Genomic DNA, 56,817 nt, shown 5'->3' with positions numbered 1-56,817 from the left:
GACAAGCTTGCGCGGTTACGCAGCGGTCTACAGCTATAGATGAAGTTTGTCCGAAAAGTGACCTTACGGGTCGGGTCGGAGAGAGGGCGACGTGGAACTGGCAATCGCTCACGAAACCATCGCGCGATGGCAATTCGGCATCACCACCGTCTACCATTTCCTCTTCGTACCGCTCACCGTCAGCCTGGCCGCCATCGTGGCCGGACTGGAGACCGCCTGGGTGCGGACGGACAAGGAGAAGTACTTCCACGCCACGAAGTTCTGGGGGAAGCTCTTCCTGATCAACATCGCGATGGGTGTGGTCACCGGCATCGTCCAGGAGTTCCAGTTCGGGATGAACTGGTCCGACTACTCCCGGTTCGTCGGTGACGTCTTCGGCGCCCCGCTCGCGATGGAGGCGCTGATCGCCTTCTTCTTCGAGTCGACCTTCATCGGGCTCTGGATCTTCGGCTGGGACAAGCTGCCGAGGAAGCTGCACTGCGCCTGCATGTGGATGGTGGCGCTCGGCACCGTGCTCTCCGCCTACTTCATCCTGGCGGCCAACTCCTGGATGCAGCACCCGGTCGGCTACGCGATCGACCCGGTCACCGGGAAGGCGCAGCTCACCGACATCGCGCGGGTGCTGTTCCAGGACACCACCGTCACCGTCGTCCTGCACACCCTGACGGCCGCCTTCCTCACCGGCGCGGCCTTCATGGTCGGCATCGCCTCCTTCCACCTCTGGAAGGCCAAGCGCCGGCCGGAGGGCGCCGACCCCAAGCGGATCGCCGTGATGCGGACCTCGCTGCGCCTCGGCCTGGTGCTGGCCGTGATCTTCGGCCTCGGCACCGCGCTCAGCGGCGACTCGCTCGCCAAGGTGATGTTCCGCCAGCAGCCGATGAAGATGGCCGCCGCCGAGGCGCTCTGGGACACCCAGGCGCCGGCACCGTTCTCGGTCTTCGCGGTCGGCGACGTCAGCAAGGGCCACAACTCGGTGGAGCTGGAGATCCCCGGGATACTGTCCTTCCTCGCCAACAGCGACTTCAGCTCCTCCGTCCCCGGCATCAACGACACGGCCGACGCGGAGGCCGCCAAGTACGGCGGTGACCCGAAGGACTACATCCCGAGCATCTTCGTCACCTACTGGGGCTTCCGCCTCATGATCGGCTTCGGGATGACCTCCTTCGTGGCGGGGCTGGTCGGGCTCTGGACCACCCGGCGCAAGTGGTTGGTGGCGCCGGAGTTCCGCACCGGCGACACCGAGGTGCCCAGGCTGATGCTGACCCCGAAGCGCGAGCTCGGCCCGTTCCTCACCAAGTGGAGCTGGCGGATCGGCATCCTCACCATGGGGTTCCCGCTGATCGCCAACAGCTTCGGCTGGATCTTCACCGAGATGGGCCGCCAGCCCTGGGCCGTCTTCGGGCTGATGACCACCGCGAGCGCCGTCTCGCCGAACGTCGGCATCGGCACCCAGATCGGCGCCCTGACCACCTTCACCCTGCTGTACGCGGTCCTCGCCGTCATCGAGGTGCGGCTGCTGGTCAAGTACGCCAAGGCCGGCCCGGTCACCTCCGAGCGGCCGCCCACCGAGGACCCGACGCTGCGCGGCCCGTCCTCGGACGACGAGGCCGACAAGCCCCTCGCCTTCGCCTACTGAGCCCCCCACCGAGCCCCACCGCGGACTACCGAGGACTACTGAGGATCCGACATGCAACTCCACGACGTCTGGTTCGTCCTGATCGCCGTCCTGTGGATCGGCTACTTCTTCCTTGAGGGCTTCGACTTCGGCATCGGCATCCTCACCAAGCCACTGGCCCGCTCCACCGCCGAGCGGCGGGTGCTGATCAACACCATCGGCCCGGTCTGGGACGGCAACGAGGTCTGGCTGCTCACCGCCGGCGGCGCCACCTTCGCGGCCTTCCCGGACTGGTACGCCACGCTGTTCAGCGGCTTCTACATCCCGCTGCTGGCGATCCTGGTCTGCCTGATCGTGCGCGGGGTCGCCTTCGAGTACCGGGCCAAGCGCTCGGAGCCGCGCTGGCAGCGGAACTGGGAGGAGGCGATCTTCTGGACCTCGCTGATCCCGGCCTTCCTCTGGGGCGTGGCCTTCGCCAACATCGTCCGCGGCGTCGACATCGACCAGCAGAAGAACTACGTCGGCACCTTCTGGGACCTGCTCAACCCGTACGCGCTGCTCGGCGGTCTGGTCACCCTCACCCTCTTCACCTTCCACGGCGCGGTGTTCGCCGCGCTCAAGACGGTCGGGGAGATCCGTGACCGGGCCCGGGCCATGGCGTTGCGGCTCGGCCTGGTGACGGCGGTGCTGGCGCTGGTCTTCCTGGTCTGGACCCAGGCCGACAACGGCAACGGCTGGAGCCTCGCGGCGCTGGTGATCGCCGTGCTGGCCCTGGTCGGCGCCCTGGTGGCCAACCAGCTGGCCCGTGAGGGCTGGGCGTTCGTGCTGTCCGGGGCGACCATCGTGGCCGCGGTCGCGATGCTCTTCCTCGCGCTGTTCCCGGACGTGATGCCGTCCAGCCTGAACGCGGACTGGAGCCTGACCGTCACCAACGCGGCCTCCTCGCCGTACACGCTGAAGCTGATGACGATCGTCGCGGCGGTCTTCACCCCGCTCGTGCTGCTCTACCAGGGCTGGACGTACTGGGTGTTCCGCAAGCGGATCGGCGTCCAGCACATCCCCGGGCACGACCCGGCCGCCGCGCTCGACCAGGGCTGAGCGATGAAGCCCGTCGACCCCCGACTGCTCGCCCACGCCCGCACCACCCGCGTCTTCCTCGCCGGATCGGTCCTCCTCGGCGGCGCGGGGGCGGCCCTGGTGGTCGCCCAGGCGAGCCTGATCGCGGAGATCGTCGTCCGCGCCTTCCAGCAGCGCGCCGGCCTCGGCGAGCTGACCACGCCGCTGGTGTGGCTGGCGCTGACGGCGGTCGGGCGCGGGCTGGTCGGCTGGCTCACCGAACTCACCGCGCACCGGTCCGTCGCCCGGGTGAAGTCCACCCTGCGGCGCCGGCTGCTCGACCACGCCACCGCGCTCGGCCCGGCCTACCTGGCGGGCCGGCGCACCGGCGAACTCACCACCCTGGCCACCCGCGGCGTCGACGCGCTCGACGACTACTTCGCCCGTTACCTGCCGCAGCTGGCGCTCGCGGTGGTCGTCCCGGTGATCGTGCTGCTGCGGGTCGTCGGTGCCGACTTCACCTCGGCCGCGATCATCGCCGGGACGCTGCCGCTGATCCCGCTCTTCATGGTGCTGATCGGGATGGCCACCCAGAGCCGGATGGACCGGCAGTGGGAGACCCTCTCCCGGCTCTCGCACCACTTCCTGGACGTGGTCGCCGGCCTGCCCACGCTCAAGGTGTTCGGCCGGGCCCGCGCCCAGGCCGCCACCATCGCCCGGATCACCGCCGACTACCGCCGCGCCACCCTGCGCACCCTGCGGATCGCCTTCATCTCCTCGTTCGCCCTGGAGCTGCTCTCCACCCTGTCGGTGGCCCTGGTCGCGGTCACCGTCGGCTTCCGGCTGGTGGACGGCACGCTCGACCTGGAGACCGGGCTGCTGATCCTGATCCTGGCGCCCGAGGTGTACTTCCCGATCCGCCAGGTCGGCGCGCTCTACCACTCCAGCGTGGAGGGGCTGACCGCCGCCGACGAGCTCTTCCAGGTGCTGGAGACCCCGCTGCCGCCGGCCGGGCGGGTGCCCGCCCCGGCCCTCGCCGGCGCCGTCGTCGAGGCGGCCGGCCTGACCGTGACGCACCCCGGCCGGACGGCGCCCGCGCTGGACGGCGCCGCGCTGACCCTGCGTCCGGGCAGCACCACCGCGCTCACCGGACCGAGCGGGGCCGGCAAGTCCACCCTGCTCGCCGTCCTGCTCGGCCTCACCGCGCCGGACGCGGGCGGTGTGCGGATCACCGCCGCCGACGGGCGGACGTACGAACTCGCCGAGCTGGAGCCGGAGAGCTGGCGCCGGCAGATCGCCTGGGTGCCGCAGCACCCGTACCTGTTCGCCGGCACCGTCGCCGACAACCTGCGGCTCTACCGGCCCGACGCCACCGAGGACGAGCTGGGGGCGGCGCTGCGGTCCGCGCACGCGCTGGAGTTCGTGCGGCAGCTGCCGCGGGGGCTCGCCACCGTGCTGGGCGAGGACGGCTCCGGGCTGTCGGCGGGCCAGCGGCAGCGGCTGGCGCTCGCCCGGGTGCTGCTCGTCGACGACCGGCCGCTGGTGCTGCTGGACGAGCCGACCGCCGGACTGGACGGCGCCTCGGAGGCGGCGGTGGTGGAGGCCGTCCGTGAGCTGGCCGCCGACCCGGCGCGCACCGTGCTGCTGGTCGCGCACCGGCCGGCGCTGCTGGCGGTGGCGGACCGGCTGGTCCGGCTGGCGGGCGCCCCGGCGCCCGGCCCCGCCGCGCTGACCGCCGCCCCCGCCGCCGCACCGGCCCGGCCCGCGCACAGCGGGCGGCCGGTGCCGGCCGCCGACGCCCCGCCGGCGGCCCCGGCCGGGGCGGCCACCGCGCGGCCCCGGCTCGCGCTCTCCGTCCTGCTCGGCGCGCTCGCCCTCGGCTGCGCCGTCGCGCTGATGGCCACCTCGGGCTACCTCATCTCCTACGCCTCCGAGATGCCGCCGGTGCTCTACCTGATGATGGCCGTCACCTCGGTGCGGGCCTTCGGCATCGGCCGGAGCGTGTTCCGCTACGCCGAGCGGCTGGTCTCGCACGACGCGGTGCTGCGCACCCTCGGCACGCTGCGGGCCACCGTGTACGGCCGGCTCGCCGCACTCGCCCCGGCCGGGCTGCCGGCCTTCCGGCGCGGTGACCTGCTCTCCCGGCTGGTCGCCGACGTCGACGCCGTCCAGGACCACTACCTGCGCTGGCGCTTGCCGGCGGCGGTGGCGGCCCTGGTGTCGCTGGCGGCGACGGTGGCGATGGCCGCCTTCCTGCCCTCGGCCGGGCTGGTCCTCGGACTGGGGCTGCTGCTGGCCGGCGCGGTGGTACCCGCGCTGGCCTCCCGCTGGTCGGCCGGCGCCGAGCGGCGGCAGGCCCCGGCCCGCGGCCGGCTGGCCACCGCCGTGGTCGACACCCTCACCGGCACGGCCGAACTCACCGTGGCCGGCGCGCTCCCGGGCCGGCTGGCCGCCGTCCGCTCCGCCGACGCCGCGCTGACCGGGCTGGCCGCCCGCTCGGCCGCCACCACGGCGCTCGGCACCGGGCTGATCGCGCTGCTCACCGGGCTGACGACGGCCGCCGCCGCGGCCGTCGGCATCCGGGGCGTGCAGAGCGGCGCGCTGGCACCGGTCTGCCTCGCGGTGGTCGTCCTCACCCCGCTGGCCGCCTTCGAGGCCGTCACCGGGATGCCGCTCGCCGTCCAGGCCCGCCAGCGCGGCCGGGCCGCCTCGGCGCGGCTGGCCGAGGTGCTGGACGCGCCGGACCCGGTCACCGAACCCGCCACCCCGGCCGCCCTGCCGGAGCGGCCGCTGCCGATCGCCGTCCGCGGGCTGACCGCCCGCCACCCCGGACAGGCCGTGGACGCGCTGGTCGGCCTCGACCTCGATCTCGCCGCCGGCCGCCGGATCGCCGTGGTCGGCCCGTCCGGCTCCGGCAAGACCACGCTCGCCCAGGCGCTGCTGCGGTTCCTGGAGCCGACGTCGGGCCGGGTCACCCTCGCCGCCGACTGTCCACAGGCTGTGGACAGCCGGTCGGTGGCCGGGGACGACGTCCGTCGGGTGATCGGGCTCTGCGCCCAGGACGCGTACGTCTTCGACAGCTCGCTGCGGGAGAACCTGCGGCTGGCCCGGCCCGCGGCCGGTGAGGAGGAGCTGCGCGCCGCGCTGGCCGCCGCCCGGCTGCTGGACTGGACGGACACCCTCCCGGCGGGCCTCGACACCATGGTCGGCGAGCACGGCGCCCGGCTCTCCGGCGGTCAGCGCCAGCGGCTCGCGCTCGCCCGCGCGCTGCTGGCCGACTTCCCGGTGCTCGTCCTGGACGAGCCCGCGGAGCACCTCGACCTACCGACCGCCGACGCGCTCACCGCCGACCTGCTCGCCGCCACGGTCGGCCGGACCACGGTGCTGATCACCCACCGGCTGGCCGGCCTCGACGACACCACCGTCGACGAGGTGCTCGTCCTGGACGGCGGCCGGGTGGTCGAACGCGGCACCTGGTCGGCCCTGGTGGCCGCGCCGGACAGCCGGTTGCGGGCGATGTGGGAGCGCGAGCGGGAGGCGGACGGCTCGGTGCCGGCCTGCCCGGTGGCGCTCGCCGGGGCCGTGACACCCGGGGCGGGACGCACTCCGCCGGTCGCGCCGTCCTTCGGCTGAAAACCGTACAAACTACGCTCGTCACCATGGACCCCACGCCAGACCTGCCGCCCGCCGCCACCCCCGACCCGGCGCCCCACCGGGTGCCCGAGATCTCCTCCCTCGGGCTGGACACCCTGGTCACCGAGGTGGCGGAACGGCTGCAGTCCGCGGCCGCCGTCACCGACCGGATGCAGCGGCTGCTGGAGGCCGTCGTCTCGGTCGGCTCCGGCCTGGACCTGCACGCGACGCTGCACCGGATCGCCACCGGTGCCGCGGAGCTGGTGGACGCCCGGTACGCGGCACTCGGCGTGATCGCACCGGGCGGCCACGGCCTGGCGGACTTCATCCACGTCGGGGTGGACGACGAGACCGCCGCCGAGATCGGCGAGCTCCCGGCCGGCCGGGGCATCCTCGGCGCCCTGATCGACCGGCCCGAGCCGCTGCGCCTCACCGACCTCGCCGCCGACCCGCGCTCCTCCGGCTTCCCGGCGCACCATCCGGCGATGAAGACCTTCCTCGGCGAGCCGATCCGGATCCGCGACGAGGTGTTCGGCAACCTCTACCTCACCGAGAAGCAGGGCGGCGGCGCCTTCACCCCCGAGGACGAGCAGGTGGTGCACGCGCTCGCCGCGGCGGCCGGTGTCGCGATCGAGAACTCCCGGCTCTACGAGGAGGGGCGGCGGCGCGAGCGCTGGATCGCCGGCGCGGCCGCCGTCACCACGGCACTGCTCTCCAACCACGAGGCCGAGGTGGCGCTGACCGTCGCGGCCGAGCAGGTGCGCGAGCTGGCGGACGCGGCGCTCGGCATGATCCTGCTGCCGACCGTGGACGGGGAGGGCGACGGGCAGATGCGGGTGGCGCACGCCTCCGGCGAGGCGGCCGAGTTCGTCCAGGGCGAGCTGCTGCCGAAGGAGAGCTTCGCCGCCCGGCTGCTGCGCGGCGACAGCGTCTACCTCGACGACATGTCCAGCGATCCGACCGTGGTGATCCGCCTGGCGCGCAGCTTCGGTCCGTCGATGGCGGTGCCGATGGTCGCTGCCGGCCGGGTGCTGGGCGGGCTCTGCGTCTGGCGCCCGCGCGGCGCGGCGCCGTTCACCGACACGGAGAAGCAGCTCGCCGGGACCTTCGCCTCACAGGCCGCGCTCGCGCTGCGGCTCGCCGAGGGCCAGCGGGACCAGCAGCGCCTCGCCGTCTTCCAGGACCGCGACCGGATCGCCCGCGATCTGCACGACCTGGTGATCCAGCGGTTGTTCGCCACCGGCATGATGCTGGAGAGCGCCGCCCGGCGCGCGGTCGTGCCCGAGGTCAAGGTCGGGATCGGCAAGGCGGTGGACGAGCTGGACGCCACCATCCAGGAGGTCCGCACCACCATCTACGCGCTCCAGCACGACAACCACGGCGACGCGCCGGACACCCTGCGGACCAGGGTGCTGCGGGAGGGCAGCCAGGCCGCGGCGGCGCTCGGCTTCAAGCCCTCGGTGACCTTCATGGGACCGGTGGAGAGCCTGGTCGGGGACAAGACCGGCCGTCAACTACTGGCCGCGCTGAGGGAGATGCTCTCCAACACGGCCCGGCACGCACGGGCCTCGCGGGTCGGCGTGGAGATCGACGCGACCGTGCACCTGGACGACGACGGCCGCCCGGTGAGCGGCGACCCGGAGTCGCTCGACCGGGCCGGGCGCCCCGGGGTGCTGCTCACCGTGACGGACGACGGCGTCGGCATCCCGGCCGGCGGGCGCCGCAGCGGCCTGCGCAACCTGACCCGGCGGGCCGAGGCGCTCGGTGGGGACGCCTGGCACGAGCCCGGCCCGTACGGGAAGGGTGCGATGGTCCGCTGGACCGCCCGGCTCTGAGTTCTCGCACGTTATCGAACGGTATGTGCTGGCAGGGGGCGTTCGGCGCGGGGATCGGGCGAGTGGTTGGTGTGCAGTCGGTGAAAGTTTAACGAGGGAGAACTTCCCGGCCAACGGAGCAAGTTGTGCATTTTCTTCCCTTCCGGGGTGCTCGTGTGCACACATAGCTTTACTCCCGTCTCGGAGGGAACCGGACTGGGGGAGCAGTGGACGCGTCGAACCGCGGTCACACCGCAGCAGGGGCAGGTCGAGGGGGGTTCCGGGTCGAACGGGCTCCGGACGGGCGGTACCGCTGGCAGCTCAAAGCGCCCAACGGCCGGGTGGTGGCGGTCAGCGCGGCCGGGTACGAAACGGCGGTCGAGGCCGAGCGCGGCTTCGACGGCTTACGTGCCGGTGCCGAAGCCCTGGTCGCCCGGATCACCCATGTCCGCGACGGCATCGGCTGGATCTGGGTCGTCCCCGGTTCACGCGCGCTCCCCGAGGTGCGCTCCAGTCGCGCGTACGAGCGGTACGCGACCTGCCAGAACGCCTTCCGCCGGTTCGTGGTGCTGCTGGCCAAGCAGCCCGACCCCGAACTCCCGGACCGACTGACCCCGTTGAGACCCACCGATGTCCGCCGCTGAGCGGCGCGGTCCGCGCCTGCTGATCGTCCCCGCCGCCGAGCGCTGTCTCGGCTGGGCGCTGCGCGCCGCCAACGGGCGGCAACTCGGCGTCGGCGTCCGCACCTACCGCAGCGAGGACGAACTCGCCGACGCGGTCAGAGAATTGATCATCGAGCGGGCGGCCCTGCGCTGTACCGTCGGGCAGTCCGAGGCCCGCCTCTGGGTCTGGACCGCCCACCTGCCGGTCCGCAGTACCCGCCCCGGCGCGGGCGAGGGCGGCCCGGTCGCCCGCAGTGCCCGCGGCTACCTCCGGCGCGACCAGTGTCAGGCCGGGGTGGACGGCTTCCTGGCCGGGCTGCAGTGGGTCGGCCAGGAGCTGCGCCGCACCGGCCGGGACAGCCGCCGGCCCTGGTAGTCCCCCCCCCCGCACGGCCCGCGGTGCCCGGTGACTCGCCCCGGTGCGCCGCCCCGGTGTCCCGGGCGGCCGGTCTCCGCCCGCGCCGGGTGGTCCGCGCCCCGGTCGCCCGCCAGCCCCGGTCGCCCGCCAGGGCCGGAAGCCCCGTCCGGGCCGTTGTCCCCGCCCGGGGCCGGCCGGCCCGCCCGTTCCCCCCGGTCCGGTGAAGCGCAGGTTTCCGGCAACCCCCCGAGCAGCCACCTGGAGAAGAACGTCACCGGCCTCCGACCTGCGGCTTTTCACCCCGCCGCGCCCCCGCTGACCAGTCACTAAACCTGTCCGAACCGATGAGTCGACAATCGCCGGCCACCGCCGACGGCCCTTCCGGGGGAACAGCCGGGCCCGACAGGATCAGCTCTGCCGGAGCGGCCGCCGCGGGTGCGGCCACCGGCCCCGGGCCCCCAACCAGGGCTCGGGCAAGCGATGCACCTCTCTCCCACCGGAGGAACAGGAACATGCGCAAGACCGCTGCCAAGCTGCTCGCCATTGCCGCCATCGCCACCTCGGTCGCGACCGTCGCCGCCGGCACCGCCATCGCCGACCCGACCGTGACCCCGGCCGCCCAGGACATCGTGGGTGTCGGCTCGGACACCACGCAGGCTGTCCTGAACCAGATCTCGACCGACTACAACGCCTTCCTGACGGCGAGCGGCAACACCACGTCGCCGCGCCTCTACAGCTGGGACGCGACCGGCACCTCGCCGATCACCACCAAGACGGGCGCCACCTCGATCGCCCGCCCGAACGGCTCCGGCGCCGGTGTCAACGCGCTGAACGCCAACACCAGCACCACGGTGGACTTCGCCCGTTCGTCCCGCGCGCCGCAGACCGGTGACCTGACGTCCGACATCTTCGTCGCCTTCGCCAAGGACGCCGTGTCCTGGGCCGCCAAGACGGGTGGCAACGCTCCCGCCAACCTGACCACGGCGCAGCTCAAGGGCATCTACGAGTGCACCACCACCAACTGGCAGCAGATCGACCCGACGCTGGCCAACGCCACCATCAAGCCGTTCCTGCCGCAGACCGACTCCGGCACCCGGTCCTTCTTCCTGAAGACCATCGGTGGCGGCACCGCGGTCACCCCGGGCACCTGCGTCACCTCCGGCACCCAGGAGAACCAGGGCACCGACCCGGTCCTGAACGACGCCAACGCCCTCGTCCCGTACTCCGTCGCCCACTACATCGGCCAGGTCTACTTCGGCCACGCGGTCGGCTCCGACGCGCAGGGTGTCCTGAGCATCCGCAACCTCAACTCGGTCGCCCCGGTCGACACCGTGAACAAGGTCATCGACCCGACCTTCGCCACGACCGCCTACAGCCGCGTGGTCTACAACGTGGTTCGCCAGGCCGAGTGGACCGCCACCGACGCGCACGGCACCGCGCTGCGCGCCATCTTCGGCACCAACGGCTGGATCTGCAAGAACGGCGCCAGCGACGTCAAGAGCTACGGCTTCCTGCCGCTGCCGAGCCCGGGTGCCTGCGGTTCCACCACCCACATCTGATCCATCCGCACCGCTCGCACGACCCGCACCACCAGCGTGACCGGCTCCACCTGACACACCAGCACCACCCGGCGGCCACGGGACTCGTGCCCGTGGCCGCCGGCCCACCGGACCACCGACACCGCGGAGCCGTGAAGATGCGCAGGACCAGGAGCACGCCGCTCGCCGTCGCCGCACTCTGCGCCTCGGTGGCCGCCGGCCTGACCGGTGGCGCCGCCCACGCGGACCCGGTCGTGACACCGGGCCCCAACGACATCGTCGGAGTGGGGTCGCAGACCACCGGGCCGCTGTTCAACCGGTTCTCCACCGACTACAACGCCTATCTGACGAGCGCCGGCGACACCCTCTCGCCGCGGCTGTACAGCTGGGACGCGACCGGCCCCGCGCCGATCGTCCCGAGGGCGAACGCGGACACGATCGCCCGCCCGTCCGGGGCCAACTCCGGTCTGGCCGTGCTGGACGGGTCTCCCAGCGGGATCGACTTCGTCCGCTCCGACCGGGCCCCGCAGGCCGGTGACCTGACGTCCGACATCTTCGTCGCCTTCGCCAAGGACGCGGTGTCCTGGGCCGCCAAGACGGGTGGCAACGCTCCCGCCAACCTGACCACGGCGCAGCTCAAGAGCATCTACGAGTGCACCACCACCAACTGGCAGCAGATCGACCCGGCCCTGCCGAACGCGACGATCAAGGCCCTCCTGCCGCAGTTCGCCTCCGGCACCCGGACGTTCTTCCTCCGGGCGATCGGCAACGGTGTCCCCGTCACCCCGGGCCCCTGCGTGACCACCGGCCCGGTCGAGAACCAGGGTGTGGACCCGGTGCTCAACGACCCGGACGTGGTCTTCCCGTACTCGGTCGGTCACTTCGTCGGCCAGGTCTACGGCGGCTACGCGACCCCGACCGACGCGGCGGGCCCGCTGACCGTCCGCACCATCAACGGCGTGGCGCCGATCACCCCGGGCCACCTCCTCAGCCCGACGTTCACGACCACCGCGTACGGGCGGGTGCTCTTCGAGGTCGTGCGCCAGGCCGAGTGGACGGCGACGGACGCGCACGGCACCGCGTTGCGGGCCATCTTCGGTCCCGCCGGGTGGATCTGCAGGAACGGCGCCGGCTCCGTCAAGAGCTACGGCTTCCTGCCGCTGCCCACGGGGCCCTGCGGGAGCACCGTCCACGCCTGACCCGGCGGCACCGCGCCGATCCCGCGCCGCCGCCCCACCGTCCCGCCGAGTGGACGGCGACCACCCCGCAGGGGACGGCGCTGCGCGCGATCTTCGGTCCGGCCGCCGCCAACGGCTGGATCTGCACCTTCCGGCGGCAACGACGTCAAGAGCTACGGATTCCTCCAGATCCCGGCCACGCAGTGCGGGATCCGAGGGTCCGTTCCCGGGCCTGTCCGGCCGGTGTTCCACCCAGCACGACCAGCACAACCGTCACCTCTCCCAAGGAGTTCAGCATGTCCCGTACCCGCGCACGCTTCGCCGCCACCGGCACCGCCGTCGTTCTCGCCGTGACCGGTCTCAGCGGTGCGGCCGTCGCCGACACGGCCCCGGCGAGCACGCCGTCCACCGGCAGCGCGGTGGTCAACTCCAGCACCACCTTCCTGAAGGACTCGGCCCTCAACGGCATCGTCGTCATCCCGCTGCCGACCGCCTCGCCCTCCTACGACAGCACCACCGGGATCAGCACCACCTTCCCGGTGACCGGCGGCTCGGCGAACCTGCCCTCCTACTACGGCGACATCGACCTCGGCGGCGGGCTGCTCTTCATCAACCTGTTCACCGGCAAGAGCGCCACCTTCAAGCAGCTCCACTTCAACGTGGGCACCTGGCAGATCACCGGTGTCGCGGTGGGCACCACGACCCCGGTCGCGCTGCTCGACCCGGCCGGTGACAGCGAGGTCACCCGCACGGGCACCCTGCAGACGCTCTCGGCCTCCGACCTCCAGCTGGACGCGGCCGGCGCCCAGTACCTGGACACCAAGCTGAACACCTCCTTCTTCACGGGCGGCCAGTCGGTCGGCTCGTTCGCGCTGAAGTTCACCCCGGGCAGCTGACCTTCCGTTAATTCCTTGCCTCCGCATCACGGCGGGCCCGCGCTCCGGCGCGGGCCCATCCGCATGCGGAGTTCCCAACTCCGGTACGGAGTCGTCGCGTTGTCGTCTCGTACACCCGGTCGACCTGATCCGGCCATGTCTGGCTGGCCGAATAGTAGGCACCGGAGCCGTCAGCGTCAGCGCGATCATTCCCCCGCGCTGCCCACGGGTGGCTCGTGATTCCCGGAGGTGCCCGCCATGAGAAACCGCGTACCCGACCCGAGAGACCGAAGGCGGTGGCGTCGGCGACTACCGGCGCTGGCGCTCGTCTGGGCGGTGGTGGCGGCGCTGGCGGTGGTCCCGATCGGGCTCGGCACCGTGCCCGAGGCACGGGCGGCGTCCTCCAAGACCGTGCCGGGCCCCAAGATCTGGCTGCCGAAGCCCGACGGGACGGGCAGCTACGGGGCGGAGGGCAGCATCACCGTCTCCCAGACGCAGAGCCTCTCCGACCAGGTCCTCCAGGTCTCCTGGAGCGGTTTCACGCCCAGCGTGAGCCGGTACGGCGGCCCGGCCACCAGTGTCCAGCCCGGCTCCGACGGCGTGCTGTACCCGGTGCGGATCTACCAGTGCCGCGGCACCGACCCCAAGGTCACGGACTGCTACGGCAGCACCCTCTACGGGGGCGACCCGGCGCTCGGGTTCGACCAGAAGCGGCCGGCCGAGGGGAAGACCGCGCCGGACCTCCCGTCGAACATGGCGATCGCGGTCACCGGCGCGGACGGTTCCGGCACGGCGGCGATCGAGGTCTGGTCCTCCAAGCTGAGCCCGTCGCTGGGCTGTGACGCCACGCACCCCTGCTCCATCGTGGTCGAGCCCAACTACGGCGGTGACCCGCTGGACCTCTACCAGATGCGGGACGGCAGCCCCGACTGCAACGAGCACATGATCGACAACGACGGCTTCTACTACTCGGCCTCCGACGTCGTGCTCGACCGCTACGAGAACTGGCTCACCGAGGCGCACGCCGGCGAGATGTGCGCGTGGAACAACCACATCGCCATCCCGATCTCCTTCGCCGCCACGCCGGACGACTGCAACATGCAGAACCCGGACGTCGTCGCCTCCGGCCTGGAGATGGCCGGCCGCGCCATGAAGCAGTGGATCACCGGCCTCTGCCTCGGGCAGTCCCCGCTGAGCGTGCAGTACACCTCGGGCGGCGGCGAGCCGCAGGCCCGTGACTCCTTCCTGGCCGGCACCCGGGTCGACGTCGGCCTGACCGCGCTGCCGGACCGCGACACACCCCGGCGGCCGTACGTCTACTCGCCGCTCGCCAGCACCGGGATCTCGGTCGCCTACCTGGTGGACGACCCGACCACCGGGCGGCAGATCCGGGACATGCGGCTCAACGCCCGGCTGGTGGCCAAGATGCTGACCCAGTCCTACCGTTCGCCGGGGACCAGGGTCATGCCGTCGGTCGACGGCAACCCGACCTGCGTCTTCTCCGACCCGGAGTTCCTCCAGCTCAACCCGCTCTCCGCGGCCAGTGGCCTGCACTGGCCGGGCTGCAGCAGCGGGCCGGAGCAGTCCCTGCCGATCGTGCTGGGCACCGCGACCGACCTGACGTACCAGCTGACCACCTGGATCGCCAACGACCCCGACGCGGCGCGCTTCCTGGAGGGCGAGCGGGACCAGTGGGGCACCCGGGTCAACTCGCACTACCTGCGCCCGGACTTCCAGGGCTTCCCGATCGACCAGCTGGTCCGCCAGGACGACAGCGGAGTCGCCCCGAACCCGGGGGAGGAGCTCCCGGAGCACCTGAAGCACTGGAAGCAGTACGAGTGGAACCCGCTGCAGACCGGCCTCAGCCAGGTGCTCCGGTACCTGCAGCAGGGCCAGGTCACCGGCCGGCTGCCCACCCCGGAGACCGACGGCAGCCACAAGGCGATCGGCCCGCAGCCGGTCGGCCAGCGGACGCTCTTCGCCATCCTGGACAGCGGCCAGGCCAAGGCCTACTCGCTGCCCGAGGCCTCGCTCCAGAACGCGGCCGGGACGTTCGTCTCGCCGAACCTGACCGGCTTCCAGGCCGCCGTGGCCGACATGCCGGTGGACGCCACCACCGGGACCCAGCTGCTGCCCTACGGCCAGCCGGACACCGCCTACTCGCGGGACCAGCGGGCCTACCCGCTCACCCTCGTCCAGTACGCGATGGTGCCCACCGGCAAGGTTCCGGCGGCCAAGGCCGCGTCGATCGGCCGGTTCCTGAAGACGGTCACCGACACCGGCCAGCTGTACGGCCCCGAGCCCGGCCGGCTGCCCGAGGGCTTCCTCGCGCTCACCAAGGACCAGCGGGCGCAGGCCCAGGACGCCCTCCTGCACGTGACGGCGCAGGACGGCAAGCTGCCGGGCAACCAGAAGGCCCCGGCCGAGCCGGGCGGCGAACAGCCGGGCGGCGATCCGGGCACGCCCGGTGACCCCGGCACCACCCCGGCCGGCGGCTCCGACGGCGGCACGGGCGTGACCGGCACCGCCGGCGGCACCGGGAGCACCGGCGGCGACACCACGCCGGTGACCGCCGGCGGCACCGGTGGCGGCACCGGCGGCCTCGGCACCACGAGCGGCAGCGGCGGCACCGGGAGCACCGGCTCCACCGGCACCGGTACCGGCACCACGGGCGCGCCCGCCGCGACCACGCCGGGCCAGCCCACGGCCAAGCCCACCGCGAGCCCGACCGCCGGTCCGCTGGCCGCCGCCCCGGTGGCCGCCGGTACGCCGGTGCCGGACCGCTCCGGCGGTGCCCGGCTGCTGCTGCCGATCGCGCTGATCGCCGGCCTGGTGCTGCTGGTCGGCGGACCGGCGGCGCTCTTCCTGGGCGGCACCGCGGCCGGCGCACGGGTGACCGGCGCGCTGCGCGGTGGCTGGACCAGGCTCCGCGGGCGGTTCTGACCCTCGTTCCGTCACCTCCGTCGACTCGGCGGGGCCGCCGTCCCGGCCCCGCCGAGTCCCCTTACGGGGCCCGTTCCCGTCCCCCCCTGTACCGAGCACCTTCCACCGAGCGCGCCGGAGAGCAGACCATGACAGCCGCCGCCGAGCCCGCGGCACCGTTCGCCGAGGCTCCACGCCAGCCCGACCGCCACCCGGACCCCGACGTACCCCGCACCATCACCGCCCCCGCCACGCCCGGCGACCGGGTGTTCCGCGGCCTGCTGCGGGCGGCCGGCCTCTCGGTCTTCGCGATCATGGGGATGATCGCCTTCTTCCTGATCCTGCGCGGCACCGAGGCGCTGCGCTCGGTCGGCTTCTCGTTCTTCACCGAGCCGAAGTGGCAGACCCAGGCGCACAACTTCGGCATCGCCGCCGTGCTGCCCAACGGCGTGCTGATCGCCGTCATCGCGCTGGTCATCGCCGTCCCGGTGGCGATCAGCGCGGCGGTCTTCATCTCCGAGTACGCGCCGGTACGGCTGCGGGCGACGCTGATCTCGCTGGTGGACCTGATGGCGGCGATCCCCAGCATCGTCTACGGCCTCTGGGGGCTGTTCTTCCTCCAGCCCCGCATCATCGGCCTGATCCGCTGGATGGCGAACCACCTCGGTGACGCGATCCCCTTCCTCAAGGTGCGCACCGGGGACATCGGCACCTCCTACACCTCGTCCACCTTCATCGCCGGTGTGGTCGTCTCCCTGATGATCATTCCGATCGTCATCTCGCTCAGCCGCGAGGTGTTCTCGCAGGCCCCGCAGGGCGAGCGGGAGGGCGCCTACGCGCTGGGGTCGACCCGCTGGGGGATGGTGCGCACCGTGGTGCTGCCGTTCGGCCGCGGCGGGGTGATCGGCGCGGTGATGCTCGGGTTCGGCCGCGCGATGGGCGAGACCATCGCCGTCGCGCTGATCATCTCGCCGAACTTCAAGGCCATCACCCACATCCTGGAGAACGGCGCCAACTCGATCTCCGCGCTGATCGCGCTGCGGTTCGGCGAGTCGGACGCGCTGTCGCTCTCCGCGCTGATGGCGGCCGGCCTGGTGCTGTTCGCCCTCACCCTGCTGGTCAACGTGGGGGCGGGCTTCGTGATCAGCCGCTCCCGCTCCGGCGCGACGACGGCGGACTGAGCCATGGCCCACCACAGACCGACGGCCCGCCGACCGCTGCCGCTCCGCCCTGAAGGGACGTACCGATGACCACCCTCGACCTGCCGCCGGCGGCGGCGCCCAGTACCGGGCCCGACGCCGTCGAAGCGGCCCGGGAACCGCTCCCCGAACGGAAGGTGAAGCTCGGCGGGATCACCCGCGAGGACGTCCTGACGATGGCCGGCGCATTCGTCGGATCGCTGGGGCTGGACTGGGTGCTCTACGAGCGCGTGCTGCCGTTCAGCGGAGCCCTCGGCTTCCTGCTCTGCTGGTACCTGCTCTTCCTGGTCGGCTACTACGCCCTGGGCCGGCTCCAGTGGGGCGCGCTGCCGGTGCGCGAACGGCTGGTCTCGGTGCTCGCCTGGAGCTCGGGCCTGCTGGTGGTCGCGCTGATCGTCGAGCAGATCGGCTACGTCACCACGCGCGGCCTGGACGCCGCCCAGCACCTGAACTTCTTCACCGAGTCGATGGAGCGGACGGCCGCCCTCTCCCCGATCACCTCCGGCGGCGCCCTCCACGCGATCGTCGGCTCGCTCGAACAGATCGCCCTGGGCACGCTGTTCGCCGTCCCGCTGGGGATCGCGGCGGCCGTCTTCATGTCCGAGGTCGGCGGCCGGCTGGCCCGTCCGGTCCGGACCCTGATCGAGGCGATGACCGCACTGCCCTCGATCGTGGCCGGCCTCTTCATCCTCGGGATCGTCATCCTCACCTTCGGCTTCGACAAGAGCGGCTTCGCGGCCTCGCTGGCGCTGACCGTGATGATGATGCCGATCGTCACCCGGGCCGCCGAGGTGGTCATCCGGCTGGTGCCGGGCACCCTGCGGGAGGCCTCGTACGCGCTGGGCGGCAGCCAGTGGCGGACGGTCTGGAACGTGGTGCTGCCCACCGCCCGGCGCGGTCTGGTGACGGCGGTGGTGCTCGGCATGGCACGCGGCATCGGCGAGACCTCGCCGGTCCTGCTGACCTCCGGGTTCACCTCGCGGTTCAACGGCGACCCGTTCAGCGGGGCGCAGATTTCGCTGCCGCTCTACGTCTGGAACTACGTCAAGCAGCCCTACCCCGACATGATCGCGCGCGCCTTCGCGGCCGCGCTGACCCTGATGGTGGTGGTGCTGATCCTCTTCGTCACCGCCCGTGTGCTCGGCGGCCGCGGGCCGGGTCAGCTGACCCGCGGCCAGAAGCGCCGCATCGAACGCGGCGCGCGGGCCGCCGCGGCCGCCCGCCCCGCGCGGGCCGCGGTCGCCACCCGCACCGCCCGGCCCGCCGCGGCCGCCCGACTCGCCCGGACCGAAGCCGTCATCGTCGCCGGGGAGCACTGATGTCCCGACCGATCCACCTCAGTACCAGAGGAGTTCCCATGCCGTGGGAGGCCGGAAGCCGCCCCGTCGCACGACCGTTGGCCGTGCTGCTCGCCACGCTGCTCGCGACCGGGTCCCTGCTGCTGGGGCAGAGCACCCCCGCGCACGCGGCCTCCGTCGCCCTCACCGCCAGCGGCTCCAGCTGGGCCTACCCGGCGATCGACCAGTGGCGCCAGGACGTCGGCCCGCAGGGCATCCAGATCGACTTCAGCGCGGTCGGCTCCGCCGCCGGGCGCAACGACTGGAACACCGGGCGCAACGACTTCACCGCCTCCGACGTGCCGTTCCGCACCAAGGCGGACACCGGTGCCAACGAGGCCGCCCGGCGCAACGGCAACGCCGGCGCGGAGCGGCCGCTGTACGGCTACTCCTACGTGCCGATCACCGCGGGCGGCACCGCGATGATGTACAACCTGGAGGTCGGCGGCAAGCAGGTCCGTGACCTCCGGCTCTCGCCGCAGAGCATCGTGGACATCTTCACCAACAAGATCACCAACTGGAACGACCCGAGGATCGCCGCGGACTACGGCCGGGCCCTGCCCGACATGCCGATCACCCCGGTGGTGCGCTCCGACGGCTCCGGCGCCACCGCCCAGTTCACCCGGTGGATGAGCCACACCTTCCCGGCGCAGTGGGACGCGTACTGCATGGCCGCGAACGGGGCCGGCTGCGGTGACTACACCGAGTTCTTCCCGTCGTCCGGCCGGATGACCGCGCAGAGCAGCTCCGACACGGTGGCCGGCTACATCAAGGCCAAGTCCGGTCTCGGCTCGATCGGTTACGACGAGTACGCGTTCGCCAAGCGCAGCAACTGGCCGGTCGTGAAGGTCCTCAACCCGGCCGGCTACTACACCCTCCCCACCGCCTCCAACGTCGCCATCGCGCTGACCGCCGCCAAGATCCGCGGCGTGGACGACGCGACGGCCCCGAGCGACCCCGACTACCTGCAGCAGAACCTCGACGGCGTCTACACGATGAACGACGCCCGTTCGTACCCGCTCTCCAGCTACAGCTACCTGATCGTGCCGCGGACCGGCGCCGCGCTCGCCCCGCCGCCGAAGTTCAGCAACGACAAGGGCTCGGCGCTGAGCCGCTTCCTGGCCTACGTGCTCTGCCAGGGCCAGGGCGAGGCCGACGAGCTCGGCTACTCGCCGATCCCGCGCAACCTCGTCCGGGGCGGGCTGCTCCAGGCACAGAACATCCCCGGCAACGCCAGCCCGGTCGACCCCAACACGCTGTCCAACTGCGCCAACCCGACCTTCAACGGGGAGGGGCGGCTGACCATCCTCGACAACGCCCCGCAGCCCAGCGCGTGCGACGCGAAGGGCACCCCGCTGGACTGCGTCGTCCAGGGCGGCAAGGCCGTGAAGAGCGGCTCGGGCGGCACCGGTACCGGCACCGGCGGGGGTGGCGGCTCCGCCACCGGGGGCTCGGGTTCGGCGGCCGGCGGTGGCACCGGCAGCACGGGCACCGGCACCGGCAAGACACCCGGCGCGACCGGGACCGGCGCGGGTGGCACCGGCGGGACCGGCGGCACGGGCGCCGGCGCGGGTGGCACGGGCGGTACGGGCGGCACCGGCGGTACCGGTGACGCCGCGGCCGCCGGCGGGGACACCGGCGCCCCGGCGGCCGGCGAGGGCGACCCGACGGCCGAGGACGTCGTCGACCCGCAGACCGGCCAGGTGGTCGCCCGCGGTCGCGGCGGCGGCGTCGGGGAGGTCCCGGCGAACGTGGTCGCCGTCGGCGGCCGGCCCGAGGACTGGCTGCTGAGCACCCTCACCGCGCTCGAACTGCTCGCCGTCGTCATCGTCCCGCCGCTGCTCGGCCGCCGGCTGCTGCGGCGCCGCAACTCCGCCGGCGGCCGGTCATGACCGCCCCGGCGCTGGAGAAGCCGGTGACCCCGGCGCGGCTGACCAAGGAGCCGGCGCCCGCCGCGCCCGCCCCGGTGCCCGAGCCGGCCGACCCGGGCACCGGCACCACCCCCGCCCGGCGGCGGTTCCTGCAGGCGGCCTGGGCGGTCAGCCTGCTGGCGGCGCTGACCCTGGGGTTCGTCGGCTATCTCTTCACGCTCTCGCACCTCCAGGAGAAGCACTTCCAGTCCACCGCCTACAAGACCTTCCGGGACCAGCTGGGCCGGGCGGTCGCCCCGACCGGCGCGGCCGCCGACGGGGACCCGGTGGCCCTGCTGGACATCCCGGCGATCGGCCTGCACCGGGCCGTCGTGGTGGAGGGCACCACCGGCCGGGACCTCATGCGCGGACCCGGCCACCGGCGGGACACCGCGCTGCCGGGGCAGAGCGGGGTGTCGGTCGTGTTCGGCCGCGGGGCGAGCTTCGGAGCGCCGTTCGCCGACCTCTCCAAGCTCCGGGTCGGGGACAAGATCGAGGCGACCACCGGGCAGGGCAGGTTCACCTACACCGTCAACGTGTACGGGGACGGCGACCACCCGATCAGCGACCCGGCCCGCAACCGGCTGGTCCTGGTCACCGGGGACTCCAGCTGGATCCCCGGCTCGACGGCGCTGATCGGCGCCCGGCTGGACGGCGACCCCGAGGTCAACCCGGGCGGCCGGCCCGCCACCGTCCCGTACGACAAGGCGCTGGCCGCCGACAAGAGCGCGCTGGCCGCGCTGCAGCTGTGGTCGCTCGGGCTGCTGGGCGCGGTGGTGGCCGCCCTCGTGCTGGCCCGGGTCTGGCACCGCTCGGCCGCCTACCTGAGCCTCGCGCCGGTCATCGGCGCGCTGCTCTGGGCGGTCTACGAGAACGCCGCCGCCCTGCTGCCCAACCTCTACTGAAGCGCGCCCGGAGGACCGTACCGATGACGGATGTACCGATGACCGACGCACCCCTGCTCGACCAGTTCACCCAGCACGACCGGGGCGGCTCCGCGGCCGAGACCACGCTGACGCTGCCGTCCGTGCCCGACGTGGCCCCCTACGACGCCCCGCTGGCCGGGCTGGAGACCCGTGACGTCTCCGCCTGGTTCGGCTCGCACAAGGTGCTGGAGCGGGTCTCGCTCGCCATGCCTGCCGGGGAGGTCACCGCGCTGATCGGCCCGTCCGGCTGCGGCAAGTCCACCTACCTGCGGATCCTCAACCGGATGCACGAGATGGTGCGCGGCGCCGCGCTCGCCGGCGAGGTGCTGCTGGACGGCGACGACGTCTACCGGCCCGGCCGGCGGCCGGCCGAGGTGCGCCGCCGGATCGGGATGGTCTTCCAGCGGCCCAACCCCTTCCCGGCGATGTCCATCCAGGACAACGTCTCCAGCGGGCTGAAGCTGGCCGGCATCAAGGTGTCCCGGGACGAGCGCGAGGAGCTGGTGGAGAGCAGCCTGCGCCGGGCCGGCCTCTGGGACGAGGTCGCCACCCGGCTGCACACCCCGGGCGGTGCGCTCTCCGGCGGTCAGCAGCAACGCCTGTGCATCGCACGGTCGTTGGCGGTCTCGCCGGACATCCTGCTGATGGACGAGCCGTGCTCGGCGCTCGACCCCACCTCCACCCGGCGGGTCGAGGAGACCATCGCCGAGCTGCGCGGGCGGCTCACCATCGTGATCGTGACCCACAACATGCAGCAGGCGCAGCGGGTGTCGCAGTCCTGCGCGTTCTTCCTGGCCACCCACGACACCCCGGGGCGGATCGTCGAGGCCGGGCCGACCGAGCAGCTGTTCACCAGCCCGCGTGACCAGCGGACCTCGGACTACGTCAACGGCCGCTTCGGGTAACCGGATCGCGGGGCCGGGCCGGGTCGGGGCGGGAGGGTCGCCGCGCCGGCCCGGCCCTTTTACGTGCCCGCCCCTGTTCGTGCCCGCCCCCGGGCGGCCCGCCGGCTCAGCGGCCGACGAACCGCTCCAGCACCGCCGCCACGCCGTCCTGCTCGTTGCTCACCGTGTGCAGCGGCACCGCCGCCAGCACCTGCGGATGCGCGTTGGCGACGGCGTACGCGGTACCCGCCCAGGCCAGCATCTCCAGGTCGTTCGGCATGTCACCGAAGGCCACCACCTCGCTCCGGTCGATCCCGCGCCCGGCGCACCAGCGGGCCAGCGTGCTCGCCTTGGTGACGCCGGGCGCGCTGATCTCCAGCAGCGGGATCGGCGCGGACCGGGTGATCTCCGCCAGGTGCCCGGCCGCCTCGCGGGCCACCGAGAGCAGCTTGTCGGGGTCGAGGTCCGGGTGCTTCGCCAGCAGCTTGAACAGGCCGTGCACCGGCCCGCCGGTGCCGAGCAGCTCCTCGGCCGGGCCGATCGGATGGTTCTCGTCCTGGCCCCACATCCGCACCTCGTAGCCGGGCTCGCGGGCGAACCCGGCCGGGTACTCGAAGGCGAACGCGGTACCGGGCAGCTTCGCCCGCAGTGCCGCCACCACGGCCAGCGCGGCCTCCGCGTCGAGCGGGAAGGACTCCAGCAGCTCGCCGCGCCGCACGTCCACCACCGCGCCGCCGTTCGAGCAGATCGCCACGCCGTGGCCGCCGATGTGCCGGCTGACCTGCTGCATCCAGCGCGGCGGCCGACCGGTCACGAAGACCACCTGGACCCCGGCCGCCTCGGCGGCCGCCAGCGCGGCGGCGGTGCGCTCGGAGACGGTGCCGCCGGCGCACAGCAGCGTGCCGTCCAGGTCGGTGGCGATCAGGCGGGGGGCGGTGCGGGGAGTGGTCACCGGTCCATCTTCGCCTACCGCCGTCGGGAGGTCACCGCCGCGACGGCGACCTCCCGACGGCGGCCGGGCCCGGCTAGCCCCGGGCCACCCGCAGGGTCAGCGCCGCGGTGTGCAGCGTGCCGCCGGTCTGGAACTGGAGGAAGAGCCGCCAGTCCCCGGCGGCCGGCAGCTCGGCGTGGAACGACAGCGACGGGCCGCCGGTGCTGCCGGCCTCGGCCCGCGCCCCCGGGTGGAGGTGGGCGAAGGCCTGGTCCCCGGCGTGGAAGGCGGTCAGGTGGGCGAAGGTCTCCAGGTACGGCTGGAGGTCGGTGACCGGCCTGCCGTCCCGGCTGACGGTGACCTTCAGCTCACCCGCCCGCCCGGCGGCCGGGGCGCCCTCGACGGCGACGGTGTACCCGTCCACGGTCGCGGTGCCGGTGGCGGCGGGCAGCTCGGCGGTGCCCGCCGCGCCGTCGCCGGGGACGTCCACCGTCCGGCTGAGCACCAGGCCGGTGCCCTTTCCGGCGCCGCTGTCCGGGACGAACGAGGCGTAGACCCGCCAGGTGCCGGCGGTGAGGGCGGCCAGCGGGGCGGTCCAGGTGCCGTCGGCGGCCATCTCGGGGTGCAGGTGCTGGAAGCCGGTCAGGTCGGAGCGGATCGCGTAGAAGTGCATCCGCTTGGTCTGGTCGGTCTCGAACGCGGTGACGGGACCGCCGTCCGGGCCGGTGACGGTGAACCGGTACTCGGTGGGGGCCCCGGCGGGGAGCGTCCCGGCGGCCGCGGTGAGGCGGTAGCCGTTCCGCTCGGCCGCGGGGACGGCCGCGGCGGCCGGGCCGGCCGCCGCAGTGGCGGCGTCGGCGCCGGGCAGCTGGTGGCCCTGGTGGCCGTCGGCCGCGGCGGACGGCGTGCCGGTGGACGGTGTGCCGGTGGCCGTGGCGCTCGCGCCGTGGTCCATCCCGGCCATGCCGCCCTTGCCGTCCGCGCCGCCCGTCGGGTCGGAGCCGCAGGCGGCCAGGGTGAGGGCGAGGACGGCGGCGCCGGCGGTGAGCGCCAGTGCGCGGGTACGGGTACGGGTGCTGAGGGACATCTGGTCGGTTCTCTTCCGGTGGGTGCGGGCAGGACGCGGCGCGCCCGGAGCCCCCGCGCGGGGCGTCCGGTGCGGGCCCGGTCAGGTCCGTGCGACGCACACCCGGAGCAGCAGTCGGCGTCCGGCGTCCGGTGGCGCCCGTGGGCCGGTGGCCCGCCGCCCCTGCGTGGCCGCGGGCTCCGGCACCTCGGGCGGCACGACCGCCGCCCCGGCGGCGAGCGGTGCGGTGACGGGGAGACCGGCGCGCTCACGGTCCCGGGCCGACACGCAGGAGACGGCTCGCGGATCCCCGCCCGGTGCCCGCCGCCGGTCCAGGTCCGGCGTGCCGGCGGGGGCGGGGCCGCGCGCGTGGTCGATTCCGTCGGCGCCGTGCGCGCCGTGGCCCGACGCGGCCGCCGTGACGGGCGTGGGCCCGTGGCACCCGGCCGCCGCCGTGGGCGAGCCGTGCATCAGGAAGAGTCCGGCCAGCAGCCCGCAGAGCAGCAGCAGCCGGGCCGTCGCCCCGCCGCCTCCGCGCCCACGGGCGCGCCCGCCGTCTGCCGTCACGGGCCAGACGATACCCCCGGGCCGTATTCGATCGCCGTAAGCGCCCGCCCGTGCGCCCTGTTTCGGCCCCCGAGCCGTCCTTTCCGGCCGTTTCTCCGCCCCTCAGGGTGTCCCGCTTCCCCCACGCGGGCATGACTGTCCTCGGCCACCCCGTCGGCAGGAAGAGCCATGCGAACTCGCCACGCCCAAGACGAGCGCCCACCGACCACCACGCCGGACGCCCCGCGCGAGACGCGCGACCCGGTCCTGATCGGCGACATCATCTTCGACACCCTCGCCGACCTGGCCCGCCGCACCGCCCCGGCCTCGATCCCGCACGTCCCCAACCAGCGCACCCGCCCGCACCCGTGACCGCCGCCGGCCGGCCGCTCCGAGGGGAGCCGCCGGCCGGCGCGCGGGCCGGCCTCAGCCCAGTTGGGCGAGGCCCTCGGTGGCGATCCGCTCGAAGACCGCGAGGTCGTTGGCGAAGATCGAGTCCGGCACCGGCCAGTGGATCACCAGCTCGGTGATCCCCAGCTCCCGGTAGGTGCCCGCCCAGTCCACGAAGGCGTCCAGCGACCGCAGCGGCTTCTCCGCCGTCGAGCCCTGCAGCAGCACCTTCTCCAGCTCCGCGACGTCCCGCCCGGCCGCCTCGCAGGCCGCCGTCAGCTTGGCCAGCTGCCCGGCGATCACCGCCGGCGCCTGCTCCACCGGCACGTCCGCCGGTCCCTTCGGGTCCCCGTACGTCACCCAGCCCTGCCCGTACCCGGCGGCGAGCCGCAGCCCGCGCGGCCCGGTCGCGGCGACGTAGAACGGCACCCGGGGCCGTTGCGTACAGCCGGGGATGTTCCGCGCCTCGACCGCCGAGTAGTACGCGCCCTCCCGGGTCGTGGCATCGGTGCGCAGCAGCTCGTCGAGCAGCGGCAGGAACTCCCCGAACCGGTCCGCCCGCTCCTTGGGCGACCACGCCTCCTGCCCCATCGCCGTCGCGTCGAACCCCGTCCCGCCGGCCCCGATCCCCAGCGTCAGCCGCCCGCCGGACACGTCGTCCAGCGACACGATCTCCTTCGCCAGCGTGACCGGATGCCGGAAGTTCGGCGAGGTGACGAGCGTGCCGAGGCGTAGCCGCTCGGTCGCCGTGGCCGCCGCGGTCAGGGTCGGCACCGCCCCGAACCAGGGCTCGTCCCGGAACGACCGCCAGGACAGGTGGTCGTAGGTGTACGCGGCGTGGAACCCGAGGTCCTCGGCCCGCCGCCAGATCTTCTGCCCCTCGCTCCACCGGTGGATGGGGAGGATAACGGTACTCAAGCGCATGCAGCGACGATACGCGCGCAAATCGGCGGTGCTTCGAACCGCCCGTGAGACGGCACGGGCAGGTTGGCCAGCGTGGCGCCATGGGCACGTTGAGCAGGCGAGAACTGGCCGCGTTGGTCGATGAGGCGACGGTCGACACCTATGACGAGCACGAGCAGGTGTCGGCTCTGTCCACCGCCGTCGAGGAGAACCTGGCGGTGCCGTTCGGCACTTTGGTGCTGGGCGTCGAGGTGACCGTGCGCGGCGTCGACCTGTCGCGGGACGGCAGGATCGTCGCCCTGTGCACCCGTGACGGATTCCGGCAGACGATCGGGCTGCTGGACCTTCCACTGCCGGACCCGGCTCCGGCCGGAGCGGAGTGGGTCGAGGCATATCGCTACTTCTGGGCGCAGTGAGCGTCGGCACCTTCAAGACCGAGAGGGCTCGCATGACTGCTGTTGTACGGAGCGAGGACGAGGCGTCGTTGCGAGGCCTGATCGAGCGATGTTCCGAACTGAAGGGCGAACTCGTCGCCTTCGCGCAGAGCGCGCGCTTCGACCGCTGGTTGATCCCCCTCCTGCTGGAGGGCGCGGGCCCTGAGCGGCGACTGGATGAGGGCGACGCGATCCGGATCATCGACCACTTCATCCTGCGGTACCGCCTGCCGGGCGATACCACCGTGGTGGACCGATTCGTCGGCTCACGGCGGGACTTGAGCGAAGTTGATCGGGATATGCTGCTCGGCCGGCGTGACCCGTCGAGGGCATCTTCGAGATCCGACGCAAGGACGGAGACGGCGTCGTCCTGCTGAACCTGGTCGACGACCTGGAGTACCGCACGTACTCGAACGTCGGGCCGAGGGCCTTCCGTGGAGTGTCCAAGGGACAGTTCCTTCTCGCCTGCCTGGTGCCCCTCCACGCGGCCGACGGTGTGTGGCTGATCTCCGGGATGATGTCGTCCTACCCGAAGTCCAGCGCCACCGAGATCGCCCAGGCCGCGCTCCAACTGGCTACCAGCCGACCCGAACTGGTCTTCCGCAACCCCGAGAAGATCGAGCAGGGATGGGAGCGGATGCGGGAGGACCGCGCCGCGTTCGTCGAGTTCTGCGGCGGCGACGAACTGGTCCTGCCCCCTGCCCCCTGCCGAGGCCGAGGCCAGGCTCAACGCCTACTACCGGCACCGGCAGGAAGCCACCGCCGCCGCACACCCCGACCACGCACAAGGCAGGCGGCTGCCCGGGCTGGACTTCCCGGCATTCGAACTTCCACCGGCCCTCGCAGACTCGGACACCATCGGCGTCATCCACGACGAAGTCGACGGAATGAACTTCTACGCGGACTACGGGATGCTGCGGGACCTCTTCGCCGACCCGGCCCTCGCAGGCCGCAGGCCGCAGGCGGCACCAGGACCTGCTACGCACATACCTGCGCGAGGACTCGATCGCGCCCCTGCCGATCCGCCGCCTGGCCACCGCCCACCCGGAGACCACCGACGCGGTCTTCCGGAAGCTGCTGCGGAAACCCGGATTCACCTGGGCCCAGCACGGCGAGGAACTGTTGCGCCGACGCAAGCCCTGGTACTACACACAGGAGTCCCGACCCGGCGTCTCCGTGATCGGCGAGCGCCTCAGCGAACTCGCCGCCGGCGACCGACGGCGGAAGCTCACGAGAGCGCGACGCGTGTCGGCGGCCTCGTCCGGGTGAAGTCGCGCACGCCCGTGTGAACGAAGCCCGGTTGAACCGGACACTCTCCCGGGTCACGGTCGAGGCGGTCACCGATCAGGCGGCAAGGGCCTCGGCCAGGCTGCTGAAGCGGGCCGGACCGCACGGGCACGAGTACGCGGTCGACGCGACTGCGGCAGAGATGGCGCTGCGGCAGCCGGGGCCGGTGGCCATGCTCACCTCGGACGTCGACGACATGGCCAAGCTCTGCGGCACCCGCGTACGGCTCATCGCCGTCCGAGCCCGGGCGGGACTCGAACCCTCGGCCCGGTGCGGACCGGCTCCCCGCCGGATTCAACGCGGCAGCCAGCTCAGCAGGGTCGTCGCCGTGAACACCGTGCCCGACGCCAGCCAGACCGCGCGCGGGGTCAGCCACCCGGGGCCTTCCAGGGGCTGGGGCTGCGGGGCCGGAGCCAGCAGCGCGTCCGCGAAGGCCTCGGCGGTCGGCGGTCGGTCCGCCGGCTCGACGGACATCGCGGCCCGTAGCAGCACGGCGACGTGCGGTGGGAGGTCCGCTCCGGCCGGGAGCGCCGGCAGCGTCGAGGCGGTCGGCCGGTCGGTCATCAGGGCGGTGGCGCGTCCGCCCGGGCCGAACGGCTTCTGCCCGGTCAGCAGCTCGTAGGCCACGACGGCCAGCGCGTACACGTCGGCCCTCCCGTCGAACCCGCCGGTCTGGAAGGCCTGTTCCGGTGCCATGTACGCGGGCGTGCCCGTGGTCACCGTCAGCCCGGACGCGTCGGCCAGTTGCTTGGCGCTGCCCAGATCCGCCACCAGCACCGCGGTGGGCGCGGGGCCGGTGGCGAGCAGCAGGTTGGACGGCTTGACGTCGCGGTGCACCACGCCCGCCTCGTGCAGGACCTGGACCGCGTAGCCCGCCTCCGCGGCCAGCCGCAGCGCCTCCTGCCGGTCGCACTGCCCGACCCGGTCGGCCAGGGTGCCGCCGCGTACGTAGTCCATGACGAAGTAGGGCCGGTCCTCCTGCACCCCGACGTCATGCACCCGGACCACCCGCGGGCTGGCGATCCGGCGCAGCAGCCTCGCCTCCGCCAGGAACCGCTCGCGCACATCGGCGTTGGCGGCCCAGTTCTCGGCCAGCACCTTCACCGCGACCTCGGTGTCGAGCTCCGGATCGTAGGCCTTCCAGACCGTCGCGAAGGAGCCGGCTCCGAGCCGCTCCAGGAGGAGGTAACGGCCGAGCTTGCGCATGTGGCAGCATTCTGCCGGAGTCGGGTGGAGTGCGGAACTCCCCTTCGACGGGTGGGGTGCCGGGCGGGACGAAACGGGGGGATCCGGGTGTTCGAGGAAGGCGAGCTGGAACGGCTCGTGACGGCTGCTCGGGCGGGGGACCCGGGGGCGATGGAGCACCTGCTGGCCAAGCTGCGGCCGGTGGTACTGCGCCGCTGCTCGCGCTTCCTGCCCCACCACGCCGACGCGGAGGAGGCCGCGCAGGACGCGCTGCTGTCCATCAGCACGCACCTGGGCGAGTACGGCGGCCACGGCTCCTTCCTGGGCTGGGTGACGGTGATCGCCTCGAACGCCGCCCGGTCCACCTACCGCTCGATGCGCCGGCGCGCCGAGGACAGCCACGCCGACCTCCCCGAGTCCGTCGACCCGCGCACCACCAGCGTCATCGCCGGGACCCGGCTCGACCTGATGGAGGCGCTGGCCGCGCTGGAGCGGCAGCACCCCGGCCTGGTGGAGTCCTTCGTGCTGCGCGACCTGGGCGACCTGACCTACGTCCAGGTGGCCGAGGAGCTGGACGCCCCGCTGGGCACGGTCAAGGACCGTATCCACCAGGCCCGCCGCTTCATGCGCGAGCGCCTGGTCACCGGTCTGTGAACGGCGGTCCCGCGGCGGGCGGCGGCCGCGTCGCGGTCCGGCCCCGGTCCGCCGTCGCCGCCCTGGTGGCAGCCGCCGCGCTCGGGCTGGCGGCCGGCCGATTCGTCCTGCCACCGCCCCCCGGTGCCACCGCGCACCCGGCGGCCCGGTCGGGTGCCGCGGTCGGCGGGGCGTCCCAGGGCGCGTCCGCTCTCGCGACGCCCGGCGTGTCCGTCCCGACACCCTCGGCCTCCGGCTCCGGCTCCGCCTCGCCGACCGGTGCGACCGGTGCGACCGGTGCGACCGGTGCGACCGGGCCGGTGACGACCGCGAACCTTCTGGAACCCGCGGCGTTCAGCCCGGACATCGGCACCGGGCGGATCCACGTCACCGACCGGTACGGCGACGGGGCTTACGCCAACGCGGCCTGCTCCGGCGAGAAGACCCTCACCCAGACCCTGGGCGGGCCCGGTGCCCACTTCCGCGAACTGATGACCGGCGCCCGCACCGACCCCGGCGCCCCCACACCGGCCGCCGGCCGCGACGACCAGGTCGCCCGCGAGGTCGCCGCCGATGCCCGGAGCCCTTCCCTGGCGCAGAACTTCGCCGAGCGCCTGCTGCTGGAGCAGGTGCCCTGCCAGGAGGCAACGCCGGGGCACTGGGTCTACGGAAGGACCGCGACGGTGCGGCTCGCCCCGGACGTCACCGCGAGCTGGATGGGCACCTACCAGGGATCCTTCAACACCACCGGCACGGCGCCCGAGGGCAAGGAGCCCTGCGGCGGCATCGCCGTGCTGCGCAGCGGCACCCACTACGGGGTGCTGGAGGTCGATGCCTGCCTGGGGACGGCCGCGATGGACCGCGTCGTCAGGACCGCTCTGTCACAGCTGTGAAACAGCCGGTCAGGGCTCCAACTTTCCCTCCTCCGGCGGCATCTCCCCGGTTGTACGAGGACGCAGCAGGCGTCCCGACCAGCAGGGGGACCAGATGACCGAGAACCAGGCCGTCCAGCAGAAGTCCGTTCGCCGCAACCGGGTCGCCGCCGCGGCCTGCTTGGCCGCCGCACTGATCACGGTCAGCGTCGTCGGCACCCAGTCGGCCACCGCCGACGGGGCCGCGCACAACGCCGCGCAGCGCACCGCGGTCGCCGCCACCCACCCGGCCGCGGCCGCCACGCCCGGACTCGGCTCCGCCGACCTCGTCCAGAGCGAGGACTTCCGGCCGGGCCTGACCCCGGTCGGCGCGACCGTCACGCTGACCGGACGTCAGGGGCTCTCCGCGTGCTCCGGCGAGGAGACGATGCGCGACCTGACCGAGGGCAAGGCCACCGCGTACGCGTCCGTGACCTGGACCTTCGACACCGACGGCCTCCTGACCGAGTCGGCTGCGAGCGCTCCCACCGGGGCCGTGGCCGACGCCTGGGAGAAGCAGCTCGTCGCGCTCGTCCAGGACTGCCAGGACGAGCCCGCCGGCCACTGGTACTACGGTGCGGCCCACACCCTGAGCGTCACCGGCGGCACCGCCCGCTGGTACCCGGCCTACAACGGCGACGGCACCGTCAGCGGCGGGGTCGCGGTCCTGCGCAGCGGCACCAGGGCCGCCGTCGTCGAGCTCACCGGCCGGCCCACCGACGCCCCGAACTACGTCGAAGGCATCGCCACCGCGGCGCTGAACCGCCTCCCCTCCTGAACGGCAGCCCCGCTCCGCCCGCTCCGCCCGCTCCGCCCGCTCCGCCCGCTCCGCCGGGCGGAGCGGGGCCCGAACAGCGAAGAGGCGACGTCTCCGGGTATGTCGCGGAGGCAGCGGCCCGCCGGATGAGGCACCACCTGCTCGCGGACGGTCTCCGCCGCGACCGGGGCGCCTGATCCCGCTGCATGCGGTCGACCCGCTCTGGGCCGTGGGCGACATGCCGACCGGGGCTTTGAGTCCGGCATACCCTCACGGAATGGTGCAGAGCGAGGCGAGCGACGTCGACGGCTACCTGGCCGAGGTTCCCGAGGAACGCAGGACCGCGCTGACCGAGGTGCGGCGGCTGTGTCGGGAGGAGCTGGTGGGCTTCACCGAGGTCATGGCCTACGGCATGCCCGCGTACGAGCGGGACGGCGCGTGCGAGATCGCGTTCGCCAGTCAGAAGCGGTACATCTCCTTCTACCTCATGCGCGGTGACGTCCGTGAGGCGTTCGAGGAACGGCTGGCCGGGCACGACATGGGCAAGGGCTGCCTGCGGTTCCGCAAGCCGGAGGGCATCGACCTCGGCCTGTTGCGGGATCTGCTCAGGGCCACCGCGGCCCGGCCCGGCACGATCTGCTGACACCGGCAGGCAGCGGAGCCGCCCGCCGGTGTGGATCCGTGGCTCCACCGGGGCCACCGTGGGCCGGGGCTGACGGTGCGGGAGGCTTCGGGGGGAGGCGCTAGTCTTTCCGCCGCACCTAGCAATCTGATCATGCGTTAAACGGGGGTTCATTCGTCATGTCTGTGTTCCGGAGAATGCTCGGCGCCGGCCTGGTCGCCACCGCCGCTTTGGGGCTCACCGCCTGTGGCCCGGACAACGCGTCGGACCAGGCGGGCGGCGGCCCGGCCGCGGGTGCGCCCGCCGCCACGTCCCCCGCCGCGCCGACCGGGGGCGCGCCGTCCGGCGCCGCGCCGACCGGTACCGCGCCGACCGGCGGCAAGACCGCCAAGCCCTCGGCGGGGGCCGGCGACGAGCCGGAGGGGTTCTGCGACGCCGCGCCGCTGCCCGCCGGGCAGAAGTGGGTCTACCCGGGCAAGGGGACCACCGCGACCACGCTGGTCTACAAGGACACCAAGACGGCCTGCGGCGTCAACGACGTGGTCTTCGAGCCGGTCGGTGCCGACAAGACCGCGCCGTTCGCGCCGACCGCCAAGGGGCACCTGAACTCGGTCCTGGCCAAGTCCAAGGACGTCAACGTCGCCGACCTGGTGAAGCACATCAGCGAGTGCCTCGCCGACCCCACCAGCACCAAGGGCTTCTACCCCTGCTCGGCCGGGGACTACAAGGTCGCGATCGACTCCGCCGGCAAGGTCGTCGAGATGACCGAGCGCGCGCACTCGTGAGCGGCACCGGCCGACCGGCAGTGGCCGGTCGGACCGGTTGACCGGGAGGGCCGGCGGTCAGCCGGCAGGGCGGGTCGGCACGGGGTGCCGGCCCGCCCATTGCGGTTCGGTCACGGCATGTCCGATTGATTGATCATTGGGTGGGAGTGCGGTGGTTGATTGTGTTGGCACGGATCTCATACGACTCTCATAATTCCTGGTGAGACGCGTGACGGTCGGCCTGGAGAGCCACGGGGGGTGGCCCGCGAGGGGCCCGTGCGCGATATTCCACAGTCCCCGGGGGAGTTCCTTGTCCGCGCCCGAAACCGTTGCCGCGCCCACGGCCGTCCCTGCCGCTGAGCCCGCTGAGCCCGCTGCCGGTCCTGGTCCTGGTCCCGATGCGCACCTCGTCGGTGGGCCGGTGCCCGCGCCGGTGCCCGCCTCCGGGCGGAAGCTGCCGCGCGCCGTCGGCGTGGCCCTGGCCACCGCCGGTCTGCTCGCCGTGACGGCGACCAGCGCCGCCGTCACCGTGGCCGTCGGCAAGCCGGACCCCCGGCCGGCCGTCGCGGCCGCACCGGCCACGGCCCTGCCGAGCCCGAGCGCGACCGCCACCGCGTCCGCCGTGCCCACGGTGGCGCCGACCACCGCCGCACCGACCACCGCCGCACCCGCGCCCGCGCCCAGGCCGACGAGCACCCTCAAGGGCAGCGTCAGCGGCGGCCGGCACGACGGTGACCTGCGGTACTTCCTGCTTCCCGTCCCCGACGGCGGCGAGCCCTACGGGCCGCCGGACGGGATGAAGATGACCGACGACGAGGTGGCCGGCCTGTTCGACAACCAGGACGGCATCATGCGGATCCTCGGCTCGTACGGGTACAAGGACGCCGCGACCCGGATGTACCGCACGGCCGACGGCAAGGCCGAGGTGACGGTCACTCTGCTGCACTTCGGTTCGACCTCGTCGGCGACCGAGTTCGTCCAGGGCTACACGATGAAGCTGGACCCGATCGAGATCGACGGCGACCCCAACGCCCACGGCTACGTCCGCAAGCCCAAGCAGCAGGCGTACACCGGCTCGATGACCGGTCTGTCCAGCCAGGGCGACGTCCAGTACACGATCGACGTCGACGTGAAGGGGACTCCGGACAAGGCGCTGCTGAACGAGCTGATGAAGCGCCAGCGCGAGCGGCTGTCCTCCGGCGGCTGAACCGCGCCGCCGCCCACCTCCGACGCCACCTCTCCCTTTCTGGAGCCACTCCGTGACCACCCGACCCGTGGAGCCGTCGCCCGCCGACGCGCCCACGCCGGCCGAGGCACCGCCGCTGCCGGCCGCTGCCGCCTCGACCGCCGAAGCCCCCGTCGAAGCCCTCGCCGAGCCGACCCCCGTCGAGCCGGCCGCGGCCGAGGCACCCGCCCAGACACCCGCCGCACCCGCCGCGCCCGTCGTACCGCCCGCGCCCCCGGCTCCCTTCGCCGCCGCCTTCGTGCCCGACGGCCCGGCCGCGCCGTCGCGCCGCCCGGGCCGGCCGAGGCCGGTGCTGCTGCTGGTCTGCGGCCTGGTGCTGGGCACCGTGCTCGGCGGCGCCGTCGGCTACGCGATCCAGGCGAACCGCCCGCCGACCCCGCTGCCGCCGATCCAGGTCGCGCTGCCGTCCTACCCGGCCGAGGTGGTGGACCCGGCGGCCGTCGCTGAGGCGGCGCCCAAGCCGCCCGCCGTCGACGGCGACCTGCGGAAGCTGCTGATCACCGTCCCGGCCGGTGGCACGGCCTGGGCCGACTACCCCGACACGCCCTCCTGGATCACCGTCGGCGAGCTCGCCGAGCGCACCGGCCGGTCGGCGGAGACCTTCAAGAACCTGAACTACCACGACTTCCGGCGCGCCGTCGAGGTCGACTGGAAGAAGGACGACCTGAAGGTCCGGGTCACGCTGATCCAGTACGCCGCCGACCGGGCCGCCGAGGCGAAGTCCCGCGCGGCCGGCTACCGGCTCCAGCCGTTCGCGGAGGAAGCCAACGGTGGCTTCCAGGTCGACAGCGAGCCCTCGTACTGGGCCGAGACCACCGAGCAGTACTACTACGGGACGGCGCTGGCGCAGCGCGGCACCGTGGTGATGGAGGTCAAGGTCTTCGGCACGCGTCCCGTGAACCCCGATGTCGTGAAGGACATCGCCAAGCAGCAGTGGGAGCGGCTGGTATGAGCGACAGCACCGTGACCGGGGCCGCGAACCCCGGGCAGACCCCCGTGCAGCTTCCGGTTCAGGCCTTCGAGCAGGCCCCTGCCGCCGCTGCCTCCCCCGCCCTTCCCTCCCCCGCCGCTGCCTCCCCCGCCGGCCGTCGGCTGCTCCGCGCCACCGGCGCGACCGTGGCGGCCGCGCTGGTCGGTGTGGTCATCGGGATCGGTGTCATCGAGACCCAGTACGACGACCCCGCGCCCGCGCCCGTCACCGCCGCCGCACCGGCGTCAGCGGCGCCCACCCCGACCGCCACGCCGACCCCCTTCGGCGCCAAGTCCAACGGCAACCACTTCGGTTCGCTGCGGGACCTGCTGCTGCCGGTCCCGCTCGGCTACGCGCTCGGCCCGGACGAGGGCGGCTACGGCAACGACGTCGAGCTGTCGGCGGACCAGCTCTCCGCCGAGCTGGACAACGACCTCCAGCAGATCCCCAAGGAGAAGCGGGACAAGCTCCGCCAGTACTGGGAGGGCCTGCACGTCAAGGCCACCGGGGTGCGCACCTACAAGGCCAAGGCGGACGACCTGGTGATCGGTCTGAAGCTGCGCCAGTTCAACCAGCAGGAGGTGCAGAAGCTGAACGAGTACACGGCCGTGTTCACGGGCGACACCGGGCTCTTCCGCACCGGCCCGGGGATCCCCGGCCACCCGGAGGCGCACTGCTACCTGATGCCTGCCCCGCCGTCCGCGCCGATCGACTACCTGGAGTGCTCGGCCGCCGAGGGCGACCTCCTGGTGATCATGAATGCCGAGGGCGTGGCACCGCTGCCCAAGGACCGGATCGTCGCCCTCTTCACCCAGCAGCTCGACCGCCTCGCCAGCCCGGGAGCGTCCGTATGACCGACCACGCCACCCCGCACGACAGCGCGGCCACCCCCGCCGACGTGCCCCCGGCACCGTTCGCGCCGCCGGCCGCGCCCCCGGCCGCCCCGCCCGCCGAGGGAGCCGGGGCCGACCCCTGGGCCGCCCCCGGAGAGGGGTTCGTGCCGTTCCTCGCGCCGCCGAGCCCCGAGGAGCTCGCGGCCCGCCGCACCCGCCGGCGCAAGGCGGCGCTGCGCTGGAGCGCGGCCGCGCTGGTCTGCGTCCTGGCCGGTACGGGCGCCGCGGTGGCCGTCACCACGCCCGAGCGCACCGACATCCCGGGCCTGGCCACCAGGACGGACGGCCGCTACACCTTCCCCGCGCTGGTCCTGCCACCGCTGCCGTCGGGCAAGGCCGCGCCGGTGGAGAACAAGAGCCGCCACGCGGCCGACCTGCGCCACCTGCTCCTGCCCGCGCCCAAGGAGGCCGGCGGCTCGTTGGCCCCGGTGGTCTTCCCGACCCCGACCCCGTCCGCGCTCTCGACCGCGAGCCCGACCGCGAGCCCGACCGCGAGCCCGACCGCCTCCGGCAGCCCCACCGCGAGCCCCACCGCGAGCCCGTCCGTGTCCGCCCCGGCCACCGGCGCGCCTGCGGCCGACTGGGTCCCCTGCGACGCGATGGCGGCCGAGCAGAAGGAACCGGTGCTCCTGCGCTCCCTGCTGCTGCGCAACGTCTGCCGCGCCGCCACCGTCCGGGAGTGGACCGCCTCCGACGGCACCCGCACCCAGATCCGGCTGCTCCGCTTCGGCTCCTCCGTCGAGGCCTGGGACGTCTTCGCCGAGCTGCGCGCCGACGGCGCCCCGAAGGACCTGCCCGGGCTCAGGCCCGCCTCCGTCCAGGGCTGGGACTCGGTCCGCGGCGTCGACATCGCCACCCGCGAGAGCCCGGTGCTCACCGGCCGGGGCCGGACCACCGGCTACCTGGCCTACCTGAGCGCCGGCGACATCATCGGCGTGGTCACGATGACCAACGCCCAGGGCGTCGAGGGCCCCGCCTTCCGTCAGGTCGTCACGCTCCAGTCCGACCTGCTGGCCTGACCGGCCCGCCCGGTGGGCGGCACGCCCCGCGGCGCGCCGCCCACCGTGACCCGTCAGGCCGTCAGCCGGGCCGTCCGGCGCCGCGCCGCCGTCACCCGGACACCTTCCCGTTCGAGCTCTGGCTGCCGGAGGAGCCGTCGGTGTAGCCGTCCAGGGCCCGGTCCCCGGCACTGTCGGCCAGCCGCCGGATGTCGTCCGGGCTGAGCTTGGTGCCGTTGGCGGCGTCGATGACGGCCTGCTTGGCACCGACCGCCGCGCCCTCGCGGCCCTCGGCGACGAAGTCGCGCCCCTCCTGCCGGCCGTCCTCACTGGTGTCGCGCTCGTTGGCCTTGACCACGCTGTCGGTGATCTGCTCGACGATGAAGTCGGCCGCCTCGCCCGCGAGCGGGACCCGCTCGGTGGCCAGGCCGATCGTGGTGCTGAACGCCGTCTGCGCGTAGCCGGCGTTCTTCTCCAGGGCCTCGTTGTACTCCTTGTCGGAGGAGGCGTGCTCCTGGTGCACCTCGTTGACCCGGGCCTCGTTGAGGATGCCGCTGATCACGCCGCCGGCCCGGGAGGTGGAGTCGATCTCCGACTCCAGCCGGGCGAAGTCGGTCTGCCCGCTGTCGATGTGGCTGCGCACCACCGCGGTCGAGTACGCCTGGTTGGCGTTGACCACGGCGCCGTAGGCGTCCGGGTCGCGGCCGAGCGCGTCGAGCAGCCCGCGGACCGGGGCCTCCTTCAGGCCGGCCGGGGCGCCGTTGACCGGCAGGTCGTCCTTGTGCGGGGAGAGCGCGCGCTGGGTGTCGCCCATGTAGTCGGCGGTCATGTGTCCGAGGCTGTCCCGCAGCGGCGCGAACTTGGCGTCCTCGCCCTTGAGGTCGTCGAGCACGCCGCCGTTGCCGTGGGTGCCGAAGGTCTGCACGACCCGGTTCATGACCTCGGCCTGGTCGGCGGTGTGCTTGGGCGCCACGCCGGAGTGGTCGTCGTACGGCCGGCCGGTGGTGGCCGCCTCCAGGGCGTGGCCGAGCGCGTCCGGACCGCTGCGCATGCCCTGCTGACGCAGCTCGTTCTTCTGCGAGACGGTGTCCGGCGTGTACTCCTTGTCGTGCGTGAAGTAGGCGAGGTAGTCCGACGGCTTGGCCTTGCCGTTGGGGTTGACGGTGCCGTCCGTGTTGTACGCGGTCGGCTGGTCGTGGAAGAACTTGGTGGCCGCCTCCGGGCTGTGGCCCATCGCCTCCAGGATGGCGGTGGTCGGCTCCCAGCCCGAACCGCCCTCCTGCCCGAGGAGGTTGTAGCCGCGCCGGTCGCTGCGCGGGCCCATCACCGGGGCCGGCCAGTACTTGTCGTCGGTGTCCAGCTGGGTGATGTGCTCGGCGATCGGGTTGAGGAAGTGCGGGTCGTAGTCGCCGGTCCGCAGGATCCCGGAGAGCACCTGGTACCCGTAGGGCGAGTAGTCCAGGCCGCTCTGGCGGTACGGCTTGTCCCACATCGTCTCGGAGCCGGCCTTGCGCAGGTCGGCGGCCCACTGGTCGGACAGGTGGGGCTCGTTGGTGGTGCGGGTGGCGGTGGCCAGGTTGAGGCCGAGGTTCTTCTGCAGCTCCTGGTACTGCTTCCACCGGGCGTCGCTGGCGCCGTTGAACTGCTGCTCGTCGCCGACCATGCTGTTCCAGGCCTGCAGCGTCCCCTTGGGGCCGAGGTCCTGGTAGAAGCGGGTGGAGAACTTCGGGTCGTTCGCGTTGGCGGCCAACAGCGAGTTGAGCTCGGTGAGTTCGGCGTCCGAGATCTTCCCGCCCTTGCCGGCGAGCTGGGCGGCCCGGATGCCGTCCGCCTCCGGGCCGCCGCCGACGGCCTTGGCGTTGAAGGACTTCACGTTGTCGGTGGCGGTGTCGGAGCGCAGCGCGTAGGCCGCGCGCTCGTCGGCGGCGGTGGCCTCCTGGACGGCCGCGTCGATGGCCTTGCGGGCGCCCTCCGCCTTGGTGCGGTACTCGTCGTTGTAGGCGCGGCTGGCGTCCGGGTCGTGCCTGGTCGCGGAGTCGGCCGGCGGCCAGCTCACGGTGCCGTCGTCGGTGACGGTCAGCCCGGCGCCCCGGGCGTCCGCGACCGCCTTGTCCAGCTTGCCCTTGGCGGCCTGGAAGTCGTTCCCGGCGTCCTTGAGGATCGAGGCGATGGCGGTCGCCTCGGTGACGGCGGCGGTCAACTGCTCGTTGGCCCGCTGGAGCTTGGGCCGCGCCTGGTCGGCCGTGGGGCCGCTCCAGTTGGCCGAGTTGACCTTGGCGATGACGGCGCTGTCCCAGTCCTCGTCCATGGACTTCAGCTTCTTGACGACGTCTTCCCAGGCGGTGGCGGCAGTGCCGAGGACGTCCAGCTTGGCGGTGCTCAGCTCGTGGAAGTCGACCATGTCGTCCGCCCCCTCAGCCCTTCATGTCGTGCTTGACGGCGGTTTCGTTGTTCCGGTAGTTGGTGGCGCTCTGCCGCAGCGCCTGGGTGAGTTCGCCGATGGTGCTGTTCAGCGCGGCGATCTGCTGGTCCCAGGTGGCGGCGGTCTGCGCGGCCGCCTTGCCGGTGCTCCAGTTGGCCAGCGAGGTGGACACCTGGGTGGTCTCGTCGTCGGCGGCCCGGCCGTCCCCGTTGAGCCGGCCGTGGATCTGGTCCGACGAGTTGGCGGCGGCGTCCAGCGCGGCGGGGTCGACTCCGACGGTGCCGCCGTCGCCGGGGGCGTTCGCCGAGTTGAGCCGGGTGCGGGCCCCTTCCTGCTGCCTGGCCGCGGTGGTCAGATTCCCGTCGGCGTCGTACGCCCAGGGGTTCATCATCCGGTCAAATGCGGTCGCGCGATCCGACATGGTGCTCACGTCCCTCCCTGCCGGGCACTCTCCCCGGCGGCCCCCGTGTTAGGAATTCGCAAAGGATACAGAGGAGGTGGCGTGCCGAAACCCCTAGGGGATCACTGGGGCGATGTCATACCGCAGCAGCACGGGGCGTCGTCATTCGAGCTCATGACCCGGCCGCCCCGGCCGCACTACGGTGGAGAACGTGTCCACTGTCATCAAGACGGACGGCCTCACCAAGAGGTTCCCCCGGGTCACTGCCCTCGATCAGCTCACCGTTGAGGTGGAGCCCGGGGTGGTCGGCCTGGTGGGAGCGAACGGGGCGGGCAAGTCCACACTCATCAAGATCCTGCTCGGGCTGGCCCCGGCGACCTCCGGCACGGGGCAGGTCCTCGGCCTCGACATCGCCACCCAGGGCTCGCTGATCCGGGAGCAGGTCGGCTACATGCCGGAGCACGACTGCCTGCCGCCGGACGTCTCGGCGACGGAGTTCGTGGTGCACATGGCGCGGATGGCCGGGCTGCCGGCCGCCGCGGCCCGTGAGCGGACGGCCGACACGCTGCGCCACGTCGGGCTGTACGAGGAGCGCTACCGGCCGATGGGCGGGTACTCGACGGGCATGAAGCAGCGGGTCAAGCTGGCCCAGGCGCTGGTGCACGACCCGAAGCTGGTGCTGCTGGACGAGCCCACCAACGGGCTGGACCCGGTCGGCCGGGACGACATGCTGGCGCTGATCCGCCGGGTGCACACCGACTTCGGCATCTCGGTCCTGGTCACCACCCACCTGCTCGGCGAGCTGGAGCGGACCTGCGACCACCTGGTGATCATCGACGGGGGCAAGCTGCTCCGCTCCTCGTCCACCGCCTCGTTCACCGGGGTGACGGCCGTGCTCGCGGTCGAGGTGACGGACTTCCCGGGCGACCACACCCGCGACGCGAGCGCCGCCGTGCGCGAGCGGCTGGCCGCCGCCGGGCTCTCGGTGGAGTCCGAGGGCGCGCGGATCCTGCTGGTGCGGCTCGCCGGCGACGACACCTACGACACCATCCGCGACGCGGTCGCGGACCTCGGCCTCGGGCTGGTCCGGCTGGAGCAGCGCCGCCACCGGGTCGCCGAGCTGTTCACGGACACCAGCGGTACGCAGAGCAAGGGAGGTACCGCAGATGGCGCTGCCCTCTGAGGCCAGGCCGCTCGACACCGGCGTCATCCACGACATCGGCTACCGCGGCTACACCGGCCCCCGGCTCGGCCGGGCCTACGCCACCCGTTCCCTCTTCACCCAGAGCCTGCGCGCCGCGTACGGCCTCGGGCGCTCCGGCCGGTCCAAGGTGCTGCCGATGCTGCTGCTCGGTGTGGTCACCGCGCCGGCCGCGATCATGGTGGCGCTCACCCTCGCCCAGCACCAGGACGAACTGCCGGTCGACTACCCCGAGTACCTGGGGATGCTGGGCCTGCTGGTCTCGATCTTCCTGGCGTCGCAGGCGCCCGTCCTGCTCTCCCGGGACCTCCGGCACCACACCGTCCCGCTGTACTTCTCCCGCCCGATCACCCGGGGCGACTACGTACGGGCCAAGTTCGCCGCGATGGCCTGCGCGCAGCTGCTGCTGATGCTCGCCCCGCTGCTGGTCCTCTACGTCGGCGCGCTGCTCGGCGGGCTGGACTTCGCGCACAACACCGCGCACTTCCTCTACGGCGTGGTCACGGCCGTGCTGTACGCCCTGGTGCCGACCTCGGTCGCGCTGGTGATCGCCGCCACCACGCCGCGCCGCGGCTTCGGGGTGGCCGCGATCATGGGCTACCTGGCGATCAGCACCGCCGTGGTCGGTGTCGTCGTCGGCATCAGCGGCGGCCCCAGCAGGGTGCCGGAATCCGCGCAGTGGGTGGCCCTGCTCTCGCCCGGCCGGCTGGTGGAGAGCCTGGTGAACCAGCTCTTCGACCTCGGCGCCGGGCCGGAACGGATGCACGCGCCCGGCGTCCTCGGCGTGCTGGCCTTCACCGCCACCGCGGTCGCGATGGTGGCCGGCTCCTACGCGCTGCTGCTGCGCCGCTACCGCAACATCTGACAATCGCAGGATCTGAGAGGGCGTCATGGCCACCATCACCATCGACAAGGTCTCCCGCTGGTTCGGCAACGTGGTCGCCGTCAACGACGTCAGCATGGCGATCGGTCCCGGCGTCACCGGCCTGCTGGGGCCCAACGGCGCGGGCAAGTCCACCCTCATCCACATGATGAGCGGCTTCCTCGCCCCCTCCACCGGGGCGGTCACCCTGGACGGCGCGCCGATCTGGCGCAACCAGGAGGTGTACCGGCAGATCGGGCTCGTCCCCGAGCGGGAGTCGATGTACGACTACCTGACCGGCTGGGAGTTCGTGCTCGCCAACGCCGAACTCCACGGCCTCACCGACCCGGCCGCCGCCGCCCGGCGGGCGCTGTCCCTGGTGGAGATGGAGTACGCCCAGGACCGGAAGACCGGGACGTACTCCAAGGGCATGAAGCAGCGCGTCAAGATGGCCTCGGCGCTGGTCCACGACCCGGCCGTGCTGCTGCTCGACGAGCCCTTCAACGGCATGGACCCGCGCCAGCGGCTGCAGCTGATGGAACTGCTGCGCCGCTTCGGCGCCGACGGACGCACCGTGCTGTTCTCCTCGCACATCCTGGAGGAGGTCGAGCAGCTGGCCCGGCACATCGAGGTCGTGGTGGCCGGCCGGCACGCCGCCTCCGGGGACTTCCGCAAGATCCGCCGGCTGATGACCGACCGGCCGCACCGCTACCTGGTCCGCTCCAGCGACGACCGCCGGCTGGCGGCCGCGCTGATCGCGGACCCGTCGACGGCCGGCATCGAGCTGGACCAGCAGGGCGCCGACGGCCGGGCGGTGCCCGGCGAGGCGGGCGGGCTGCGGATCCAGGCGGTCAACTTCCAGGGCTTCACCACCCTGCTGCCGAAGGTCGCCCAGCAGGCCGGCGTCCGGCTGTACACCGTCGCTCCGGCCGACGAGTCGCTGGAGAGCGTGTTCTCCTACCTCGTCTCCGCCTAGGCCCCGGACAGGACCCGCACCACCCCCGGAACCGGACCCCAGGAAGGCCGACCAACCATGAACCCGACCGTCGCCAGGCTGACGCTGCGCGGCCTGCTGGGCCGCCGCCGCGGCATCCTGCTGCTGGTGGTCCCCGCCCTGCTGCTGCTCGTCTCGGCGATCGCCAGCGGCTCCAGCGGGGACAAGCACGACCTGACCGTCACGATCCTCGGCCAGCTGGGCCTCGGCACGCTGCTGCCGATCCTCGGCCTGGTCGTCGGCACCGGCGCCATCGCCACCGAGATCGACGACGGCTCGATCGTCTACCTGCTGGCCAAGCCGCTGCCCCGTTGGAAGATCATCACCACCAAGCTGGTGGTGGCGGTCGGCACCACCTGGGTGTTCTCGGCGATCCCGATCCTGCTGGCCGGCCTGCTGCTCTACGGCACCCGGGACGGCCTGGCGCTCGGCTACACCGTCGCCGCGCTGGTGTCCGGCGCCGCGTACAGCGCGCTGTTCCTGCTGCTCGGCGTGATCACCCGGCACGCGGTGGTGGCCGGTCTGGTCTACGCGCTGATCTGGGAGTCGCTGATCGGCAACTTCGTGAAGGGCGCCAAGACGCTCAGCGTCCAGCAGTGGGGCCTGTCGGTGGCCGAGGCGGTGGCCGGGAAGGGCGCGATCACCGCGGACGTCGCGCTCGGGGTGGCCGTGCCGCTGCTGCTGGTCCTCACGGCGGCGGCGACGGTGCTCGCCTCGGTGCGGCTGGCCGGGCTGACCCTGGCCGCCGAGGAGTAGCCCGCTGCCGGGCGGGCCCGGCCCGCCCGGCAGACCGGGTGCCGCGGGACGCCGGTGCCTCAGAGCGTCCGGTCGCGGCCCGCGCCCCAGCCGGCCACCGCGGCGACGGCCGCCAGCACCAGCATCAGCAGCAGCGGGGTGTTCCAGTCACCGGTCAGCTGGTGCAGCGCCCCGGCGCCGACCGGCCCGGCGGCGGCCACCAGATAGCCGACCGCCTGCGACATGCCGCCCAGCCGCGCGGCGCCGGCCACGCTGTCGGTGCGCAGCACGATGAAGGCGAGGGCGAGGCCCAGCGAGCCGCCCTGGGCGATGCCCAGGATGGTGGCCGAGACCCAGGCCCCGGGCACCGGCGAGACCAGCAGGATGGTGATGCCGACCGCGTTCAGCGCGGCCATCACCACGGCCAGCGTCCGCTGCCGGGTCATCCGGCCGGCCAGCAGCGGCACCAGGAAGGCACCGGCCACCTGGACCAGGTTGGAGAAGGCGAAGACCAGACCGGCCTCGCCGCGGTCCATCCCGTGGTCGGCCAGGATGGTCGGCATCCACGCGACCAGGGTGTAGACCAGCAGCGACGAGATGCCCATGAAGAGGCTGATCTGCCAGGCCAGCGGCGAACGCCAGAGGCTGCTCTCCGCCGCTCGGCCCGCGGCCGGCACCCCCGCCGCCGGCACCCGCCGCGGCTGCTCGCCGCTCGTCGCCCGCGGCGCGCCCCCGCGCCCGTTCGCGGTGCGCAGCACCTGCGGCAGCCAGGCGACGGCCGCGATCAGGGCCAGCAGCGACCAGGCGCCGAGCGAGGCCTGCCAGCCGCCGCCGAGGGCGTGCTCCAGCGGCACCGAGGTGCCCGCCGCGAGCGTCGCACCGACCAGCATGGTGGTCGAGTAGACGCCGGTCATGGCGGCGGCCCGGCCCGGGAACTCGCGCTTCACCAGGCCCGGCATCGAGACGTTCAGCACCGCGATCGCGACACCGATCACCACGCAGCCGGCGTACAGCGCGGCCACCGAGGGCAGGACCCGCAGCAGCACGCCCGCGCCCAGCACCAGGACCGCGCCCAGCACCACCCGCTCGGTGCCGAACCGCCTGGTCAGCCGGGGGGTGAGCGGGGCACCGGCGCCCTGGAAGAGCACCGGCACGGTGGTGATCAGGCCGCTCGCGGTCGCGGAGAGGCCGAAGGTGTGCTGGATCTCGCCGACCATCGGCGAGATCGCCGCCAGACAGGCCCGCATGTTGAGGGCGACCAGCAGGATGCCGGTCAGCAGCAGGGCCGGGTGGGCCAGCCGGGTGCGGACGGGGACCGGGGGGAGAGTGACAACCGGCTGCTGGGCACGGGTGACGGCCATGGGGCGTGCTGCTCTTTCGTGAACGGGGGGTACGGGCGCGGAAGGGGCGTGCGCCGCTTACTTCCGGGCCGCGATGGCCGCGAGGAGCTGCTCGACGGCCGCGGTCGGCTCGGCGAGCAGCGCCCGACAGGCGGCCTCGGCGCGGTCCGGGTCACCACTCTCGATCGCGTCCACCAGCGCCGCGTGGGTGGCCACGACCACCTCGGGCATCTCGTGGTCGCCGAAGGCCGTCCGCATCGACTCCCGCACCGAGGCGCCGAAGTAGCGGTAGACCTCGGTCAGCGCGGGATTGTGCGCGGCCTCGACCACGGCGGTGTGGAACTCCAGGTCGTGCTCGACGGTCGCCTCGCGGCCGGCCCGCTCCGGGTGCGCCGCGATCACCTCGGCCTCGCGGGCCAGCGCGGCCCGCATCCGGACGATGTCCTCGGGCGTGTGCCGCAGGGCCGCCAGCCGGGCGCCCTCGGCCTCCAGGGCCGCCCGGACCTCCAGGACGTCCCGGATGCCGGAGCGCTGGACGCCCCGCAGCACGGAGGCCGGGTCGCTGGTGCTGCGGACGAAGGTGCCCTCGCCCTGCCGGGAGACCAGCATCCCGGCGTGCACCAGGACGCGGATCGCCTCCCGTACGGTGTTCCGCCCGACCCGCAGCCGCTCGGCCAGCTCGTGCTCGGTGGGGATCCGTGAGCCGACCGGCCAGGCGCCGGCGGCGAGCTGCTCGCGCAGCTGGTCGATGGCGGTGTCCACCAGGGAGCGCCGGCCGGCGGCCTGCAAGGTGTCCTGGCCGGGCCCGGGCGCGGTCATGGCGGAGTTCCCCTCGGTTTCGCGGTCGTGGTCGTCGGTCATCCTACAACTGCTTGCCCGGTCATCCTACAACTGGCCCGCGGCCGTCCGGGGGAACCGTCCGGGCCGCCCTGGCGTTCCTCCCGACGACTTCGGTCCACCCCTATTTCGAGGAGAGCGCCCCCATGGTGTTCAAGAAGCTGCTCGGTGCCCTGGGCGTCGGCGGTCCCGGCGTCGACACCGTCCTGACCACGCCGGTCGTGCAGCCCGGCGGCACCCTGCACGGGACGGTCGAACTGACCGGCGGCACGGTCGAGGCGGACATCCGGGGGATCACGCTGACCCTGGTCGCCCGGGTGGAGATCGAGCACGAGGAGGGCGAGAGCACCGGCCTCTACCCGTTCGCGCGGTTCTCCGTCACCGCGCCGCTGGTGCTGGCGCCCGGCGAGAACCGGTCGATCCCGTTCGCCGTCCAGGTGCCGTGGGAGGCGCCGGTCACCGTCGTCGCCGGGCAGCACCTGCACGGCATGCAGCTCGGGGTGCGGACGGAGGTCGACATCGCGGGCGCCCTCGACAAGGGTGACTCCGACCCGCTGGAGATCGAGCCGCTGCCGGTGCAGCACCGGATCCTGGACACCCTGCTGCGGCTCGGCTTCCGGTTCCGCTCGGCCGACCTGGAGGCCGGCCACATCCGGGGCACCGGCCAGACGCTGCCGTTCTACCAGGAGATCGAGTTCTCCGCCGCGCCGCAGTACGCGCACGCCTGCAACTCGCTGGAGGTCAGCTTCGTCACCACCGGCCACCGGGTCGAGGTGGTGCTGGAGGCGGACAAGCGCGGCGGTCTCTTCGGCCACGGCGGCGGCGACGTCATCCGCACCCACGTGGTCGAGCACGGCCAGGCCGACCAGGACCTCACCGGTCTGGTCGACGGCTGGATCCGCTCCGCGCTCTGACACCCGCGCTCTGACACCCGCGCTCTGAAGCCCGGGCTGACGCCCGCGCTCTGACACCCGTACCGCCGCCGGCCCCGGACGTCCGGGGCCGGCGGCGGTACGGCCGGCGGCTAGCCGTACGAGACGTTGTCGCAGATGTCGTCGTCGGCCGAGCGGGCCTCCTTGACCACCTCGCTGGGCAGCGGGGCCGGCACGTTGGGGGCGGTGGTGGTCGCGGTGGCGTTGGCCGCGGCGTAGTCCTTGCCGAGGACGAGGCTGATGCCGGCGGCCGAGGTGGGCGTCAGGACGGCGCCCGGGAACAGCGCCGCGACCTTCTCCGCGTTGGCCTTCTGGCCGGCGCCGTACTCCACCGTGGTGGTCGCCTTGGCGGTGTTCTTGGCGGTGCTGACGCCGGTGACGGTGACCTTGGCGGTCTTGAGCGTCTCGGCCGCCTTGGCGGCCAGCCCGGCGGCGGTGGTGCCGTTGTAGACCGCGACCTTCACCGGCCCGTCCACGGCGGCCGGCGAGGGCGCGGCCGGGGTGGTGGTCTCGGGTGCTGCGGCCGGCGTCTGCGGCGCGTCCTCCTGCTTGCCCGTGGCGTCCTCGCCGTCGATGGTGCGGTCGGCCAGCAGGGTCTTCCAGAGGTTGTCGACGGCCGGGTGGACCAGGTCGATCCGGGGGCCGTTGTAGCGCCACGGCGTGGTCAGGAACTTGACGTCGTGCAGGTCGATGTTCTTCATCGACAGCGCGAAGTCCATCAGCTTCTTGGCCGAGTCCAGCCCGGGGTCGACCGTCATCGACTTGGTGGCGGCGTCGGCCAGTGGCAGCAGCGTGGTCGGGCTCAGGCCCTCGCCCTTCACCTTGGCCATCAGCGAGGCCAGGAAGGCCTGTTGGCGCTTCATCCGGCCGACGTCGGACTCGTCGCCGATGCCGTGCCGCAGCCGGACGTAGTCCAGCGCCTTCTGGCCGGCGAGCTTCTGCTTCCCCTTGGGCAGGACGACCTTGCCCTTCTTGCCCAGGTTGGGGTTGAGGTGTCCCTCGTAGATGTCGTTCGGCAGGCAGACGTCGACGCCGCCGACCGCCTCGGTCATCGCCGCGAAGCCCTCGAAGTTCACTTCTATGGTGTGGTCCACCCGGATGCCGGTGAGCTTCTCCACCGTGTTCTGGGTGCAGGCCGGGTTGCCGCTCTCGCTGTTGCCCACCGCAAACGCCGAGTTGAACATCTGCCCGGGCGCCTCCTTGGTCCACTTCCCGTTCGGCAGCTTGCACGCCGGGATGGTCACCAGGGCGTCGCGCGGGATCGAGATGCCCACCGCGTGCTTGTGGTCCGCGTAGACGTGCAACAGGATCGTGGTGTCCGAGCGGGCACCGCCCTCGTTGCCGCCGCCGAGGTCGCTGTTGTTGCCGGCCCGCGAGTCCGAGCCGATCAGCAGGATGTTGACCGGCTTGTTGCCGTTGGCGTCGGCGACCGCCTCCGGGGGGCGGTCGGTGGAGATCGCGTCCGGGTCGAAGGACTTGATGTTGCCGTTCAGCTTGTAGTAGATCGCGCCGCCGGTGCCCGCCAGCACCACCAGGACGCCGGCCACCGACCAGGCCACGATCTTCTTCACGTTCCGCTTGGGCTTGCGGCTGTTGCGGGCGGCCGCCCGGCCGCCGGTCGCGGTGCCGTCGGGCTTCCCGTCGTCGGAGCCCTTGCCGCGGCCGCCCTTGCCCTGCGCGGCCCGCCGGGCCTCCGCCCGGCCGCCCGGCCGGGGCGCGGGGACGCGCCCGGAGGCGTCGGCCGGCCGTTCGGTGCCGACCCCGCCGCGTGAGCCGCTGCCGGCCCGAGGGGCCCCGCCGGAGCGTGCGGTGCCGGTGCTGCGAGGGGCGTTCGCGGCGCGCCGCCGCCCTTCCGCCCCCGACGTGCTCTCGTCCCTCTGGCCTGACATGCGCGTACCTCTCAGCGGCGTAAGCAGCAATCCTGTACGTGTCCGGCGGGTACGGCCCGGGTCGGCCGGGACAACCGCACAGGAGCACCGCACCGGGAGACGCGGAGCTTCAGCGGAGCATACAAACTCTTCCTGTGGCGGTCAGCATCCGGGTGCCGTCGGACGGTCCGCCGCGGTTCTCACCGCTGTGGGTAGAGCCGCTCCAACACGACGGCGACACCGTCCTCGTCGTTGCCCACGGTGATCTCGTCGGCCACCGCGAGCAGTTCCGCGTGCGCGTTGGCCATCGCGACGCCGTGCGCGGCCCAGCCGAACATCGGCACGTCGTTGGGCATGTCACCGAAGGCGACGGTGTCGGCGGCGCGCAGGCCCAGGCGGCGGGCGGCGACGGCCAGGCCGGTGGCCTTGGAGAGGCCCAGCGGCAGCAGCTCGACGATGCCGGCGCCCGCCATGACGACGCCGACCAGGTCGCCGGCGACCCGGCGGGCGGTCTCGGCGAGGGCGTCGTCGGTCAGGCCGCGGTGCTGGATGTAGAGCTTGCTGAGCGGGGAGGCGAGCAGCTCGCCCTTGTCGACCCGGACCACCGGCAGGTCGGAGCCGATCAGCAGTTCGTAGCCGGGGCCGGCCAGGACGTCGCCGTCCAGGCCGTCCTGGTTGGCGGCGACGGCCAGCGGGCCGGTCTCCGCCTCGATCTTGGCGATGGCCAGCGCGGCCAGCCGGCGGTCCAGGGTGAGCGAGGTGAGCAGCTTGTGCGCGCCCGCGTCGTAGACCTGTGCTCCCTGGCCGCAGACCGCTATGCCCCGGTAGCCGATCTCGTCGAAGACCGGCCGGGCCCAGGCGGCCGAGCGGCCGGTGACGATGATGTGCACCGCTCCGGCGTCGGTGGCCGCGGCCAGCGCGGCACGGGTGCGCGTGGAGACGGTCTCCTCGCTGGTCAGCAGAGTGCCGTCGAGGTCGGTGGCGACCAGCCGGAAGGGCAGGTCGCCACCGGCGCCGGGGGAGACGGGGCTGGGGCTGGTGGTGCTCATGGGCCGTGCGTCTCCCGGGAGTTGCTTTCGGGCGGTGGTGCGGTGGGCGTTACTTGACCGGGGGCAGGACGGAACGCCCACCGAGGAACGGCCGCAGCGCCTCCGGGACCACCACCGAGCCGTCGGCCTGCTGGTGGTTCTCCAGGATCGCCACGATGGTGCGCGGGACGGCGACCAGGGTGCCGTTCAGCGTGGCCAGCGGGCGGACCTTGCCCTCCTCGCGCATCCGGATGGAGAGCCGGCGGGACTGGTACTCGGTGGTGTTGGAGGTCGAGGTGACCTCGCGGTACTTGCCCTGGGTCGGGATCCACGCCTCGATGTCGAACTTGCGCGCGGCCGAGGAGCCGAGGTCGCCCGAGGCGACGTCGATCACCCGGTACGGCAGCTCCAGGGCGTTGAGGAAGTCCTTCTCCCACTGGAGCAGGCGGCGGTGCTCGTGCTCGGCGTCCTCGGGAGTGGTGAAGACGAACATCTCCACCTTCTCGAACTGGTGGACGCGGATGATGCCGCGGGTGTCCTTGCCGTAGGTGCCGGCCTCGCGGCGGAAGCAGGACGAGTAGCCGGCGTAGCGCAGCGGCAGCTTGTCCGCGTCGATGATCTCGTCCATGTGGTACGCCGCGAGCGGGACCTCGCTGGTGCCGACGAGGTAGCGCTCCTCCTCTTCGAGGAAGTAGACGTTCTCGGCGGCCTGGCCGAGGAAGCCGGTGCCGTCCATGGCGGCCGGGCGGACCAGGGCCGGGGTGATCATCGGGGTGAAGCCGGCCGCGGTGGCCTGGGTGATCGCCATGTTGACCAGGGCGAGCTCCAGCAGCGCGCCGACACCGGTCAGGTAGTAGGACCGCGCACCGGCGACCTTGGCGCCGCGCTCGGTGTCGATCGCGCCGAGGATCTGCCCCAGCTCGACGTGGTCACGGGGCTCGAAGCCCTCGGCGGCGAAGTCGCGCGGAGTGCCGATCTCCTCCAGCGTGACGAAGTCCTCCTCGCCGCCGACCGGGGCGGCCGGGTCGATGAGGTTCGCCAGCGAGCGGAGCAGGCGCTCGGCCTCCTCCTTGGCCACGCCCTGTTCGGCGTCGGCGGCCTTGACCTCCTCGGCGAGCGCCTTGGTGCGCTGCAGCAGGGCGGTCTTCTCCTCGCCCTGGGCCTTGGCGACCAGCTTGCCGAGCGTCTTCTGCTCGTTGCGGAGCTCGTCGAAGCGACTGCCCGAGGACCGCCGCCGTTCGTCGGCGGAGAGGAGGGCGTCGACCAGGTCGACGTCCTCGCCACGGACGCGCTGCGAGGCGCGCACTCGGTCAGGGTCCTCACGGAGCAGGCGAAGGTCAATCACGGGGCCAAGCCTACCGGGCGGGCGCCCGTCCACCGGTAGGGGTTTTCCCCTGGGGATAACTCGCCGGATCCTGTGGATAACTCTTGTGGGCAATCGCCCGGGGGCGAGTTATCCACAGGAGGATCCGGTGGGCTGTGGATGGCCGGGACCCGGGCGAGGAGGGCGCACGCGACCAAGGAATTGAGGTTTCAAACCTCATTCGACCTTCCCGGGTGAGGGAATTGATGCACTCAGACGGGTGATTTGCTGGCACACGGGTGACTCTGGTCCGATTAGTCATCTCTACGCCGCTAACCGATGTTCCGACCGAAACGGGCAGTGGCTATACCGGTTTGTCGACTCGTCCCCAGGTCTGTGGATAACTTTCGGCTGTGGACAGCCGCCGGGCCTGTGGACAGCCGGTTCCGCCGGCCGGGTGCCTGTGGACGACGGGTGCGGTCACCCGCCCCGCGCTCGGGCGCTATCGAAAACAGTCAAGAAAGAACAGGAAAACGAAAGCCGGCGATCAAATGTCCCGGACCCCCGGGTCACCCGGATGCCGCAACCACCCGCTCGCCCGGAAGCCCCGGGCCCGGAAGCCCCGGCGCCCGGACGCCCTGGCCGGCCGCGCCGCCCCCGCCGGTCCCGACCGCCCGGTCTCAGATGTCGCCGCGTCCGTCGAGGCAGCGGGAGAGCCAGTCGGCCGCCTCGGTGAAGTCGGTGTCCGAGGTGCCCGGCCGCTGGTGCTTGGAGCCCTGCCGGTCGGCGCGCGGATAGGAGCCGAGGAAGCGCACCTGCGGGCAGATCCGCTTGAGGCCCATCAGCGCCTCGCTCACCCGGCGGTCGGCGAGGTGGCCCTCGCAGTCGATCAGGAAGCAGTAGCTGCCGAGCCCCTCGCCGGTCGGCCGGGACTCGATCCGCATCAGGTTGACCCCGCGCACCGCGAACTCCTGGAGCAGCTCCAGCAGCGCGCCCGGGTGGTCGTCCGGCAGCCAGACCACCATCGAGGTCTTGTCCGCGCCGGTCGGCGAGGAGACCCGCCCGGGCCGGCCCACCAGGATGAAGCGGGTGGTCGCGTTCTGCGCGTCGGCGATGTCCTTGACCAGCGGGTCCAGCCCGTAGATCGGCGCCGCGAACTCGCCCGCGAACGCGCCGTCGAACCGCTCCTCGGCGACCAGCCGGGCGCCGTCGGCGTTGGAGGCCGAGGACTCCCAGCGGGCGTCCGGCAGGTTGGCGGCCAGCCAGCGGCGGACCTGCGGCTGGGCCACCGGGTGGCTGGTGACGGTCTTGATGTCGGCCAGCTCGGTACCGGGCCGCACCAGCAGCGCGAAGGAGATCGGCAGCAGCACCTCGCGGTAGATCATCAGCGGGGTGCCGGCGGCCAGTTCGTCATTGGTCGCGGTGACGGCGCCCTCGACGGAGTTCTCGATCGGCACGAACGCGCCCGAGGCCTCGCCGCCGCGCACCGCGTCCAGCACCAGCGGCACCGAGGCGAGCGGCACCAGTTCCCGGGTCGCCGCCTCCGGCAGGGTGCGCAGGGCCGCCTCGGTGAAGGTGCCCGCCGGGCCGAGGAAGGTGTAGCGGGTGGCCGACATGCCGCCTCCATACGAAAGGGTTACGGAGCAGATCACCTTAGCCACTTCACCGGCTTCCCACGGCGGCGTTCCGGTCCGTGGGAAGCCGGGGCGGGGCCGGTGGGACGCCGATGGGAGTCCCGGCCGCCGGGTCCGGGGGGGCGGGCGGCCCCGGCCGGGGTCACTCCAGCAGCGTCTGCCCCACGTAACCGCCCTCCGGCGCGCCGGGCGGCACCGCGTACAGGCCGCCGGCCTCGTGCCGCAGGAAGCGGGAGAGGCCGTCGCCCCGGGCGAGCTTGCGCTGCACCGGGGTGAAGCCCCGGCCCGGGTCGGCCTGGAACGCGAGGAAGAGCAGCCCGGCGTCCGGCGAGCCGTCGGCCAGCAGGCCGTCGTAGTACGAGAAGCCCCGCCGCAGCATCGCGGCCCCGCCGTTGGCGGCCGGCGCGGCGACCCGGATGTGCGCGTCGGCGGGGACGGCGAGCGTGCCGTCCGGCCCCACCGCGGTGAGGTCGACCGGGGTGGTCTCGCCGCCGGAGGCGGGCGCGGAGAGCGGCGCGCCGTCCGCCTTGCGGCGCCCGATCACCCGCTCCTGACGGTCCGCCGGAAGCGCCTCCCAGTGGTCCAGCAGCATCCGGATCCGCCGGAACACCAGGTACGAGCCGCCGGCCAGCCAGGCGCTCCGGTCGTCGCCGGCGGCGCAGAACACCTTGGCGGCGAAGCCGTCCTCGCCGGGCTTCGGGTTGTTGGTGCCGTCGATCTGGCCCATCAGATTGCGCCCGGTCATCGGGTGCGCGGTGGCGCCGGGCGTCCGGGCGAAGCCCGCCGCCTGCCAGCGCAGCGCCGCCGTGCCGGCCGCCCGGCGCTGGAGCACCCGCAGGGCGTGGACGGCGACCAGCGCGTCGTCGGCGCCGATCTGGACGAAGAGGTCGCCGTCGCCGCGGGCCGGGTCCAGCGCGTCCGCCGGGAAGGCGGGCAGCGGTTCCAGCGCCGCCGGGCGGCGGTCGGCCAGCCCGGCCCTGTCGAACAGGGTGGCACCGAAGCCGAAGGTGACGGTGAGCGAACAGGGGCCGGCGTCCAGCGCCACCTGGTTCTCGAACGCGTCGGCCGGTTCGCCGGCGGTCAGCAGCGCGGCCGTCCGGGACCAGCTCCGCAGCAGTGTCCGCAGCCCGTCCCGGCCGACGCCGTCGGCCAGGTCGAAGGCGGCCAGTTGGACCCGGGCCTGCTGCGGTTCGAGGATGCCGGCCTGGTGCTCGCCGTGGAAGGCCACCCGCCCGGCGCCGAGGGTGCCGTTCGGGCCGGTGGCGGGCCCGGCGGCGGGTGCCCGGTCCAGGGCGGCGGCCCCGGCCGCGCCGGCGCTCGCGCCGATCACCAGGCCGGCCCCGGCGGTGCCCAGCAGGGCCCGCCGGGTGACGCCGGCGCGCGGCGCCGGCTCCGTGCCGCTCCCGGCGGTCGCGGTGGCCGCCGGGTTCGCGGCCTCGCCCGGGCCGGTGGTGTCGCCCATCGCACTCACCCGATCTTCAGGGGCTTGATCTCGGTGGTCTGGTCGATCTCCGAGGAGCGGATCTGCACCGACACCACCCAGTTCCCGGCCAGCGGGAGCTGCGCGGTGCCGCTCCAGCGCCCCGGGCCCTCGGCGGTCAGCGGCACCGGCAGCGGGCCGAGGTCGCGGTCCGGCAGGGTGAAGGCGAGCTCCAGCTCGGGGACGTCGACCGGCCGGCCGTCCACCCCGTCCAGGCTCAGCCGGACCTCGTTGGGGCCGGTTCGGGCCGGGTTGAGGGTGACGGTCGCGGTGCCCCTGGCGTTCGGGGTGCGGCCCTTGGTGTCGTACGGGAGCTTGAGCTCCAGCGTCTGGCCGGGCACCGTCTGCGGGGCCGGCACGCCCGGGGCGGGCACGGTGGCGCCGTTCGCCGTCCCGGAGGCCGCGATCTCGCTCGCCACCCGGCCGGGCGGCGCGTTGGTGAGCATCGTGGTGACCACCAGCACGGCCACCGCCACCACCGCCTCGACCAGCACCGAGCGGCGCAGTCCGGCCCGGGTGGGGGTGAGTCCGCGGTCGCGGCCGGCACTCGCCCGGGCCGCCTGCTGGCGGGCCAGCTGGGCCTGCCGGACCGGGTCGTCGGTGTGGGCCGCGACGGCGACCGGCTCCGGCGCCTCGACCGGCGCGACCGCCCCGGCCTCCGCCGGGGCGGCCCGCAGCCGGGCCAGCCAGGCGCGGGAGATCCAGGCGACGCCGAGCATCGCGACCACGCAGCCGGTCTTCACCAGCAGCAGCCGCCCGTACTCGGTGCCGGTCAGCGCGCCCCAGCTGCCGAGGCCGCGCCAGGACTGGTAGATCCCGGTGACGGTGAGCACCGCCACCGAGCCGAAGGCGATCCGGGAGAACCGGTCGGCGACGTCCGCGCCGATCCCGTGCCGCAGGCCGACCAGCATCGCGGCCAGGCCGCCGAGCCAGAGCGCCATCGCGATCAGGTGCAGCATGCCGAGCGGCAGCGCCAGCCAGACCTGGATGCCGACCGAGGCGTGGTCGGCGCCGACCCAGGTCGCCGAGAGGGCGACGGCCAGCACCAGGCCGGCCACGCCCAGGCCCAGCCGGGCCTCGTGCTGCGGGCGTTCGGCGGCGCGCCGCTCCAGCTGCCGCAGCTCGGCCTCCTCCGCGTCCTCCGCGTCCTCGGCCGTCCGCGCACCGTCCGTCCGCGCACCGTCCGTCGTCGTGCCGCCGGCGGCCCCCGCGTCGCCGGTGGCCCGCGCGTCCTCGGCCTCCGCCGGGCGCGGCGCCGGCTGTCCCAGCTGTCCGACCAGCAACGACAGGAACACGCCGCTCGCCGCGAGCAGCAGCAGCCGGGCGGCCAGCGCGGTGCCGATCCGCTCGTCCAGGGTGGCACGCACCAGCGACAGGTCGAAGGCCTGCCCGAGGCCCGAGCCCCGCTCGTACGGGCCGCGCAGCATCAGCACCGCGACGGTGGAGACCAGCAGGGCCACCCACCCGGTCATCAGCAGCCGCTGCACCGCGCGCTGCGCCGCCCCGGCCGGCCAGCAGGCCAGCACGAACGCGGCCGCGCCGATGAGCAGCGCGAACGCGCCGTAGGCGACGGTCCGGCCGGTGCCGTACAGCGCGGCGACCACGCCGTCCGCCTTGGCGCCGCTCAGCGCGGTGGTCGAGACGGAGGTGTCCGAGGGCGCGCCGATGGAGAAGGTGAACGCCCCGCCGATCGGGTGCGAGTCCTCGGAGACCGCGCGCCAGGCCACCGTGTAGGTGCCGTTGGCCAGACCGCTGTTCAGTCCGACCCGGGCGGTGTTGTCCTTGCCGTCCGCGTGCGCGGGTCCGCCGGTGTCGACCGCCTTGCCGGCCGGGTCGAGGACCCGCACCGAGTCCCCGGAGAGCGACACCGCCTCGCTGAAGGTCAGCGTGACGGTCTGCGGCGCGGTCGCGACGACCGAGTTCTGCGCGGGGTCGGTGGACTGCAGGGTGGCGTGCGCGGCGGCGGGTCCGGCGCCGGCGAGCATCAGCGCGAGGACCGCGCCGAGCAGGCCCAGCAGCCCGACGAGCCGGCGGCGGGTGGTGGGGTTCGGCAACGCGGCCGTCAGCATCTCCTGGATCCCTTTACTGCTGGCCGGGGCGGTAGGTGAGTTCCTTGACCGGCACCTTGACCGAGACGGTGCCGGTCCTGGCGAAGGTCAGGTCGAGTTCGAGTTCGTCACCGAGGGCGGGGGCCCTCTGCCATCCCATGATCATGAGGTGGTTGCCGCCGCGCGCGAGCTGCAACGCGCCGTGCGCGGGGACGTCCAGTCGCTCGACCTGCTCCATGGTCGACGCGGTGGAGCGGTGCATGGTGACCGACCGGGCGGCCGGGCTGGAGACCTTGACCAGCTGGTCCTCACCGCCGTCGTTGCGCACGGTCAGGTAGCCGGCCGCCATCCCGCCCGCCGGGGGCAGCGGGATGTACGAGTCGGCGACGCTCAGCACGGCCGGCCGGTCGGCGGCCTCGTCCCCGCCGCCCGCGCCGCAGGCGACGAGGATGGCGCCGGAGCCCAGTGCCGTCGCCAGCACCGTCCCCGCCAGCGCGGTCCGCCGGAAGCCGCGGGCACCGCCGATGCCCTTCATGCCGCTACTCCCCGGGCGAGCAGCGGGAGGTCGTGCTCGTACGTCTTCTCCTCCGTGCCGCTGAGGTAGAGGACGTGCGCCTTGTCGTCCGAGGGCAGGAACGCCAGCACCTGCGCGCCGTGGGTGGAGGTGACCGTCCCGTCCGCGTTGACCACCGGGTCCTCGATCAGGATGCCGAGCGACTTCGCGGCGGCCTTCACCTTGGCCAGGTCCCCGGTGAGGCCTATGAAGTCCTTGCCCATCGAGTCCAGCCAGGTGCGCAGCACCTGCGGGGTGTCGCGCTGCGGGTCGGTGGAGACGAACACGACGTCGACCTTCTGCCGCTCCTCGGGGGAGAGCTTGGTCATCGCCACGCCGATGTCGCCCATCGTGGTGGGGCAGACGTCCGGGCAGCTGGTGTAGCCGAAGAACAGCAGGGTGCTCCGGCCGGTGGTCTTCTGCCGCAGGTCGTACGGCTGGCCGGCGGTGTCGGTCAGCTGGAGGTCGGGCTTGTCGAAGTTCTTGCCGAGCACGGTGCCCTGGTAGGGCGAGTCGGCCTTCTGCCGGGTGACCTTGGCGGGGGAGGTGCCGCCCCCGCCGTCGGAGCCGCAGGCGGTGAGGGTGAGGGCCGCGGCGAGCGCGACGGCGGCGGCGCCGGCCAGGCGGGCGGTGCGGGGGGTGCGGGGCATGGGGGATCCGATCGTGCGCGGTGGATCACCGGCGGGGCCGCACCCGGACCCGGGTCCGGGTGCGGCCCCGCCGGTGCGGGGTCAGGA

The 56,817-nt window shown here is 73.4% G+C and carries 49 protein-coding genes and 1 pseudogene; 33 read left to right on the top strand and 17 right to left on the bottom strand.

Annotated features, from left to right (window positions below):
* Positions 1–91: 91 nt before the first annotated feature.
* From ACIQTO_RS26905 to ACIQTO_RS26835, 15 genes are all read left to right on the top strand, one after another.
* Entirely contained in the window at positions 92–1,636 is a 1,545-nt protein-coding gene (locus tag ACIQTO_RS26905; RefSeq protein WP_402392924.1) for a cytochrome ubiquinol oxidase subunit I, read from the top strand.
* Positions 1,637–1,687: 51 nt separating this feature from the next.
* On the top strand, positions 1,688–2,713 hold the full coding sequence (cydB, locus tag ACIQTO_RS26900) for a cytochrome d ubiquinol oxidase subunit II (protein ID WP_402392921.1): 1,026 nt from the start codon (positions 1,688–1,690) through the stop codon (positions 2,711–2,713).
* Between the two features lie 3 nt (positions 2,714–2,716).
* Positions 2,717–6,304, top strand: a complete 3,588-nt coding sequence (cydD, locus tag ACIQTO_RS26895; RefSeq protein WP_402392918.1) for a thiol reductant ABC exporter subunit CydD — start codon at positions 2,717–2,719, stop codon at positions 6,302–6,304.
* Positions 6,305–6,330: 26 nt separating this feature from the next.
* Positions 6,331–8,139, top strand: coding sequence for a GAF domain-containing protein (locus tag ACIQTO_RS26890; protein ID WP_402392915.1), 1,809 nt, complete (start codon positions 6,331–6,333; stop codon positions 8,137–8,139).
* 206 nt (positions 8,140–8,345) lie between these two features.
* Positions 8,346–8,762 (top strand): YegP family protein, encoded by a 417-nt coding sequence (locus ACIQTO_RS26885; RefSeq protein ID WP_402392913.1) that lies wholly within the window; start codon positions 8,346–8,348, stop codon positions 8,760–8,762.
* Positions 8,749–9,156, top strand: coding sequence for a hypothetical protein (locus ACIQTO_RS26880; protein ID WP_402392911.1), 408 nt, complete (start codon positions 8,749–8,751; stop codon positions 9,154–9,156). Before ACIQTO_RS26885 ends, ACIQTO_RS26880 begins: the two co-directional genes overlap by 14 nt.
* 494 nt (positions 9,157–9,650) lie before the next feature.
* On the top strand, positions 9,651–10,697 hold the full coding sequence (locus ACIQTO_RS26875; protein WP_402392908.1) for a PstS family phosphate ABC transporter substrate-binding protein: 1,047 nt from the start codon (positions 9,651–9,653) through the stop codon (positions 10,695–10,697).
* A gap of 137 nt (positions 10,698–10,834) precedes the next feature.
* Positions 10,835–11,875 (top strand): PstS family phosphate ABC transporter substrate-binding protein, encoded by a 1,041-nt coding sequence (locus ACIQTO_RS26870; RefSeq protein ID WP_402392905.1) that lies wholly within the window; start codon positions 10,835–10,837, stop codon positions 11,873–11,875.
* Positions 11,876–12,150: 275 nt separating this feature from the next.
* Positions 12,151–12,750: a hypothetical protein gene (locus tag ACIQTO_RS26865; protein WP_402392902.1), complete on the top strand. Its 600-nt coding sequence runs from the start codon at positions 12,151–12,153 to the stop codon at positions 12,748–12,750.
* 237 nt (positions 12,751–12,987) lie between these two features.
* A complete protein-coding gene (locus tag ACIQTO_RS26860) occupies positions 12,988–15,672 on the top strand; it encodes a hypothetical protein (RefSeq protein ID WP_402392899.1) in 2,685 nt (894 codons plus the stop codon).
* Between the two features lie 128 nt (positions 15,673–15,800).
* Positions 15,801–16,832: a phosphate ABC transporter permease subunit PstC gene (gene pstC / locus ACIQTO_RS26855; RefSeq protein ID WP_402392896.1), complete on the top strand. Its 1,032-nt coding sequence runs from the start codon at positions 15,801–15,803 to the stop codon at positions 16,830–16,832.
* A gap of 65 nt (positions 16,833–16,897) precedes the next feature.
* Positions 16,898–18,169, top strand: coding sequence for a phosphate ABC transporter permease PstA (gene pstA, locus ACIQTO_RS26850; protein WP_402392893.1), 1,272 nt, complete (start codon positions 16,898–16,900; stop codon positions 18,167–18,169).
* A 38-nt stretch (positions 18,170–18,207) separates the two neighbouring features.
* Positions 18,208–20,079, top strand: a complete 1,872-nt coding sequence (locus ACIQTO_RS26845) for a phosphate ABC transporter substrate-binding protein PstS (RefSeq protein ID WP_402392890.1) — start codon at positions 18,208–18,210, stop codon at positions 20,077–20,079.
* Positions 20,076–21,002 carry a class E sortase gene (locus ACIQTO_RS26840; protein WP_402392887.1) on the top strand — a complete coding sequence of 309 codons (927 nt, stop codon included), beginning with the start codon at positions 20,076–20,078 and terminating at the stop codon, positions 21,000–21,002. Before ACIQTO_RS26845 ends, ACIQTO_RS26840 begins: the two co-directional genes overlap by 4 nt.
* Positions 21,003–21,040: 38 nt before the next feature.
* On the top strand, positions 21,041–21,928 hold the full coding sequence (locus ACIQTO_RS26835; RefSeq protein ID WP_402392885.1) for a phosphate ABC transporter ATP-binding protein: 888 nt from the start codon (positions 21,041–21,043) through the stop codon (positions 21,926–21,928).
* Positions 21,929–22,034: 106 nt separating this feature from the next.
* Here ACIQTO_RS26835 and ACIQTO_RS26830 read toward each other — a convergent pair whose 3' ends face one another.
* From ACIQTO_RS26830 to ACIQTO_RS26820, 3 genes are all read right to left on the bottom strand, one after another.
* The gene (locus ACIQTO_RS26830) at positions 22,035–22,859 is read right to left on the bottom strand and encodes an HAD family hydrolase (RefSeq protein WP_402392882.1); all 825 of its coding nucleotides are present in this window, start codon (positions 22,857–22,859) and stop codon (positions 22,035–22,037) included.
* 73 nt (positions 22,860–22,932) lie between these two features.
* Positions 22,933–23,925 carry a hypothetical protein gene (locus tag ACIQTO_RS26825; RefSeq protein WP_402392879.1) on the bottom strand — a complete coding sequence of 331 codons (993 nt, stop codon included), beginning with the start codon at positions 23,923–23,925 and terminating at the stop codon, positions 22,933–22,935.
* A gap of 81 nt (positions 23,926–24,006) precedes the next feature.
* Complete coding sequence (locus tag ACIQTO_RS26820; RefSeq protein WP_402392877.1) at positions 24,007–24,471, bottom strand: hypothetical protein; 465 nt, start codon at positions 24,469–24,471, stop codon at positions 24,007–24,009.
* A gap of 168 nt (positions 24,472–24,639) precedes the next feature.
* Here ACIQTO_RS26820 and ACIQTO_RS26815 point away from each other — a divergent pair, with 168 nt between their 5' ends.
* Positions 24,640–24,822: a hypothetical protein gene (locus ACIQTO_RS26815; protein WP_402392874.1), complete on the top strand. Its 183-nt coding sequence runs from the start codon at positions 24,640–24,642 to the stop codon at positions 24,820–24,822.
* Between the two features lie 54 nt (positions 24,823–24,876).
* Here the strand turns inward: ACIQTO_RS26815 and ACIQTO_RS26810 are convergent, their stop codons facing one another.
* Positions 24,877–25,764, bottom strand: coding sequence for an LLM class flavin-dependent oxidoreductase (locus tag ACIQTO_RS26810; RefSeq protein ID WP_402392873.1), 888 nt, complete (start codon positions 25,762–25,764; stop codon positions 24,877–24,879).
* Positions 25,765–25,844: 80 nt separating this feature from the next.
* Here ACIQTO_RS26810 and ACIQTO_RS26805 point away from each other — a divergent pair, with 80 nt between their 5' ends.
* From ACIQTO_RS26805 to ACIQTO_RS26795, 3 genes and pseudogenes are all read left to right on the top strand, one after another.
* Positions 25,845–26,159, top strand: coding sequence for a hypothetical protein (locus ACIQTO_RS26805; RefSeq protein WP_402392871.1), 315 nt, complete (start codon positions 25,845–25,847; stop codon positions 26,157–26,159).
* Positions 26,156–26,554 (top strand): hypothetical protein, encoded by a 399-nt coding sequence (locus ACIQTO_RS26800; protein WP_402392869.1) that lies wholly within the window; start codon positions 26,156–26,158, stop codon positions 26,552–26,554. Before ACIQTO_RS26805 ends, ACIQTO_RS26800 begins: the two co-directional genes overlap by 4 nt.
* A gap of 890 nt (positions 26,555–27,444) precedes the next feature.
* Positions 27,445–27,702, top strand: a pseudogene (locus ACIQTO_RS26795) (DNA-binding protein); the annotation flags it as partial.
* 56 nt (positions 27,703–27,758) lie between these two features.
* Here the strand turns inward: ACIQTO_RS26795 and ACIQTO_RS26790 are convergent.
* Positions 27,759–28,670 carry a serine/threonine-protein kinase gene (locus tag ACIQTO_RS26790; RefSeq protein ID WP_402392866.1) on the bottom strand — a complete coding sequence of 304 codons (912 nt, stop codon included), beginning with the start codon at positions 28,668–28,670 and terminating at the stop codon, positions 27,759–27,761.
* Positions 28,671–28,757: 87 nt separating this feature from the next.
* Between ACIQTO_RS26790 and ACIQTO_RS26785 the strand changes: the two genes are divergently transcribed.
* The 9 genes from ACIQTO_RS26785 to ACIQTO_RS26745 all read left to right on the top strand — a co-directional run bounded on the left by ACIQTO_RS26785 (position 28,758) and on the right by ACIQTO_RS26745 (position 36,464).
* Complete coding sequence (locus tag ACIQTO_RS26785) at positions 28,758–29,303, top strand: RNA polymerase sigma factor (RefSeq protein WP_402392864.1); 546 nt, start codon at positions 28,758–28,760, stop codon at positions 29,301–29,303.
* Positions 29,300–30,175: a hypothetical protein gene (locus tag ACIQTO_RS26780; protein WP_402392862.1), complete on the top strand. Its 876-nt coding sequence runs from the start codon at positions 29,300–29,302 to the stop codon at positions 30,173–30,175. The genes ACIQTO_RS26785 and ACIQTO_RS26780 overlap by 4 nt, the downstream gene beginning before the upstream one ends.
* 94 nt (positions 30,176–30,269) lie before the next feature.
* Entirely contained in the window at positions 30,270–30,971 is a 702-nt protein-coding gene (locus tag ACIQTO_RS26775; protein ID WP_402392860.1) for a hypothetical protein, read from the top strand.
* 256 nt (positions 30,972–31,227) lie between these two features.
* Positions 31,228–31,593: an iron chaperone gene (locus ACIQTO_RS26770; RefSeq protein ID WP_402392857.1), complete on the top strand. Its 366-nt coding sequence runs from the start codon at positions 31,228–31,230 to the stop codon at positions 31,591–31,593.
* A 158-nt stretch (positions 31,594–31,751) separates the two neighbouring features.
* Positions 31,752–32,357 (top strand): hypothetical protein, encoded by a 606-nt coding sequence (locus ACIQTO_RS26765; protein ID WP_402392855.1) that lies wholly within the window; start codon positions 31,752–31,754, stop codon positions 32,355–32,357.
* 400 nt (positions 32,358–32,757) lie between these two features.
* Positions 32,758–33,543, top strand: coding sequence for a hypothetical protein (locus tag ACIQTO_RS26760; RefSeq protein WP_402392852.1), 786 nt, complete (start codon positions 32,758–32,760; stop codon positions 33,541–33,543).
* A 52-nt stretch (positions 33,544–33,595) separates the two neighbouring features.
* Positions 33,596–34,534 (top strand): hypothetical protein, encoded by a 939-nt coding sequence (locus tag ACIQTO_RS26755; protein ID WP_402392850.1) that lies wholly within the window; start codon positions 33,596–33,598, stop codon positions 34,532–34,534.
* Entirely contained in the window at positions 34,531–35,406 is an 876-nt protein-coding gene (locus ACIQTO_RS26750) for a hypothetical protein (RefSeq protein WP_402392847.1), read from the top strand. Before ACIQTO_RS26755 ends, ACIQTO_RS26750 begins: the two co-directional genes overlap by 4 nt.
* Positions 35,403–36,464 (top strand): hypothetical protein, encoded by a 1,062-nt coding sequence (locus ACIQTO_RS26745; protein ID WP_402392844.1) that lies wholly within the window; start codon positions 35,403–35,405, stop codon positions 36,462–36,464. The genes ACIQTO_RS26750 and ACIQTO_RS26745 overlap by 4 nt, the downstream gene beginning before the upstream one ends.
* A 91-nt stretch (positions 36,465–36,555) precedes the next feature.
* On the opposite strand, the gene ACIQTO_RS26740 is transcribed toward ACIQTO_RS26745, so the two are convergent.
* Together ACIQTO_RS26740 and ACIQTO_RS26735 are read right to left on the bottom strand one after the other, a co-directional pair.
* Positions 36,556–38,844: a hypothetical protein gene (locus ACIQTO_RS26740; RefSeq protein ID WP_402392841.1), complete on the bottom strand. Its 2,289-nt coding sequence runs from the start codon at positions 38,842–38,844 to the stop codon at positions 36,556–36,558.
* Positions 38,845–38,857: 13 nt separating this feature from the next.
* Positions 38,858–39,286, bottom strand: coding sequence for a type VII secretion target (locus ACIQTO_RS26735; protein ID WP_402392939.1), 429 nt, complete (start codon positions 39,284–39,286; stop codon positions 38,858–38,860).
* 190 nt (positions 39,287–39,476) lie between these two features.
* Between ACIQTO_RS26735 and ACIQTO_RS26730 the strand changes: the two genes are divergently transcribed.
* From ACIQTO_RS26730 to ACIQTO_RS26715, 4 genes are read left to right on the top strand one after another with little or no spacing between them, the layout of a single operon-like run.
* The gene (locus ACIQTO_RS26730) at positions 39,477–40,448 is read left to right on the top strand and encodes an ABC transporter ATP-binding protein (protein WP_402392839.1); all 972 of its coding nucleotides are present in this window, start codon (positions 39,477–39,479) and stop codon (positions 40,446–40,448) included.
* Positions 40,432–41,331, top strand: a complete 900-nt coding sequence (locus tag ACIQTO_RS26725; protein ID WP_402392836.1) for an ABC transporter permease — start codon at positions 40,432–40,434, stop codon at positions 41,329–41,331. Before ACIQTO_RS26730 ends, ACIQTO_RS26725 begins: the two co-directional genes overlap by 17 nt.
* A 25-nt stretch (positions 41,332–41,356) precedes the next feature.
* On the top strand, positions 41,357–42,304 hold the full coding sequence (locus ACIQTO_RS26720) for an ABC transporter ATP-binding protein (RefSeq protein WP_402392833.1): 948 nt from the start codon (positions 41,357–41,359) through the stop codon (positions 42,302–42,304).
* A 57-nt stretch (positions 42,305–42,361) separates the two neighbouring features.
* On the top strand, positions 42,362–43,078 hold the full coding sequence (locus tag ACIQTO_RS26715) for an ABC transporter permease (protein ID WP_402392830.1): 717 nt from the start codon (positions 42,362–42,364) through the stop codon (positions 43,076–43,078).
* Positions 43,079–43,137: 59 nt separating this feature from the next.
* Here ACIQTO_RS26715 and ACIQTO_RS26710 read toward each other — a convergent pair whose 3' ends face one another.
* Together ACIQTO_RS26710 and ACIQTO_RS26705 are read right to left on the bottom strand one after the other, a co-directional pair.
* On the bottom strand, positions 43,138–44,418 hold the full coding sequence (locus tag ACIQTO_RS26710) for a CynX/NimT family MFS transporter (RefSeq protein WP_402392827.1): 1,281 nt from the start codon (positions 44,416–44,418) through the stop codon (positions 43,138–43,140).
* A gap of 57 nt (positions 44,419–44,475) precedes the next feature.
* Positions 44,476–45,216, bottom strand: a complete 741-nt coding sequence (locus tag ACIQTO_RS26705) for a FadR/GntR family transcriptional regulator (RefSeq protein ID WP_402392936.1) — start codon at positions 45,214–45,216, stop codon at positions 44,476–44,478.
* Between the two features lie 164 nt (positions 45,217–45,380).
* Between ACIQTO_RS26705 and ACIQTO_RS26700 the strand changes: the two genes are divergently transcribed.
* Entirely contained in the window at positions 45,381–46,148 is a 768-nt protein-coding gene (locus tag ACIQTO_RS26700) for a sporulation protein (protein ID WP_402392825.1), read from the top strand.
* 110 nt (positions 46,149–46,258) lie between these two features.
* Here ACIQTO_RS26700 and ACIQTO_RS26695 read toward each other — a convergent pair whose 3' ends face one another.
* From ACIQTO_RS26695 to ACIQTO_RS26660, 8 genes are all read right to left on the bottom strand, one after another.
* Entirely contained in the window at positions 46,259–48,055 is a 1,797-nt protein-coding gene (locus ACIQTO_RS26695; RefSeq protein ID WP_402392822.1) for an LCP family protein, read from the bottom strand.
* A 179-nt stretch (positions 48,056–48,234) separates the two neighbouring features.
* Positions 48,235–49,083, bottom strand: a complete 849-nt coding sequence (locus ACIQTO_RS26690) for an HAD family hydrolase (RefSeq protein WP_402392819.1) — start codon at positions 49,081–49,083, stop codon at positions 48,235–48,237.
* Positions 49,084–49,132: 49 nt separating this feature from the next.
* A complete protein-coding gene (serS, locus tag ACIQTO_RS26685; protein ID WP_402392817.1) occupies positions 49,133–50,407 on the bottom strand; it encodes a serine--tRNA ligase in 1,275 nt (424 codons plus the stop codon).
* Between the two features lie 638 nt (positions 50,408–51,045).
* Positions 51,046–51,981: a prephenate dehydratase gene (gene pheA, locus ACIQTO_RS26680; RefSeq protein ID WP_402392815.1), complete on the bottom strand. Its 936-nt coding sequence runs from the start codon at positions 51,979–51,981 to the stop codon at positions 51,046–51,048.
* A gap of 160 nt (positions 51,982–52,141) precedes the next feature.
* Entirely contained in the window at positions 52,142–53,461 is a 1,320-nt protein-coding gene (gene efeB / locus ACIQTO_RS26675) for an iron uptake transporter deferrochelatase/peroxidase subunit (RefSeq protein WP_402392812.1), read from the bottom strand.
* 5 nt (positions 53,462–53,466) lie between these two features.
* The gene (locus ACIQTO_RS26670; protein ID WP_402392810.1) at positions 53,467–55,548 is read right to left on the bottom strand and encodes a FixH family protein; all 2,082 of its coding nucleotides are present in this window, start codon (positions 55,546–55,548) and stop codon (positions 53,467–53,469) included.
* Between the two features lie 13 nt (positions 55,549–55,561).
* A complete protein-coding gene (locus ACIQTO_RS26665) occupies positions 55,562–56,062 on the bottom strand; it encodes a copper chaperone PCu(A)C (RefSeq protein ID WP_402392808.1) in 501 nt (166 codons plus the stop codon).
* The gene (locus tag ACIQTO_RS26660; RefSeq protein ID WP_402392806.1) at positions 56,059–56,730 is read right to left on the bottom strand and encodes an SCO family protein; all 672 of its coding nucleotides are present in this window, start codon (positions 56,728–56,730) and stop codon (positions 56,059–56,061) included. The genes ACIQTO_RS26665 and ACIQTO_RS26660 overlap by 4 nt, the downstream gene beginning before the upstream one ends.
* Positions 56,731–56,817 lie beyond the last annotated feature (87 nt).

The sequence above is a fragment of the Kitasatospora sp. NPDC091207 genome (assembly GCF_044768625.1).
Lineage (GTDB): Bacteria > Actinomycetota > Actinomycetes > Streptomycetales > Streptomycetaceae > Kitasatospora.
Note: the sequence above shows the minus strand (reverse complement) of the source record. Positions and strands in the feature narration are given on the sequence as shown.

Excerpts from the sequence above, each read along its gene's own strand:
- cydB (WP_402392921.1), top strand. The coding sequence starts at position 1,688 with ATGCAACTCCACGACGTCTGGTTCGTCCTGATCGCCGTCCTGTGGATC.
- cydD (WP_402392918.1), top strand. The coding sequence starts at position 2,717 with ATGAAGCCCGTCGACCCCCGACTGCTCGCCCACGCCCGCACCACCCGC.
- ACIQTO_RS26890 (WP_402392915.1), top strand. The coding sequence starts at position 6,331 with ATGGACCCCACGCCAGACCTGCCGCCCGCCGCCACCCCCGACCCGGCG.
- ACIQTO_RS26880 (WP_402392911.1), top strand. The coding sequence starts at position 8,749 with ATGTCCGCCGCTGAGCGGCGCGGTCCGCGCCTGCTGATCGTCCCCGCC.
- ACIQTO_RS26875 (WP_402392908.1), top strand. The coding sequence starts at position 9,651 with ATGCGCAAGACCGCTGCCAAGCTGCTCGCCATTGCCGCCATCGCCACC.
- ACIQTO_RS26870 (WP_402392905.1), top strand. The coding sequence starts at position 10,835 with ATGCGCAGGACCAGGAGCACGCCGCTCGCCGTCGCCGCACTCTGCGCC.
- ACIQTO_RS26865 (WP_402392902.1), top strand. The coding sequence starts at position 12,151 with ATGTCCCGTACCCGCGCACGCTTCGCCGCCACCGGCACCGCCGTCGTT.
- ACIQTO_RS26860 (WP_402392899.1), top strand. The coding sequence starts at position 12,988 with ATGAGAAACCGCGTACCCGACCCGAGAGACCGAAGGCGGTGGCGTCGG.
- pstC (WP_402392896.1), top strand. The coding sequence starts at position 15,801 with ATGACAGCCGCCGCCGAGCCCGCGGCACCGTTCGCCGAGGCTCCACGC.
- pstA (WP_402392893.1), top strand. The coding sequence starts at position 16,898 with ATGACCACCCTCGACCTGCCGCCGGCGGCGGCGCCCAGTACCGGGCCC.
- ACIQTO_RS26845 (WP_402392890.1), top strand. The coding sequence starts at position 18,208 with ATGCCGTGGGAGGCCGGAAGCCGCCCCGTCGCACGACCGTTGGCCGTG.
- ACIQTO_RS26840 (WP_402392887.1), top strand. The coding sequence starts at position 20,076 with ATGACCGCCCCGGCGCTGGAGAAGCCGGTGACCCCGGCGCGGCTGACC.
- ACIQTO_RS26835 (WP_402392885.1), top strand. The coding sequence starts at position 21,041 with ATGACCGACGCACCCCTGCTCGACCAGTTCACCCAGCACGACCGGGGC.
- ACIQTO_RS26825 (WP_402392879.1), bottom strand. The coding sequence starts at position 23,925 with ATGTCCCTCAGCACCCGTACCCGTACCCGCGCACTGGCGCTCACCGCC.
- ACIQTO_RS26815 (WP_402392874.1), top strand. The coding sequence starts at position 24,640 with ATGCGAACTCGCCACGCCCAAGACGAGCGCCCACCGACCACCACGCCG.
- ACIQTO_RS26810 (WP_402392873.1), bottom strand. The coding sequence starts at position 25,764 with ATGCGCTTGAGTACCGTTATCCTCCCCATCCACCGGTGGAGCGAGGGG.
- ACIQTO_RS26805 (WP_402392871.1), top strand. The coding sequence starts at position 25,845 with ATGGGCACGTTGAGCAGGCGAGAACTGGCCGCGTTGGTCGATGAGGCG.
- ACIQTO_RS26790 (WP_402392866.1), bottom strand. The coding sequence starts at position 28,670 with ATGCGCAAGCTCGGCCGTTACCTCCTCCTGGAGCGGCTCGGAGCCGGC.
- ACIQTO_RS26775 (WP_402392860.1), top strand. The coding sequence starts at position 30,270 with ATGACCGAGAACCAGGCCGTCCAGCAGAAGTCCGTTCGCCGCAACCGG.
- ACIQTO_RS26770 (WP_402392857.1), top strand. The coding sequence starts at position 31,228 with ATGGTGCAGAGCGAGGCGAGCGACGTCGACGGCTACCTGGCCGAGGTT.
- ACIQTO_RS26765 (WP_402392855.1), top strand. The coding sequence starts at position 31,752 with ATGTCTGTGTTCCGGAGAATGCTCGGCGCCGGCCTGGTCGCCACCGCC.
- ACIQTO_RS26750 (WP_402392847.1), top strand. The coding sequence starts at position 34,531 with ATGAGCGACAGCACCGTGACCGGGGCCGCGAACCCCGGGCAGACCCCC.
- ACIQTO_RS26745 (WP_402392844.1), top strand. The coding sequence starts at position 35,403 with ATGACCGACCACGCCACCCCGCACGACAGCGCGGCCACCCCCGCCGAC.
- ACIQTO_RS26740 (WP_402392841.1), bottom strand. The coding sequence starts at position 38,844 with ATGGTCGACTTCCACGAGCTGAGCACCGCCAAGCTGGACGTCCTCGGC.
- ACIQTO_RS26735 (WP_402392939.1), bottom strand. The coding sequence starts at position 39,286 with ATGTCGGATCGCGCGACCGCATTTGACCGGATGATGAACCCCTGGGCG.
- ACIQTO_RS26725 (WP_402392836.1), top strand. The coding sequence starts at position 40,432 with ATGGCGCTGCCCTCTGAGGCCAGGCCGCTCGACACCGGCGTCATCCAC.
- ACIQTO_RS26720 (WP_402392833.1), top strand. The coding sequence starts at position 41,357 with ATGGCCACCATCACCATCGACAAGGTCTCCCGCTGGTTCGGCAACGTG.
- ACIQTO_RS26715 (WP_402392830.1), top strand. The coding sequence starts at position 42,362 with ATGAACCCGACCGTCGCCAGGCTGACGCTGCGCGGCCTGCTGGGCCGC.
- ACIQTO_RS26710 (WP_402392827.1), bottom strand. The coding sequence starts at position 44,418 with ATGGCCGTCACCCGTGCCCAGCAGCCGGTTGTCACTCTCCCCCCGGTC.
- ACIQTO_RS26705 (WP_402392936.1), bottom strand. The coding sequence starts at position 45,216 with ATGACCGCGCCCGGGCCCGGCCAGGACACCTTGCAGGCCGCCGGCCGG.
- ACIQTO_RS26700 (WP_402392825.1), top strand. The coding sequence starts at position 45,381 with ATGGTGTTCAAGAAGCTGCTCGGTGCCCTGGGCGTCGGCGGTCCCGGC.
- ACIQTO_RS26695 (WP_402392822.1), bottom strand. The coding sequence starts at position 48,055 with ATGTCAGGCCAGAGGGACGAGAGCACGTCGGGGGCGGAAGGGCGGCGG.
- ACIQTO_RS26690 (WP_402392819.1), bottom strand. The coding sequence starts at position 49,083 with ATGAGCACCACCAGCCCCAGCCCCGTCTCCCCCGGCGCCGGTGGCGAC.
- pheA (WP_402392815.1), bottom strand. The coding sequence starts at position 51,981 with ATGTCGGCCACCCGCTACACCTTCCTCGGCCCGGCGGGCACCTTCACC.
- efeB (WP_402392812.1), bottom strand. The coding sequence starts at position 53,461 with ATGGGCGACACCACCGGCCCGGGCGAGGCCGCGAACCCGGCGGCCACC.
- ACIQTO_RS26670 (WP_402392810.1), bottom strand. The coding sequence starts at position 55,548 with ATGCTGACGGCCGCGTTGCCGAACCCCACCACCCGCCGCCGGCTCGTC.
- ACIQTO_RS26665 (WP_402392808.1), bottom strand. The coding sequence starts at position 56,062 with ATGAAGGGCATCGGCGGTGCCCGCGGCTTCCGGCGGACCGCGCTGGCG.
- ACIQTO_RS26660 (WP_402392806.1), bottom strand. The coding sequence starts at position 56,730 with ATGCCCCGCACCCCCCGCACCGCCCGCCTGGCCGGCGCCGCCGCCGTC.